Origin of the sequence: Nocardia aurantiaca (genome assembly GCF_009708175.1) — a bacterium.
GTDB lineage: Bacteria > Actinomycetota > Actinomycetes > Mycobacteriales > Mycobacteriaceae > Nocardia > Nocardia aurantiaca.
Genome location: NZ_WMBB01000011.1, coordinates 55,226 through 112,896, shown reverse-complemented (window position 1 = coordinate 112,896; position 57,671 = coordinate 55,226). Strand labels below are relative to the sequence as shown.

The 57,671-nt window shown below is 67.0% G+C and carries 48 protein-coding genes and 1 pseudogene (2 of these 49 running past the window's edge); 30 read left to right on the top strand and 19 right to left on the bottom strand.

Annotated elements, in window-relative coordinates:
* Positions 1–615, bottom strand: the 5' portion of a protein-coding gene (locus tag GLP40_RS23440) for an aconitate hydratase (protein ID WP_154790152.1). 1,335 nt of this gene lie to the left of the window's left edge; only the first 615 of its 1,950 coding nucleotides appear in the window; its start codon is at positions 613–615; its stop codon lies off the left edge, out of view.
* A 14-nt stretch (positions 616–629) separates the two neighbouring features.
* Positions 630–920: an iron-sulfur cluster biosynthesis family protein gene (locus GLP40_RS23435; protein WP_154790151.1), complete on the bottom strand. Its 291-nt coding sequence runs from the start codon at positions 918–920 to the stop codon at positions 630–632.
* 689 nt (positions 921–1,609) lie between these two features.
* Here GLP40_RS23435 and GLP40_RS23430 point away from each other — a divergent pair.
* Positions 1,610–2,647 (top strand): glycosyltransferase, encoded by a 1,038-nt coding sequence (locus tag GLP40_RS23430; protein ID WP_230329853.1) that lies wholly within the window; start codon positions 1,610–1,612, stop codon positions 2,645–2,647.
* 257 nt (positions 2,648–2,904) lie between these two features.
* Here the strand turns inward: GLP40_RS23430 and GLP40_RS23425 are convergent, their stop codons facing one another.
* The 4 genes from GLP40_RS23425 to GLP40_RS23410 all read right to left on the bottom strand — a co-directional run bounded on the left by GLP40_RS23425 (position 2,905) and on the right by GLP40_RS23410 (position 6,173).
* The gene (locus tag GLP40_RS23425; protein WP_328290561.1) at positions 2,905–3,411 is read right to left on the bottom strand and encodes a flavin reductase family protein; all 507 of its coding nucleotides are present in this window, start codon (positions 3,409–3,411) and stop codon (positions 2,905–2,907) included.
* Between the two features lie 273 nt (positions 3,412–3,684).
* Positions 3,685–4,680: a TIGR03557 family F420-dependent LLM class oxidoreductase gene (locus GLP40_RS23420; protein WP_328290560.1), complete on the bottom strand. Its 996-nt coding sequence runs from the start codon at positions 4,678–4,680 to the stop codon at positions 3,685–3,687.
* A gap of 42 nt (positions 4,681–4,722) precedes the next feature.
* Complete coding sequence (locus tag GLP40_RS23415) at positions 4,723–4,956, bottom strand: hypothetical protein (protein WP_154790150.1); 234 nt, start codon at positions 4,954–4,956, stop codon at positions 4,723–4,725.
* Between the two features lie 551 nt (positions 4,957–5,507).
* Entirely contained in the window at positions 5,508–6,173 is a 666-nt protein-coding gene (locus GLP40_RS23410; RefSeq protein WP_154790149.1) for a PAS and ANTAR domain-containing protein, read from the bottom strand.
* Between the two features lie 246 nt (positions 6,174–6,419).
* Between GLP40_RS23410 and GLP40_RS23405 the strand changes: the two genes are divergently transcribed.
* The 4 genes and pseudogenes from GLP40_RS23405 to GLP40_RS23390 all read left to right on the top strand — a co-directional run bounded on the left by GLP40_RS23405 (position 6,420) and on the right by GLP40_RS23390 (position 10,324).
* Entirely contained in the window at positions 6,420–6,758 is a 339-nt protein-coding gene (locus GLP40_RS23405; protein WP_154790148.1) for a hypothetical protein, read from the top strand.
* Between the two features lie 177 nt (positions 6,759–6,935).
* The gene (locus GLP40_RS23400; protein ID WP_154790147.1) at positions 6,936–7,166 is read left to right on the top strand and encodes a hypothetical protein; all 231 of its coding nucleotides are present in this window, start codon (positions 6,936–6,938) and stop codon (positions 7,164–7,166) included.
* 394 nt (positions 7,167–7,560) lie between these two features.
* Positions 7,561–8,178 (top strand): annotated as a pseudogene (locus tag GLP40_RS23395) (type 1 glutamine amidotransferase domain-containing protein).
* A 346-nt stretch (positions 8,179–8,524) separates the two neighbouring features.
* On the top strand, positions 8,525–10,324 hold the full coding sequence (locus tag GLP40_RS23390; protein WP_328290559.1) for a glycoside hydrolase family 15 protein: 1,800 nt from the start codon (positions 8,525–8,527) through the stop codon (positions 10,322–10,324).
* Between the two features lie 4 nt (positions 10,325–10,328).
* Here GLP40_RS23390 and GLP40_RS23385 read toward each other — a convergent pair whose 3' ends face one another.
* Complete coding sequence (locus GLP40_RS23385; protein ID WP_230329852.1) at positions 10,329–11,357, bottom strand: AI-2E family transporter; 1,029 nt, start codon at positions 11,355–11,357, stop codon at positions 10,329–10,331.
* A gap of 392 nt (positions 11,358–11,749) precedes the next feature.
* On the opposite strand from GLP40_RS23385, the gene GLP40_RS23380 reads away from it, so the two are divergent.
* From GLP40_RS23380 to GLP40_RS23370, 3 genes are all read left to right on the top strand, one after another.
* Complete coding sequence (locus tag GLP40_RS23380) at positions 11,750–12,301, top strand: hemerythrin domain-containing protein (protein ID WP_154790145.1); 552 nt, start codon at positions 11,750–11,752, stop codon at positions 12,299–12,301.
* Positions 12,302–12,589: 288 nt separating this feature from the next.
* Positions 12,590–13,000 carry a DUF6153 family protein gene (locus GLP40_RS23375; RefSeq protein WP_328290558.1) on the top strand — a complete coding sequence of 137 codons (411 nt, stop codon included), beginning with the start codon at positions 12,590–12,592 and terminating at the stop codon, positions 12,998–13,000.
* A gap of 99 nt (positions 13,001–13,099) precedes the next feature.
* Positions 13,100–14,662, top strand: a complete 1,563-nt coding sequence (locus tag GLP40_RS23370) for a multicopper oxidase family protein (protein ID WP_154790143.1) — start codon at positions 13,100–13,102, stop codon at positions 14,660–14,662.
* 252 nt (positions 14,663–14,914) lie between these two features.
* Here GLP40_RS23370 and GLP40_RS23365 read toward each other — a convergent pair whose 3' ends face one another.
* Entirely contained in the window at positions 14,915–16,366 is a 1,452-nt protein-coding gene (locus tag GLP40_RS23365) for an amidase (protein WP_154790142.1), read from the bottom strand.
* Between the two features lie 367 nt (positions 16,367–16,733).
* Between GLP40_RS23365 and GLP40_RS23360 the strand changes: the two genes are divergently transcribed.
* The 11 genes from GLP40_RS23360 to GLP40_RS23310 are packed head-to-tail and all read left to right on the top strand — an operon-like array spanning position 16,734 to position 30,220.
* Entirely contained in the window at positions 16,734–18,371 is a 1,638-nt protein-coding gene (locus GLP40_RS23360; RefSeq protein ID WP_154790141.1) for an ABC transporter substrate-binding protein, read from the top strand.
* Between the two features lie 12 nt (positions 18,372–18,383).
* Positions 18,384–19,406 (top strand): ABC transporter permease, encoded by a 1,023-nt coding sequence (locus GLP40_RS23355; RefSeq protein WP_154790140.1) that lies wholly within the window; start codon positions 18,384–18,386, stop codon positions 19,404–19,406.
* On the top strand, positions 19,403–20,260 hold the full coding sequence (locus tag GLP40_RS23350) for an ABC transporter permease (protein WP_328290557.1): 858 nt from the start codon (positions 19,403–19,405) through the stop codon (positions 20,258–20,260). Before GLP40_RS23355 ends, GLP40_RS23350 begins: the two co-directional genes overlap by 4 nt.
* On the top strand, positions 20,257–21,912 hold the full coding sequence (locus GLP40_RS23345; protein WP_154790139.1) for a dipeptide ABC transporter ATP-binding protein: 1,656 nt from the start codon (positions 20,257–20,259) through the stop codon (positions 21,910–21,912). Before GLP40_RS23350 ends, GLP40_RS23345 begins: the two co-directional genes overlap by 4 nt.
* Complete coding sequence (locus tag GLP40_RS23340) at positions 21,909–23,183, top strand: acyl-CoA dehydrogenase family protein (protein WP_154790138.1); 1,275 nt, start codon at positions 21,909–21,911, stop codon at positions 23,181–23,183. The genes GLP40_RS23345 and GLP40_RS23340 overlap by 4 nt, the downstream gene beginning before the upstream one ends.
* Positions 23,180–24,424, top strand: coding sequence for an LLM class flavin-dependent oxidoreductase (locus tag GLP40_RS23335; RefSeq protein ID WP_328290556.1), 1,245 nt, complete (start codon positions 23,180–23,182; stop codon positions 24,422–24,424). The genes GLP40_RS23340 and GLP40_RS23335 overlap by 4 nt, the downstream gene beginning before the upstream one ends.
* A 30-nt stretch (positions 24,425–24,454) precedes the next feature.
* Positions 24,455–25,426 (top strand): LLM class flavin-dependent oxidoreductase, encoded by a 972-nt coding sequence (locus GLP40_RS23330; RefSeq protein WP_154790137.1) that lies wholly within the window; start codon positions 24,455–24,457, stop codon positions 25,424–25,426.
* Positions 25,423–26,664: an acyl-CoA dehydrogenase family protein gene (locus GLP40_RS23325; RefSeq protein WP_154790136.1), complete on the top strand. Its 1,242-nt coding sequence runs from the start codon at positions 25,423–25,425 to the stop codon at positions 26,662–26,664. The genes GLP40_RS23330 and GLP40_RS23325 overlap by 4 nt, the downstream gene beginning before the upstream one ends.
* Positions 26,665–26,722: 58 nt before the next feature.
* Complete coding sequence (locus tag GLP40_RS23320) at positions 26,723–27,754, top strand: aldo/keto reductase (RefSeq protein ID WP_154790135.1); 1,032 nt, start codon at positions 26,723–26,725, stop codon at positions 27,752–27,754.
* A gap of 27 nt (positions 27,755–27,781) precedes the next feature.
* Positions 27,782–28,852 (top strand): LLM class flavin-dependent oxidoreductase, encoded by a 1,071-nt coding sequence (locus GLP40_RS23315; RefSeq protein ID WP_154790134.1) that lies wholly within the window; start codon positions 27,782–27,784, stop codon positions 28,850–28,852.
* A gap of 30 nt (positions 28,853–28,882) precedes the next feature.
* Entirely contained in the window at positions 28,883–30,220 is a 1,338-nt protein-coding gene (locus GLP40_RS23310) for an NtaA/DmoA family FMN-dependent monooxygenase (protein ID WP_154790133.1), read from the top strand.
* Positions 30,221–30,278: 58 nt separating this feature from the next.
* On the opposite strand, the gene GLP40_RS23305 is transcribed toward GLP40_RS23310, so the two are convergent.
* From GLP40_RS23305 to GLP40_RS23295, 3 genes are read right to left on the bottom strand one after another with little or no spacing between them, the layout of a single operon-like run.
* A complete protein-coding gene (locus tag GLP40_RS23305) occupies positions 30,279–31,484 on the bottom strand; it encodes an MFS transporter (RefSeq protein WP_154790132.1) in 1,206 nt (401 codons plus the stop codon).
* Positions 31,481–32,545 carry an LLM class flavin-dependent oxidoreductase gene (locus tag GLP40_RS23300; protein ID WP_154790131.1) on the bottom strand — a complete coding sequence of 355 codons (1,065 nt, stop codon included), beginning with the start codon at positions 32,543–32,545 and terminating at the stop codon, positions 31,481–31,483. Before GLP40_RS23300 ends, GLP40_RS23305 begins: the two co-directional genes overlap by 4 nt.
* A 28-nt stretch (positions 32,546–32,573) precedes the next feature.
* A complete protein-coding gene (locus GLP40_RS23295; protein ID WP_154790130.1) occupies positions 32,574–33,665 on the bottom strand; it encodes an acyl-CoA dehydrogenase family protein in 1,092 nt (363 codons plus the stop codon).
* 419 nt (positions 33,666–34,084) lie between these two features.
* On the opposite strand from GLP40_RS23295, the gene GLP40_RS23290 reads away from it, so the two are divergent.
* From GLP40_RS23290 to GLP40_RS23260, 7 genes are all read left to right on the top strand, one after another.
* Positions 34,085–35,278: an acyl-CoA dehydrogenase family protein gene (locus tag GLP40_RS23290; RefSeq protein ID WP_154790129.1), complete on the top strand. Its 1,194-nt coding sequence runs from the start codon at positions 34,085–34,087 to the stop codon at positions 35,276–35,278.
* A 589-nt stretch (positions 35,279–35,867) separates the two neighbouring features.
* Entirely contained in the window at positions 35,868–37,166 is a 1,299-nt protein-coding gene (locus GLP40_RS23285; RefSeq protein ID WP_328290555.1) for an NtaA/DmoA family FMN-dependent monooxygenase, read from the top strand.
* 180 nt (positions 37,167–37,346) lie between these two features.
* Positions 37,347–38,549 (top strand): aminotransferase-like domain-containing protein, encoded by a 1,203-nt coding sequence (locus tag GLP40_RS23280; RefSeq protein WP_154790128.1) that lies wholly within the window; start codon positions 37,347–37,349, stop codon positions 38,547–38,549.
* 20 nt (positions 38,550–38,569) lie between these two features.
* Positions 38,570–40,225 carry an ABC transporter substrate-binding protein gene (locus GLP40_RS23275; RefSeq protein WP_154790127.1) on the top strand — a complete coding sequence of 552 codons (1,656 nt, stop codon included), beginning with the start codon at positions 38,570–38,572 and terminating at the stop codon, positions 40,223–40,225.
* 16 nt (positions 40,226–40,241) lie between these two features.
* A complete protein-coding gene (locus GLP40_RS23270; protein ID WP_154790126.1) occupies positions 40,242–41,195 on the top strand; it encodes an ABC transporter permease in 954 nt (317 codons plus the stop codon).
* Positions 41,192–42,055, top strand: coding sequence for an ABC transporter permease (locus GLP40_RS23265; protein ID WP_154790125.1), 864 nt, complete (start codon positions 41,192–41,194; stop codon positions 42,053–42,055). The genes GLP40_RS23270 and GLP40_RS23265 overlap by 4 nt, the downstream gene beginning before the upstream one ends.
* Positions 42,052–43,674 carry a dipeptide ABC transporter ATP-binding protein gene (locus tag GLP40_RS23260; RefSeq protein ID WP_154790124.1) on the top strand — a complete coding sequence of 541 codons (1,623 nt, stop codon included), beginning with the start codon at positions 42,052–42,054 and terminating at the stop codon, positions 43,672–43,674. Before GLP40_RS23265 ends, GLP40_RS23260 begins: the two co-directional genes overlap by 4 nt.
* 69 nt (positions 43,675–43,743) lie before the next feature.
* Here GLP40_RS23260 and GLP40_RS23255 read toward each other — a convergent pair whose 3' ends face one another.
* From GLP40_RS23255 to GLP40_RS23235, 5 genes are read right to left on the bottom strand one after another with little or no spacing between them, the layout of a single operon-like run.
* Complete coding sequence (locus tag GLP40_RS23255; RefSeq protein WP_154790123.1) at positions 43,744–45,432, bottom strand: dipeptide ABC transporter ATP-binding protein; 1,689 nt, start codon at positions 45,430–45,432, stop codon at positions 43,744–43,746.
* Entirely contained in the window at positions 45,429–46,325 is an 897-nt protein-coding gene (locus tag GLP40_RS23250; RefSeq protein WP_154790122.1) for an ABC transporter permease, read from the bottom strand. Before GLP40_RS23250 ends, GLP40_RS23255 begins: the two co-directional genes overlap by 4 nt.
* Positions 46,322–47,278, bottom strand: coding sequence for an ABC transporter permease (locus GLP40_RS23245; RefSeq protein ID WP_154790121.1), 957 nt, complete (start codon positions 47,276–47,278; stop codon positions 46,322–46,324). The genes GLP40_RS23250 and GLP40_RS23245 overlap by 4 nt, the downstream gene beginning before the upstream one ends.
* The gene (locus GLP40_RS23240) at positions 47,275–48,627 is read right to left on the bottom strand and encodes an NtaA/DmoA family FMN-dependent monooxygenase (protein ID WP_154790120.1); all 1,353 of its coding nucleotides are present in this window, start codon (positions 48,625–48,627) and stop codon (positions 47,275–47,277) included. The genes GLP40_RS23245 and GLP40_RS23240 overlap by 4 nt, the downstream gene beginning before the upstream one ends.
* The gene (locus GLP40_RS23235; RefSeq protein ID WP_154790119.1) at positions 48,624–50,186 is read right to left on the bottom strand and encodes an ABC transporter substrate-binding protein; all 1,563 of its coding nucleotides are present in this window, start codon (positions 50,184–50,186) and stop codon (positions 48,624–48,626) included. The genes GLP40_RS23240 and GLP40_RS23235 overlap by 4 nt, the downstream gene beginning before the upstream one ends.
* 265 nt (positions 50,187–50,451) lie before the next feature.
* On the opposite strand from GLP40_RS23235, the gene GLP40_RS23230 reads away from it, so the two are divergent.
* The 3 genes from GLP40_RS23230 (at position 50,452) to GLP40_RS23220 (ending at position 53,594) form a co-directional block, all read left to right on the top strand.
* Positions 50,452–51,357, top strand: coding sequence for a LysR family transcriptional regulator (locus GLP40_RS23230; RefSeq protein WP_154790118.1), 906 nt, complete (start codon positions 50,452–50,454; stop codon positions 51,355–51,357).
* Positions 51,358–51,480: 123 nt separating this feature from the next.
* Entirely contained in the window at positions 51,481–52,560 is a 1,080-nt protein-coding gene (locus tag GLP40_RS23225; RefSeq protein ID WP_154790117.1) for an aldo/keto reductase, read from the top strand.
* A complete protein-coding gene (locus tag GLP40_RS23220; protein WP_154790116.1) occupies positions 52,557–53,594 on the top strand; it encodes an aldo/keto reductase in 1,038 nt (345 codons plus the stop codon). Before GLP40_RS23225 ends, GLP40_RS23220 begins: the two co-directional genes overlap by 4 nt.
* A gap of 595 nt (positions 53,595–54,189) precedes the next feature.
* On the opposite strand, the gene GLP40_RS23215 is transcribed toward GLP40_RS23220, so the two are convergent.
* The 3 genes from GLP40_RS23215 to sbnA all read right to left on the bottom strand — a co-directional run bounded on the left by GLP40_RS23215 (position 54,190) and on the right by sbnA (position 56,756).
* Positions 54,190–54,651 (bottom strand): GNAT family N-acetyltransferase, encoded by a 462-nt coding sequence (locus GLP40_RS23215; RefSeq protein ID WP_196054762.1) that lies wholly within the window; start codon positions 54,649–54,651, stop codon positions 54,190–54,192.
* Between the two features lie 105 nt (positions 54,652–54,756).
* Complete coding sequence (gene sbnB / locus GLP40_RS23210; RefSeq protein WP_154790114.1) at positions 54,757–55,749, bottom strand: 2,3-diaminopropionate biosynthesis protein SbnB; 993 nt, start codon at positions 55,747–55,749, stop codon at positions 54,757–54,759.
* A 14-nt stretch (positions 55,750–55,763) separates the two neighbouring features.
* Positions 55,764–56,756: a 2,3-diaminopropionate biosynthesis protein SbnA gene (gene sbnA, locus GLP40_RS23205; protein WP_154790113.1), complete on the bottom strand. Its 993-nt coding sequence runs from the start codon at positions 56,754–56,756 to the stop codon at positions 55,764–55,766.
* 453 nt (positions 56,757–57,209) lie between these two features.
* Here sbnA and GLP40_RS23200 point away from each other — a divergent pair, with 453 nt between their 5' ends.
* Positions 57,210–57,671, top strand: partial view of an amidase family protein gene (locus GLP40_RS23200; protein WP_196054761.1) — the 5' end (the start) only. Its footprint extends 675 nt past the window's final position; the window shows 462 of its 1,137 coding nt (coding positions 1–462); it begins with the start codon at positions 57,210–57,212; its stop codon lies beyond the right edge, outside the window.

Genomic DNA, 57,671 nt, shown 5'->3' with positions numbered 1-57,671 from the left:
CATCGCTGACAGGCCCGACAGGCCCGGTCCGTGGTACTCGATGATGCGGTTGATCCCGCCGCTCACACCGTGCCGGCGTAGCATTTCGAGGATCACGTCCTTGGCCGAACACCACTGCGGCAGTTCGCCTTCGAGGCGGACACCCCACACCCGCGGCATCCGGAGGTGCAGGGGTCGACCCGAAATCGCCAGCGCCACTTCCAATCCGCCCACCCCGATGGCCAGCATGCCCAGCGAACCGGCCGCCGGGGTGTGCGAATCGGATCCAGCGAGGGTCTTTCCCGGTATGCCGAACCGTTGCATGTGCGTCGGGTGCGACACACCATTGCCCGCTTTGGAGAACCACAGGCCGAAGCGCTGGGCGGCCGTGCGGAGATACTCGTGGTCCTCGGCGTTCTTCTCATCGGTTTGCAGCAGATTGTGGTCGACGTACTGAACGCTCACCTCGGTGCGCGCACGATCGAGGGCCAATGCCTCGAGCTCCTGCATCACCAACGTGCCGGTGGCGTCCTGGGTCAGCGTCTGATCGATCCTGATCGCGATCTCCGCACCCGGCGTCATCGCACCGGACACCAGATGCGATTCGATCAGTTTCCGAGCCAGATTCGCTGACATCGCCATAACCGCGTCTAGGAGTTGGCGGCCTGCGGTCCGACCACGAAGGTGGCATTGCCCTTCGCGTCGAGGCCGGCGTCGAGAATCTTGTCGTCGAAGAATTCGGCGGATTTGCGGTCCATGAAGATGCGGGCTCCTTCGGCGGTCAGCACCTCGTCGTCCTGCGATGGCGAGTCGGCAACGGCGAGCTGGAAGCTCTCGGCGTCATCGCGGGTGGAGATCCGCAGTCCGGCGTCCTGCGGCGCGCCTTCCCCGGAGGTGATATCACGGACCGCCTCGACGGCAGTGGGGGTGAGCATCAGCATCGGTCTTCCTTCCGCTGTCGTGTGTGCCGGCCGGACCGCCGGCAGTCGGTCGAGTAACCGGGAGATTCACCGCGAAACGTCTCGAGCCGGGCGGAATCGTGTTAGTCCGGGAAGGCCGCGGATATCGCGGCGGCATGGCCCACGGATACTTCAGCGAGGCCGCGTTCATCCACCTGCACGACCTCGCACCACCTCACCCACCAGGGTCGCCGCGTTATCCTGACCGGCCGCGCGGTCACCCGGCCCAACCCGTCGGCAGCCGAGGGAGCGGCTCGGGAACAGGCTCCGGTGGCGCCGGAGGAGGCGGGAGCGGAGCTGGTGGCGCGGGGACCGGGGGACCGGGGGCCGGAAAAGGCATGGGCGGTGCGGGTTCCGGAATGGGTTGCCCCGGCTCCACCGGGGGGATCGGTTCCGGCGGGCGCACCGGCGGCACCGGTACACCGTCGGTTCCGGTATCGAGATCGGCGTGCGGACGTTCCATATCGCCCGCTTACCCGGAGGAGGCGAGGGTAAGCGGCCGGGAAACTGGCCGATTTCTTCCGGCGCGCCCGGACCGAGCGCCGCACGGGCGGGCGCGCTGGGCGAGAAACTACCGGCCGCGCGGGGCAGGGCTCGGAGAGATCGCGCGATAGTACCGATCCGAGAATCGGTGGCCGGTTCACTCGGGCCGTGGTGGGCATACGACCGGTATGAGAGACTTCACCCACGATCCGCATGCCGGGTCGCTGAACGTGCTGGTCTGGCATGTGCACGGGTCCTGGACCACCTCGTTCGTTCAGGGACCCCACACCTATCTACTCCCCGCCGACGACGATCTCGGCGAATGGGCGCGCGGCCGCGACGGTCGGCCGTGGCCGGAGAACGCGGTGGACATCGCGCCCGCCGATCTCGCCGACACCCCGGTCGACATCGTCGTGCTGCAACGCCCGCGCGAGCTGGACCTGGTGCGGGAATGGCTCGGGCGCACCGCCGGACTCGATCTGCCCGCGGTGTACGTGGAGCACGGCACGCCCGACGGGCTCGCCGCGACCACCCGGCATCCGCTGGCCGATCACGCCGATATCCCGCTGGTGCACGTCACGCAGTTCAATCGGCTCATGTGGGACTGCGGACGTTGCCCGACCACCGTCATCCCGCAGGGCGTGGTGGATCCCGGATACCGCTACACCGGCGAATTGCCGCGCACCGCAACCGTTGTCAACGACCCGGTACGCTGCTGGCGGGCTCTCGGCGCCGACCTGCTCGCGCCCCTGTCCTACAGCACGGTGATCGACGTCTACGGCCGGGGCACCGAGAATCTGAGCCGGTCGCTCGGGCTCTCCCCGGACCGGGTGCAGGGCATGGGTTTTCACGACCAGAACACCCTGCACAGCGAATTGGCCCGCCGCCGGGTGTATCTGCACACGCCGCGCTGGACCTCGCTCGGCTTCTCGGTCATCGAGGCCATGTTCCTGGGCATGCCCATCGTGGCGGTCGGCGCCACCGCGGCCGCCGAGGCCATTCCCTCCTCGATCGGGGTGGTGTCCAGCGATCCGGACCTCCTGGCGGTCGCGATCCGCCGCTTCCTCTCCGACCCCGACTTCGCGGAGCTCACCGGCTGGTCCGCGCGCCACTGGGCCCAGGCCACCTTCGGCATCCGAACCTTCCAGCGACGCTGGAACCAACTCCTGTTCGACTGCGTCACAGGTCATTTCACGGCCTCGTCCGCTGGCACGAAGATCGGCTGACCTCGTCCCGGACGCTTTCGGTCTGCCCGGGTATTGGCGAAGACGAGCAACCTCGCAATGGTTAGGAGGTGATGATCGCGATGTGGATGCAGATGACGGACATGCTTCGACAGATGTGGAACATGATGTTCCCGAACATGGCCATGTAACCAGACCGACCGAGCGACTGGACCGGCCCGTTCTCGCCCATGCCCGGATACGCTGTCCAGCCGTCGGCTCCGAGAACCGTTTTCGCACGCCCCTGTGGAGCGACCTGTTCAGGGCCGGTTGCCGGGGACGAGGTCGGCGACCGCGTCGTACCGGAGCGGGTGAGTGTCCGGTGCCGGGGCTCGGGCCGCCGTCGGCGCCACCAGGAAGCCCACGTGGTCACCGAAATCGGTGCGGAGCAGGATCTCGCCGGTGAACCAGGCGGCGACCGCGGTCAGGATGGGCAGCGAGTGCGGTCCCTCCTGCCAGTCGCTGTGGTCGAACTTGTCGATTTCGAAGCCTGTTTCGGAGCCGAAGAGCTGCGCCAGTGCGAGGGACTCGTCCGAGAGCAGATGGACGGCCAGATGATCCGCACGGGCCGCGACGCGATAGGTGTGGTTCCGTTTCGAAAGGCAGACCAGAAAGCGCCTCGGCTCGATACTCGCCTGTGTGGAGAATCCCACGAGACAGCCGGCGCGGTGTCCGTCGGCGTGGGTGGTGACGATCCATACCGGCGCGTCAGCGGCCGCGACGGCGAGATCGAACGCGCCGTTCGCATCATCGACCTCGCGTGGCACGGGCACCTCCCCGCTTCGAGCCGATCGAGACGATAGTCCCGGAGCTAATTCAGCCTACACAGACCGATTGGCATGTAAATCCCTCGACCGGAATCCGCGCCCATTCAGGTGAGCTGTGCGGGCAGTCCGACGTCGTATACAGCGAATATGTCGGTCGCCTTCTGTAAGGCGTCGACGACGACCTCCACCGGTGTGAGGTGCCGGCATGGACTCGGTGCACCCCGTGCACTACAGGCTTCCCCACGTCACAGTGCTGTCCTGAGGCGCACGTGGTCAGCGCGATGCGCCGTCGGCGGCGCGGAGTTCGTCCAGTAGCGGCGGAGCGGCTTCGGCCAGGAATCTGTCCTGCTGTTCGTCGCCGACCTGTACCAGCGCGATGTCGGTGAAGCCCGCGTCGCGGTAGGGGCGCACCGCGGCGGCGATGGCGTCGAAGTCGGGGCCGCAGGCGATCTGCTCGGCGATGTCGCGAGGGCGAACGAACTGCGTAGCCGCCGCGAAGCCCGCCGGGGTGGGCAGATTGGCATTGACGTCCCAGCCGCCCGCGGACCATCGGAACTGTTCGTGTGCGCGCTGAATCGCCTTGTCGCGGTCACTGTCCCAGCTGACCGGCACCTGCCCGGTCACCCGTGACGGTTCCGCGCCGCACGCGTCGGCGCGAACGCGGTGCCATGAGTCGACGAGTTCGGCGTCCGGATCGGTGGTGATCATTTCGTCGGCCAGCGGGGCGAATCGCCGCACCGACTGTGGCCCGGAGACCGCGACGGCGATCGGTACGAGCTGCTCGGGCAGATCCCAGATCTTGGCCGCATCGACCCGATACCAGTGCCCGTGGCGGCTGATCGTGTCTCCGGTGTGGAGATCCCGGATGATGCCGATGGCCTCGGCGAGCCGGTCCTGTCGTTCGTCGAGACCGGGCCAGCCGGCGCCGATCACGTGTTCGTTGAGGCTCTCGCCGCTGCCGAGCCCGAGCGTGAATCGGCCTTCGGCGAGGATCTGCAGGGTCGCGGCCTGTTGGGCGACGATCGCCGGGTGATAGCGCAAGGTCGGACAACACACGTAGGTCATCAGCGGAATCCGCTGGGTGGCCTGCGCGACGGCGCCGAGCATCGTCCAGGCGTGCGGTGCGTGGCCCTGGGACTCGAGCCAGGGCGAGTAATGGTCGGAGCTGACGAGGAAATCGAATCCGGCCTCTTCGGCGGCGACCGCGTAGCGGACGAGTTCGCGTGGGCCACTCTGCTCGGTCATGAGCGTGTATCCGAATCGGGTCACTGTCGCGTCCTTCCGTTCGGCTCGGGTGGGGATATCGGTCGGCTACCCGCCCGCGGCCGAGTTACCGGTGACCGATACCACCGATTCGACGAAGGGGAACGACGCGACGCGCTCGGCGGAGTCCACCGCGATGCCGATCACGATCGGGCCGGGATAGGCGCCGTAGACGACCATCCCGCCCAGGGCCTTGAGCAGTTCGCGAAAATTCGCGGCCCCGATGTCGGTCGCGGGACACGACTCGCGGAACCGCACGCGGTAGACCCCTGTGTCGACCATGTCAGCCTCCTGCACGGTGGTGAATTGAATTGGCGCTACCGGTTTGCCCATTTTTCGCCCCCGCACACCCGGAGCCCCGGCCGTTGATGGCGTCTCGCCGGTCTGTCTCCCGCTCACTGAGTCGATGCTCGTCCTCCGATTATCAGCGGGCAGGATCTTCATTCGGGTTCCGGCCCGACAGCGACGATCACGAGGACCTTCGAAGGACTCGCCGCAACGCGGTCCGCCGCGCTGTCGAGGTGATTCGACTTCCTTCGATGTGTGGCTGGCGGAGCTGGCCCGCTCTGGCCGGGCGCGGTTCTTGTTCACCGCTACCGGACAGCGTGGAACCGACGCCGAGTGAGCGGTCATCATGCGCCACGCTTCGATATCGAATCAAACGTCAGAATTCATCTCCCTGCCGAAGCCTCTTTCTCTCGTGTGGAGTCGTCGGCGGTTCAACCGGCTCGCCACGCAGGCGGCGCCGCACCACGACGATCGCTACCAGGACCGGAATCGCTAGAAGTACCAAGATTTCCATGATGTCCGGTTACCCGCTGGAGGAAGAACATTCAGGGGATGTGTTCGTGCAGGGTCAGCAGGATGTGGTCGAACGCGGACACGGTGCCGGGCTGATCGGGGGGCACGTTCGGCAGCTCGTGCAGCAGCTGTTCGGCCAGGGCGCGGAGTTTGGTGTTGGTTTCTTGAGAGCGCCATACCAGCAGCTTGAACGCCTGCTCGTCACTGATGCGGTACATGCGCATCAGCACGCCTTTGGCTTGTTCGATCACCGCCCGCGCGTCCACGACCTCCTGCATCCGCTTATCGAGAATCTCGTGCTCGGTGATGACGAGTGTGCTCGACAGATCGACGTAGAAGCCCGCGGTGCCGACCGGGCGGCCCTGGTCGAGGATGCGGTCGGCGACCACCATCACCTGGTGCTCGACGCCATGGGTGTCGATGAAGCGGTGACGGCTCGAGAAGGGCTCACCCAACGCGACCGAGCGGGTGATCGTCTCGGCGACCTTGTTCCGGTCGTCGGGATGTTTGTGTGTGAGAAGCAGTTCGGTGGTCGGTTCGACCTCGCCGGGGGTGTAGCCGTGCATGCGATACAGCTCTGGCGACCACTCCCAGCGGCGGGTGGCGAACCAGAACCGGAAACTACCTGTCCGCGGCGCCGGATACGCCCTCGCGGCCCATACCAGTGATTCCGCTGGCAGCTCACCAGGAGAGCCCATTCCCCGATTATCCGCCAGGCCGATTATCTCGGCACTCGTTCATTCCTCGAGGACTTCCCTGATAGCCGCCGATCGTGTGCGCACTCTCGCCCTCGCGATACCCGGGATACGTCATTCGAACGCGATACGGCCCGGCGGCGCTTCCGGGTCCTGACGCGTAGCCGGTTCACCGATCCGCCGGAGGTTGTCCACCCGATTCGCGGGTATCCGTGCGGATATCGGATTTCTACAGGGGAAGGAGGCATCATGTCAGACCAGCCACAGGATCTGGAATACCAGGTCGACGCCGGTCAGCGGAACGGCCGCGCCGAGCAATTCCCGGACCGTGCCCGAACCACCAGATCTCACGCGGGCGAATCCATGGTGGACGCGCGAAACTGGCCGGGGCTCATTCTGTTCGCCCTCGGAATCGCCGCACTCGTAGCCACATTGGCCGCGGCCGGATACGGATTCGCGGGTCGGGCGATAGTGGCCGGAGTGATCTGCGTTGTGTGCCTTACCCTGGGTGCGGCGCTCGTCATCATCGAGCACAGGCGGGTCAAGCACCGTGAAGGCCGAAATCTCGGAGATCCGGGCGGTCACTGACGATCATCCGTCGACGGAGCGGGGCGGACCCCGCAGCGGCTGCATGACGAGGACCGCCACACCGTCGCGCAGATCGTGAACATTCTCGGCGCCGAACGCGGTGCCCTGTGGAGCGGGATATCCGACGGCCGACCGCCCTAGTGACGGGTCACGGCCCATTTCGTAAGGGGTGCGATCATGAATTCATTTCCGACCGATCCAATGGGAGATCCGGAGATTCCCTCGACGGCCGAGCAACTCGACGAGGACGCATTGGATGCCGATCCGATCGAGGAGGCCGCTGATCCTCCCGATCACTGGGAGCCCACGGACGAGGAACTCAGCGACACACTCGGTGATGACAGCCTGGTGCGGCGGCTGGCCGCGGAGGAACCCGAGGAACCCGACCTCACACCGGATGAGGATTGATGCGGATGGTGCCGGGGTATTGCGAAGGATGTCCAGACCAGATCGTCCGGCAGTGCACTGCTTCCATCGGGCAGTCGCGGTCCGTGTGACGCACCGTCAACGGCGACGGACCTCAACGGCGAGGTCGGCGAACGAATCGCGACAGCTGAGGTGGAGGGTCGGCTCATCGTCGACGAAGGGAATCGCGCGCCGTGGTTCGGCTCTGCCCGGTAGGCCCGATGATCGCCGAACGCGTCGCCGCGTTGGCGAATTCGTTGTTCCCGGGCCGATTTTCGCCGGGCCGGCGGACATCGACCTGATCGACCATGCCAGGGATGCCGGAGTCGTCTTCAGCTCCGGTGCCGGGCAAATGAATTCTCGACAGATCGCGTGAATTCTCGACAGATCGCGTGAGGTGACAATCTCCACGACTCGAAGAAGTCGGGTGCGACGAGAGGAGACTCCGGTGTCAGCAGAACTCGAAGGCGTCCGCGTCCTGATCGCTACCTCCAACACGGGAGTGGAGCGTGACGAGCTCGCGGTACCCAGAGATCAACTGCGTGCTCGCGGCGCACACGTGACCCACGCGGCGTCCGAGGCGATTGATGTGCACACCTACCGGCACGACCTCATACCGTCCGAGACCGTGCGGCCGGATGTGGCACTCGGCGATGTGGATCCGGGCGCGTTCGACGTATTGGTGATTCCGGGCGGCACGGTCAATGCCGACAAACTCCGAATCGACGTCACGGCACGAGAACTCGTCCGATCCATGGTCGCGGCGGGCCGTGTGATCGCGGCGATCTGCCATGGACCATGACTGCTGGTCGAGGCCGGGGTGGTGCAGGGCAAGACGCTCACGTCGTATCCGTCCCTGCGTACCGATCTGATCAATGCCGGGGCGACCTGGGTCGACGAGGCGGTCGCCCGCAGCGAGTCCGAAGGCTGGACGCTCATCACCTCACGCAACCCTGACGATCTACCCGATTTCGTCGACGCCATCACCGCGGAGTCGAGCGTGAGGACGTCGTGACACAGACCCGCTTGTGCTGGTTGAAGATTCGTGCTGTGCGCTGCGGATTCCGCGCAGGCGCTGGCGGCTGATCACCCGGTTGGCCTCGGTGTGATGGTCTTCAGGTCCGTGGCGAAAACCGTCTGTTCGGCATACCGATGGAGGTCGCAGCCGTGGCAGTCCCGCGCGCCTTTGTGCAATCCGGACAGTCCGGTGTGAGGATGAAGTCCGCCGCACTCGCCAACGCGCGGCGTTCAGTTCGGTCCGCGACGATTCGGCGGTTGCCGATCCGGCCATGGCGACTCCGATCTCTCGAGGGCCGTCTCGTCCAGCGATTACCCCCGCGATCGCGTGGTAACCGGTCAGCGTGGAATTGACAGCGGTCGAGCAGCCGCATGTGCTGCGGGAGTACGCGTTCGTCGCCGACGGTGAACGTGGCGCGCTGATCGGCCCGCGCGGTGATATCGCGTGGCTGTGCGTACCCCAGTGGGACAGTGCCCCCGTATTCGATACCGTGATCGGGGGCGCGAGTGTGTACTCGGTGACGCCCGACGAGCGCTTCGTGTGGGGCGGCTATTACGATTCCGGCAGCCTGATCTGGAATTCCCGCTGGGTGACCGGCTCCACGGTGATCGAATGCCGCGAGGCGCTGGCGTTTCCCGGTGACGCGCACCGGGCTGTGGTGCTGCGCCGGATACGCGCGTTGCACGGTGAAGCACGGGTCATGGTGGAGTTGAACCCGGTCCACGAGTACGGATCCGAACCCCTGCGCGACGTTCGGCGTGCCGGAGAGGCATGGGAGGCGCGGTGTGGTCGGCTGTGGCTGCGGTGGAGCGGTGCGGCCACCGCGGTGTTCGACGAGAACCCTCGCTGCCCCGGCTGGCGGCTGCTGCTGCGGGTATCGCCCGGTCGATACCACGACTTGGTGCTCGAGCTGTCGGACTCCGGCTTGCCCGGCTGCCCGGTGGATCCGGAAACCTGCTGGGCGGCAACGGAATCCAGTTGGAGACAAGAGATCCCCGTCCTGCGAGAGAATGCCGCTCCCCGAGACGCGTCCCACGCGTATGCCGTCTTGCGCGGAATGACCGGTGCCGACGGCGGCATGGTCGCCGCGGCCACCGCGGGGCTGCCCGAACGGGCGGATCAGGGAGCCAACTACGACTACCGATACGTCTGGATCCGTGACCAGTGCCTGGCCGGGCAGGCGGCCGCCATGGCCGGGGCGTTGCCGCTGCTCGATTCGGCGGTCCGGTTCACCGCCGAAAGGCTGCTCGCCGACGGGCCCGCCCTGATGCCCGCGTACACTCTGCGCGGCGAGCCGGTGCCACCCAGTCGTGGCGTCGATCTGCCCGGCTATCCGGGCGGTCAGGCGGTCGTCGGCAATCGGGTGCGAGATCAGTTCCAGCTCGATGTCTTCGGCGAAGCGCTGCTGGCGTTCGCCGCGGCGGCCCGGCACGACCATCTGCCCGCCGACTACCGCAGAGCGGTCGAGGTCGCGGTGGAAGCCATTGCCGCGCACCGCGGTCGCCCCGACGCCGGTATCTGGGAAATCGACGATGAGTGCTGGACCCACTCGCGCCTGATCTGCGCGGCGGGATTGCGGGCGGTGGCCGAGTTTCCCGCGACCGGAGCGGACCCCGCGGCCTGCACCCGCCTGGCAGATGCGCTGGTTTCGCAGGCGGCACGCACCAGCATGCATCCCACCGGACGTTGGCAGCGGTCGCCTCAACATCCGGAAGTGGATGCCGCACTGCTGTTGCCGATCATCCGGGGCGCGCTACCGCGCGGCGATCCACGCGATCGGGCCACGGTGGCCGCGATCGCGCGCGAATTGTCCAGCGACTACTACGTTTACCGCTATCGCGCCGGGTCGAACCCACTCGGCAGCACTGAGGGCGCGTTTCTGCTGTGCGGATTCGCGATGGCGATCGCGACGGCCGATCTCGGTCATCCCGTCGTCGCCGCACGCTATTTCGAACGCAACCGCGCCGCGTGTGGCACACCGGGTTTGTTCGCCGAGGAGTTCGACGTCACCCAGCGCCAGCTGCGCGGCAACCTGCCACAGGCCTTCGTGCACGCGCTGCTCTTGGAAGCGTCCAATCATCCCGCGCTGCAACGGGAATGGGTGGAACTCGAGGGCGACGGCCGCGCACCGGAACGACCATGACCGGCTACCCGGCGTCGGCGGAGCCGGAGGCCGCCGGATGGTCCAACCTGGGATAGAGCAATTCCCGGACCAGCAGGAGCAGGCTCGCGGCGGCCGGAATGGCGAGCAGCGCGCCCAGCACGCCCAGAATCGAGCCGCCGACCAGGACTGCGACAACCGTGACCACCGCGGGCACCTGCACCGCGCGGCCGATGATGCGGGGCACGAGTAGATAGTCCTCGAGCCAGCGCAGGACGAGGAAGAAGACCACCGTCGCCAGGCAGACCGAGAGCGAAACCGTCAGCGCGACAAGCGCTATGGCGATGCCCGCCAGTGTGGAGCCGATCAGCGGGATGAGGTCGAGCACCGCGGCCAGCACGGCGAGGACCAAGGGGAACGGGACTCCGAAGGCGGCCAACCAGACGAAGGTGAGGATTCCGGTGATCAGCGAGATCAGCAGGTTGCCCAGTACGTAACCGCCGACTTTGGCGAATATCGCGTCCCCGATGAGGATGGCGCGGGGTCGGCGTTCGTGCGGGAACAGTCGATAGAGAGTGGCGCGCAAGGCCGGGAAGTTCGCTGAGAAATACGCGGTGAGCACCGCGACGATAATCGTGGCTGTGACTCCGTCGAAGACCACCCTGCCCGCCCCGACCAGTCCCTGCGACACCTTGCCGAAGTCGGTGTCGGTTGCCTGCCGCAGCCGCTGATCGAGGTGGAAACGATCGGCCGCCTGCCAGACCAGCGGGTAGCGATCCTCGAGATGGCGTAGGGTGTCGGGCGCATGGTGGACCAGGGCTTGCCCCTGATCGATCAGGGGCGGGATCGCGGCCCACAGGAACCCTGCCAGGCCACCCCCCGCCGTCAGGAACACCAGCGCGACAGCCAAACTGCGGCGGACGTGGTGGCGTGCCAGCCATGAGACCGCAGGTTCCATGCCGATGGCGAGGAATATCGCCGCGGCCACGAGTAGCAGTGCCTGATGGGCCGCGAGCACGACCCGCACCGCTCCCACGGTGATCAGAACCCCGGCGGAGGCGGTCAGTCCTACCATGAACGGCGAGTTCCGGTCGAACCTGCGACCGGGCCTGCCCAGCGGATGCCGCTCACTGGACTGCCTGGCAGCACGTTCTTCGGCCGCTGAAATGGGAGCTGGCTCATTCTCGGAATGCGGCTGTCCTGCCCAATCGCTGTGCGCTGTCTCGTCGTTCATCGGTTCTCTGTCCGGTCGGGTAAGGCGCGCGCCGGTCGTCTGCCCTTCCGGGGATGCCCCGATGCGGGGAGGAGAAACCGGTGACGGTCGTACGGGCCACCCGGCAACGATTTCGTTATCGCGGTACTGGCGGGCGGCTGCCCGGGTAACGCGCAATCGTGATGTCCTCTCGGGGCATCGGGGTTCGAACGGGGGCCCGAATCAGGAATGCGAGGCGGGAGAAAGGAACAGCCATGGCCGAACAAGACGTGGTCGATCTGCTGACCGCACAACACCAACAGATCTCCACCCTGCTCGAACAATTGCGTTCGGGACGGGAGGATCGGCAGGAACTCTTCACCGAGCTGGTCCGGCTGCTCGCGGTGCACGAGAGCGCCGAGGAAGAAGTGGTGCATCCCATCGCGAAGCGCGCGCGGTTCGGCGCCGAGGAGATAGTCGACGCCCGGCTGGACGAAGAGAATCACGCCAAGCGGGCGCTCGCGGAACTCTACGACCTGGGAGTCGATCACCCCGACTTCGCGTCCAAAATCGCCGATCTCGCCGATGCGGTCGCCGACCACGCGGCTCACGAGGAAGCGGAGGAGTTCGTCCTGCTGCGTCGCCAGTACTCGGCGAGCCAGCTCGAACACCTGGCCGGCTCCGTGCGCGCCGCCGAAGCGGTGGCACCCACCCGCCCGCATCCGCACACCGGTTCCTCCGCGGCCGCCAACCTGATCGCCGGGCCGCCGCTGGCACTGTTCGACCGCATGCGAGACGCGGTGCGCGACTGGAGATCGCACAGTTGAGGGGCAGGACGACCGACGGGCAGGACGACGCGGCGATGTCGTCCGCCGACAAGAACGTCGATCCCGTCTTGGACGTCAAGATTCGTCTGCCCGCCGACGCTTTCTTCTCTCGTAGAGGCCGGATTCCGAGCCCAAGCTCTGGAACACCACGGGTTCGGTGACGCCGACGCGGGCCGGTCATAACCGAATGGGTATCTACGGGCGCGTCTGCGCCATGCGCATCGCCATGATCTCGTCCATGCGGGATACCCCCAGGGGGTTGTGCCTCCTGGGGGTATCATGGCGGACGTGGCTGATCAGCGCCCTGCTCCCCGAGCGACCGGATACGTCCGGCTGCTCGGAATGCTCGCGCTCCTGCTCGGGATCGCCGCCATGCATGCGGGAGTGTTCTCGGCGCACTACAGCTCACCGGTTTCCGAGATGCCGTCGGTAATGGCCGCGATGCCCGCGAGCGCGCATCCGGGACACGTGGCGGGGACGCACGGTGATCAGCCGGGCGGGCACGGGCTCACGCACGCCTGCGAGTTCGTCGTTCTCTCGGCGGTGACGATCGTGATCGGCCTCATGCTGCTGCACTGGGCCGGAGATCGACCACGTGATTCCCGCCCACCGAGCTCCCACAGCCGCCGGATCCATCGAGAACGTCCACCGCCGTGGACGGTCCCCACCCTGGCCGAACTGTCGATTCTGCGGATCTGACAGGTCCGCCGCGCCCCGACCGGTCGCGGACGACCTCATGATCCCGGCTGCCGCGACCACCGAGCGGTACGCCCACATTCGACAAACCAGGGAGAATCCATGTCCCCCAATCGATTTCCACTCTCATCGCGGATGAACCGGCGCGGATTCCTAGCGCTCGGGGCGGGCGCCGCGGCGGCCGCGACACTGGCCGCGTGCTCGAAGAACACCACGGCGTCACCCAGCCTCGTGCAGCCCGATTCCGATGCCGTCCGGGCCGCGGAAGCCGCGCGTCGGACCGCTGGCGCCGCTGTCCGCGACGTGACGCTGCGCGCCGAGCCGACCACCGTCGACCTCGGTGGCGTGCAGGTGCCGACCTGGGCGTTCGGAGGCGCGGTGCCCGGCCCGGAAATCCGCATCGCCAAGGGCGACGTCGTGCGCGCCCAGTTCACGAACGCGCTCCCGGCCCCGACCACGATCCACTGGCACGGCATCGCCCTGCGCAATGATATGGACGGCGTCCCCGACGTCACCCAGTCGCCGATCGCGGCCGGAGGCAGCTTCGGCTACGAATTCACCGCGCCGGAGCCCGGCACATACTTCTTCCACCCGCACGTCGGCGTGCAACTCGACCGGGGCCTGTACGCGCCGCTCATCGTCGAGGACCCGGCCGACGGCCGCGACTACGACACCGAAGCCGTTGTGGTGCTCGATGATTGGCTCGACGGCGTGAACGGGCGCGACCCGGACGAGGAGTTGCGGCACCTGCGGGACAGGGGCATGTCGGGCATGAATATGGGCGGGATGCCGGGTATGAACCACAGCGGCATGAACATGGGCGGACCAGGCGGAATGTCCATGCCCGTCGACCCGAACGCGCCGCTCGGCTCCGACGTCGGCGATGTCACCTACCCCTATTTCCTGATCAACGGCCGCCTGGGCAGCGACCCAGCGGTCTTCACCGCGCGGCCGGGTCAGCGCATGCGGCTGCGGATCATCAATGCCGCCGCCGACAGCGCGTTCCGGGTCGCCGTCGGTGGACACCAGATGCGAGTCACCCACACCGACGGCTTCCCGGTGCAGCCGATCACGACATCCAGCCTGCTGATCAGCATGGGCGAACGCTACGACGTCATCGTCGACCTGGCCGACGGCGTCTTCCCGCTGGTCGCGGCGGCGGAAGGCAAGACCGGCCGAGGCTTCGCGCTGATCCGGACCGGCGGTGGCACACCACCGCCGGTGGATGCGCGGCCCTCCGAACTCGCGGTAGCGCCTCTGACGGCCGACCGCCTCACCTGCGCCGAATCGGTTCGCCTGCAAGCGAAGAAGCCCGATCAGACCCTCGACGTCACCCTCGGCTCCGATGCGAAGAGCTACGTCTGGACCATCAACGGCAAGGCCTACCCCGACCGCACCGCCCTGAATATCTCCCAGGGCCAGCGGATCCGCCTGCGTTTCCGCAACCAATCCATGATGTTCCACCCGATGCACCTGCACGGGCACACCTTCCAACTCGTCGACCACGCGGGATCCGGCCCGCGCAAGGACACCGCCATCGTCCTGCCCATGCAAACCGTCGAAGTCGACCTCGACGCCGACAATCCGGGCCAGTGGATGCTGCACTGCCACAACGCCTACCACGCAGAAGCCGGAATGATGAGCATCCTGTCCTACGTGCACTGATCCCGCCCGGACCGCCGTGCGGTCGAAAGATGTTCGGTCGCACGGCCTGTACGACACCGTCCAGCCCGGAAAAGCGAAGGCCGAGCCGGGCTCTCCGGGGCGGGCAGGCCACCGACGCGCTCGGTGGGTCCGGGCCGCGGCGCGACCAGGCGCGAAGAGCTGCCGCGGTGGCTCGATCCGCAAGCGCTCGCGCCGCATCCGGTAGAGGCGGATGCCGTGCGCCGCAGCGGGTCTCGCCCACGGGCGTAGGTCCTAGCTCGGTGCTTGGAAGCCGCCGATCTTCTGCTCGAGCAGCTCGGCCAGCCGCAGCGGGGTGCGGTCCTCGAACATCGGACCGATGAGCTGCACACCCACCGGCAGTCCCTCCGGGGAGCGGCCCGCCGGTACTGCGGTGGCCGGAAGTCCGGGCATGGTGGCCAGACCGGCCCATACGGAGTGATCGATGTAGGGGTACTCGACCCCGTCGATGTCGATTCGTCGTTCCCCGCGATCGGGGTTGTGGTCGTGCGGAAACGCGGGAATCGACGTGATCGGACACATCACGGCATCGAACTCGGCGAAGAGCCGCCGCCAGCTGTGGCGGTGCAGTTCACGGTGGATGTCCGCCTCGATCCAATCGCGGTGGCTCAGGACCATGCCGCGCAGCCGCGCGGCGTCGAGACCCTGGTCATCCGCGATCGGTTCGGCAGCGCGGGTCCGCAGCCGCTCGTACGCCTCGGCGGGCATCCGCGCGCCCTGGTGCGAACTCAGCAACCACGCGTAGAGCATCGCGGCTTCGGTCAGGTCGGGCAGTAGCGGACTGTGTCGTTCGACGCGGGCCCCGCCGTCGACGAGCGCATCGGCGACCCGGTTCACCCCGGCCCGCACAGCGGACCCGGTCGCTATGAGCGGATGCTCGTCGAGGACCAGCACACGGAAGTCGGAGATCCGCTGGTGGCGCGCGGGCGGCAGAGTCAACTGATAGGCGACGCCGAGCGTCAGCGGGTCCGGCCCCGCCATCACGTCCAGCAGCAATGTGAGGTCGCGGGCGGTGCGCGCCATCGGACCGCAGACGGCGAGATCGCCGTCCGACGGTAGCGCCGGTGCGGGCGGCGGGACCATGCCGCGGGTCGGCACCAGCCCGAACGTCGGCTTGTGCGCGTAGACACCGCAGAAATGCGCCGGGTTGCGCAGAGAACCCGCGAGGTCGGAGCCGATGGACAGCGAGCCGAATCCCGATGCCAGCGCCGCCGCTGATCCGCCGGAGGATCCACCCGACGTGCGACCGTGATCCCACGGGTTGTTGGTGGTGCCGTAGATCTCGTTGAAGCTCTGCCAATCTCCCAGCATGAACGGCACATTGGTCTTGCCGAGAATCACCGCGCCCGCGGCTTTCAACCGTGACACCGCCACCGCGTCCTCGGCAGGCACAAAGCCGGCGTACCGCGGCATCCCCCAGGTCGTGGGCAGCCCGGCGACGTTGTAGGACTCCTTGACCGTCACCGGAATACCGAGCAGCGGCCGGTCCTCACCACGCGCGCGTGCCTCATCGGCCCGGCGCGCGGCGGCCAGCGCACGGTCGAAGTCCCTCACACAGATCGCGTTGATCGCCTTGTCGTCGCGTTCGATGCGGGCGATCGCATCCTCTGTCAGCTCCACCGAGCTGACCTCACCGGCCCGCATCGCGGCCGAAAGCTCTTCGGCCGCAAGAAAACCCCACTCCATGGATCCGACCTTACCGACGCCCGGCAGACCCCTGAACCGACACCGGCCGCCCGCATCCACAGGAGAGCCCGGGGTCGAATGCTCGAGGGTTCGGCGGCGATGGCCCGCACCGACAAGGTGTCGATCGACTTTCCGGCCAGTCTCGCAGGTCATGGTTTCGCCGCCTATGTGGAGAAGCGGCATCAGGCGGTGGTGAACGCGCAGAATGCGCGGGTGTCGCGAGCGCGGTGTCCGGCCGAAGCTCCGCGTTCTCGAGGATGGCGGTTCGAGCTCAGGGAGGCTCAAGGCGAACTTCAGGAATCGTGCATGAATTCTTGCCGATCAGAAGGGGAGGTTCTCCGGCTCGGCGGCTCTAGCCTTCACCGCCATGAGGAATTCTCGACTCCGCAAGCTCATGGTCGCGGGCACGGTGGCCATAGCCCTGGCGACAGCGCTCACCGCTTGCGGTGGTTCGTCGTCCTCGTCCGGGGGCCCGGCCGGTGATCCGGTGTCCGGTGGCACACTGCACTTCTACGATCCGATCGAGTACACCGGGTGGCTGCCGACCAATTCCATCTGGTCCAACAGTCAGGTCACCAACAACCTCGCCGAGCGTCTCACCTGGCAGGATCCCAAGAGCGGTGCGATCAAGCCGTGGCTGGCGAAGTCCTGGCAGATCAGCGATGACAAACTCGAGTACACCTTCCGGTTGCGTGAGGGCGTCACGTTCAGCAACGGGGACCCGGTCGACGCCGCGATCGTCAAGGCGAACTACGACCAGCACGGGTTCGGGGACTCGCGGCTGGGGATTCCGCCGGACCGCTTCTTCTCCGACTACAAATCCAGCGAGGTCGTCGATCCGCTGACGGTGAAAGTGTCCTTCACCAAGCCCAATGCCGGATTCTTGCAGGTGGCGTCGTTCTATCGGGCCGGCTCTATTCTGGCCAAGCCGTTCCTGGACCAGGATCTCAACGGCCAAGGCCAAGCCAAGAACTGGATCGGCTCGGGACCGTTCGTGGTCGAATCGGTCAACGGCACAACCGGAATCACCCTCGAGCGCCGTGAGGACTACAACTGGGCGCCGGAAGGATCCGGGCATCAGGGCAAGGCGTACCTGGAGCGAGTTGTGTTCAAGACCGTCCCGGAAGCCGGTACCCGGGTGGGTGCGCTGAAGTCCGGCGAGGCCCAGATCGCCCGCAATATCGCGCCCTACGACGAGGAAACCGTCGTCGCGGGCGGCGGGGTGATCGAAGCGTTCCCGGTCCAGGGGCAGACGAACAAGCTGTCGTTCCAACTGGACTCGGCGACACCGGTGCTGGACAAGAACGTCCGCCTGGCGCTGCAGGCGGCTACCGACCGGCAGGAGATCAACAAGACGGTGCTCTCGCCGAGCTATCCGGTGCCGACCAGCATCCTGGTGCAGGGCACCCCGAACCGGGGCGACGCCGCCCGATACCTGGGTTACGACCTGAACCGCGCCAAGTCGCTGTTGGAGACGGCCGGTTGGAAGCCTGGGGCAGACGGGATCCGCGTCAAGGACGGCAAGCGACTGCAACTCGACGTCTGGGTCGCGCCCTACTACCAGGTTTCCCAGCCGGTGCTCGAGCTGCTGCAGTCGCAGTGGCGTAAGGCCGGTGTGGAGTTGAAGATCAACGCGGCGTCACTGACCGAATACGAGTCGACCCAGACCGCGCGTCCGGCCAATTGGTCTCTGGTGCAGGGCCAGACCTCACGCGCGGAGGCCGATGTGCTGCGTACGGCCTTCGACAGCGCCGCCACCAATGAACTGCACTCCCCGGCACCCGATGAGCAGCTCGACCGACTGGTGCGCGCACAGGCCTTCGAATTCGATACGGCCAAACGCGACGCCGCGGTGCAGGCCATCGAGGACCGGTTGTTTTCCGAGGGTTACGTGATTCCGCTCTACGACGAGACCCAGGTTTTCGGTCTCGCGCCGAATGTGCACGGATTCAGTACCGAATCCACCGCGCGTACCTGGCTGTATGACACCTGGCTTTCGGAATAGCGGAGTGCGGGAATGCGCGTCTACATCTTGAAGCGTCTGGGTCAGGCCGTCGCGGTGTTCTGGGCCGCCTACACGTTGTCTTTCATCCTGCTCAGCGCCTTGCCGGGTGATTCGGTCACCAACCGCATCCAGAACCCCGAAGCGCAGATCACCCCCGAGGCCGGTCGAGTCATGCTCGAGTTCTACGGCCTCGACCGGCCCCTCTGGCAGCAGTATCTGCACAGTCTCGCAGGCGTCTTCACCGGCCGCCTCGGTTACTCGCTCACCAGCGGGAAGGCCGTGGGGGAATTGATCGGTCATGCCTTGCCCAGCACCGTGCGGCTCACTGCGGCCGGGCTGGCGTTCGGACTGGTCTTCGCGATCGTCGTCGCGGTGGCGGCGAACTATGTGCCGTGGCGGTGGTTGCGGGAACTGCTCGGCGCGGCACCGGCCTTGTTCGCCTCGGTGCCTACGTTTGTGGTGGGAATTGTTGCTCTGCAAGTGCTTTCCTTCCGGCTGCGCCTGATTCCCTCGGTGGATGACGGCAGCGTCGCGGCGTTGCTCGCGCCAGGGGCGACGCTGGGACTGTTCGTCGCCGCACCGCTGGCTCAGGTGTTCGCGGCCTCCATCCGCACCACGCGAGGCCAGCCGTTCGTGCAGGTGCTCCGCGCCAAAGGTGCCGGAGCCGGCTACATCTTTCGCAAGGATGTACTTCGCAATTCGTCGCTGCCGGTGCTGACTCTGCTCGGCCTGGCCGTGGGCGAGTTGATCGCAGGGTCGGTGGTGACCGAGTCGGTATTCGCGCGCGAGGGTATCGGGCAGCTGACCGTCGGCGCGGTCAACACCCAGGACCTGCCGGTGGTGCAGGGCGTGGTGCTGCTGTCGACATCGGCGTACGTGCTGGTGAATCTCGCCGTCGATGTGACGTATCCGTTCATCGATCCGCGCGTGCTCGTGGACGGTAGGTCGCCTCGCACCACCAAACGCGTTGCGAGGCAGCGACAGTCGAATGCGATCGCCGATCCGCGACCGCCCGTGGAAGTGGCGATGCCGTGACACGTTCTGTTGAATCTCCGACCCGGCGCGCGAATATCGTTGCCGCAGCGCACCGATGGGCACGGCGCTGGAGCCTGCTGCTCGCTGTCACCGTGGTCGGCCTGGTCCTGCTGTGGGCGATCGTGCCGCAGCTGTTCACCGATTTCGATCCGCTCGCGGTGGATACGGCGGCGAAACTGCGTCCGCCGTCGAGCAGACACTGGTTCGGCACCGATCAGCTCGGCCGCGACCTCTACTCTCGCGTCGTCTTCGGTGCGCGGGCTTCGCTGAGCGGTTCGGCCATCGCGGTGGCCGTGGGTGTGGTGGTCGGTTCGGTGCTGGGTGTACTGGCCGGCTGGTTCGGCGGCTTCCCGGACAGCCTCGTCATGCGGGTCATCGACGTCTTGCTGTCGATTCCGGGGTTTCTGCTGGCCATCACCATCGTCGTGCTGCTCGGTTTCGGTGTCGTGCAAGCCGGGATCGCGGTGGGCCTGACCTCGGCGGCCACGTTCGCACGCCTGATCCGCGCTCAGGTGCTCGAAGCCCGGACCAGCAACTACGTCGACGCGGCTGTCACCAGCGGTGCGTCGACCGGTGCGATCCTGTGGCGCCACGTGATTCCCAACTCCGTCGGTCCGACGGTCTCGCTGATCACCGTGCAGTTCGGCATCGCCATCATCTGGATCGCTTCGCTGAGCTTCCTCGGTCTCGGTGCGCAGCCACCGGAACCGGAGTGGGGCCGTCTGGTGGCCGACGGCCGCAACTACATCGCCACCCGCGGCTGGCTCACGTTGTGGCCGGGCCTGACCGTGGTCGTAGTGGTGCTGGCGATGAATCACCTCTCCCGTCATCTCACCAGGAGGACGTCGTCATGACCGTCGCCCATGCGCCCGCGGCCCTGGAAGCGGACACCGTCGGCGCACCGGTGCTGGCAGTGGAGAACCTGACCGTCGGATACCGGGTCGGCCGTGGTTACCGGCCTGTCGTGCAGGGGGTTTCGTTCGAGCTGCCGCCCGGGCAGGTGCTGGCTCTGGTGGGGGAGTCGGGCTCGGGTAAGACCACCACCGCGCACGCCATTCTCGGGCTGCTTCCGGACAACGGTGCGGTGATCGGTGGCCGGATCATGTTCCGTGATCGGGTGATCACCGGTCTGTCGCCCAAAGGCTGGCGCGATATCCGCGGCCGGGCCGTGAGTCTGATCCCGCAGGATCCGGGGCTGTCACTGGATCCGGTGCGCCGCGTCGGTCCTCAGGTCGAGGATGTGCTGCTGCTGCACACCGACCTCGATGCCGACGCCCGGCGTCGCCGGGTGCACGAGCTGTTCGAGCTGGTCGGTTTCACCGACGTGGACCATCGCTACCGCCAGTATCCGCATGAGCTGTCCGGCGGCATGCGCCAACGGGTGCTGATCGCGGCGGCGGTGGCGGCCCAACCGGATCTCATCATCGCCGATGAGCCGACCTCGGCACTGGACGCGACGGTGCAGAAGCAGGTTCTCGATCTGATCGACGACCTCCGCGGCCGCAGCGGCACCAGCGTGGTGCTGGTGACCCACGACCTCGGGGTAGCTGCCGATCGTTCCGATCTGCTCGCTGTCATGCGCGACGGGCAGCTGGTGGAGTTCGGTTCGACGAAACAGATTGTCGCGCAACCACAGCACGAGTACACGCGCCGGCTGCTCGATGCCGTGCCGACGCGATCGATTCGCGCCCGCACCCGAGCGGCCGTCGCGGAGGCAGGCGAGACGGTCATCGAGATCACCGAGCTGCGCAAGGAATACGGCGGCGCGGCGGCCGTGGACGGCATCTCGTTGCGGGTTCGCGGCGGCGAAACCTTCTCGCTGGTCGGTGAATCCGGCAGCGGCAAGACCACCACCGCGCGGGTGATCGCCGGTCTCACCGAGGCGACCTCCGGGCAGGTGACGCTCCTCGGCGCCGATGTCACCGGACTGGGGCGCAAGGGTTTTCGGCCATTGCGCCGTGAGGTGCAGATCGTCTATCAGAACCCGTACTCCTCCTTCGATCCCCGCTTCGATGTCTACGACGTCGTCGATGAACCGCTGCGGTCGTTCCAACCACGGCGCGGGCTGCGCCGCGTCCGCAGACCCAACGCGGAGCGAGTCGTCGCGGCCCTCGAAGCGGCCGCGCTGCCGGCCGATTTCATCGACCGGCATCCCGGTGAGCTGTCCGGCGGGCAGCGCCAGCGGGTGGCCATCGCCCGCGCGCTGATCCTGGAGCCGAAGGTCCTCATCCTCGACGAACCCATTTCGGCGCTGGACGTCTCGGTCGCGGCGCAGATCCTGGACCTGCTGCGCGGCCTGCAAGAAGAGCGCGGGCTCACCTACCTGTTCATCTCCCACGACTTGGCGGTGGTGCGGGCGATCTCGGACCGCGTCGCGGTCATGCGACGCGGCCGCATCGTCGAACAGGGCCCGGTGGACGACGTTTTCACTCGCCCCGTCGACGACTACACGATCAGCCTGCTCGATGCCATCGCCGGCCGCACCCTTCCTGGAGGATTGTCATGACGACCACGCAACCGGCCACCCTCGAGGAAGCGCTGATCAGGATTCGCGCGATCCTCTCGGAGTTCGCCGCGGGCGCCGGTGACCGCGATGTGAATTCCGAGCACCCTGACGCCCTGATCCAGGATCTGGCCGACGCTGGATTCGGGCGACTGCGGGTGCCGACCGAGTTCGACGGTTTCGACGTCGATCTGCCGACCCTGTTCGCATTGCTCGCCGAGGCCGGAGAGGCGGATTCGAACATCCCGCAGATCTGGCGAGGCCATTTCACCACCGTCGAGATCCTGCGCTTGGAGTTCGATGCCGAGGTGCGATCGCACTGGCTGCGCGCCGTGAGCCGCGGTGCCGTCTTCGGCAACGCGCAATCCGAGCCGTCGACGCTGGTCGCGGCGGCGGTGGCCGAGGGTGCGGCGAACCGTGGATGGGGAGCGATCGCGACGCGGGTTCGCACCGACGAAAACGGCCGAAGGTTCGTCTCGGGTACCAAGTTCTATTCCACCGGGGCCCGCTTCGCCGACTACATTCGTGCCGCCGTCGTTGACGCTGCCGGAGACCGCGGCTTCGTCGTCATCCCGGCCCGGCACCCCGGTGTCACCCATGTCGATGACTGGGACGGCATCGGGCAACGTCAAACCGGCAGCGGCACAACTAGATTCGACGACGTACCGGTCGAGTCGCATGGAGACATCGGCAGATTCAAGGAATCGTTGCGCGGTCTGGACTCGTTCGTTCAGATCGTGCATCTGGCCAATCTGACCGGAATCGCCCGCAGCATCGTCGCCGAGACCACCGCCATCGTGCGTGATCGGACCCGGACCAGCCTGCACGCGACCACTCAGCAGGCCCGCGCCGATCCCGAGGTGCTGGGTGTGATCGGCCGCCTGGAATCTCGACGCCTCACCGCCGAGACATTGCTGCTGCACGCTGCCGAACGGTTGGAGGCCGCACACCGCAGCGGCGCCGAATCCGATTACACCCGTGCCTATCTCGACACTTCCGCTGCCCAGGTCGCCATTATCGAGGCAGTGCTCGACGCGGCGACCTCCGCGTTCGATGCCGGCGGTTCCTCCGTGGTGCGCAACAGCGCGCACCTGGATCGGCACTGGCGCAACGCTCGCACCCTCGCCTCGCACAACCCCGTGGTGTACAAGCCGCGGGTGATCGGGGACTTCCTGGTCAACGGGATCGCACCGCTGCCCGGCTACTACCGCGACCGGCCTTCGGTCACCGACCTCAGCTCCGAATCCGACACCGGCGAAAGGGTCACGCAGTGAGAGATCGACTGCACATCAACGTCAATATCCTCAATGCCGGCGTCTTCGGCGGCTCCTGGCGTTTCCCGGGAACCGATGGCGCGGCCAGTTACACCATCGAGCACTATACGGCCATCGCGAAGAAGGCCGAAGAGGCCACCCTGGACGCGGTGTTCCTCGCCGACGGTCCGATGCTCGACCCGAGCATCAAACACCGCACCGGCAACAATCTCGAGCCGACCACCGTCCTGGCCCGCGTCGCCGCCCAGACCGAGCGGATCGGACTGATCGCGACGCTGTCCTCGTCCTACAATGACCCCGTCGAATTGGCCAGGCGGCTGGGCGATCTCGACCACGTCAGCGGGGGCCGCTTCGGCTGGAACGTCGTCACCACCGCCGGTCCGGTCGCGGCGCGCAACTTCGGGCGGGATGGGGAACCCGAGCACGGACTGCGGTATCGACGCGCCGCCGAGTTCGTCGAGCAGGTCGTGGCGTCGTGGGCCGAGCGCACCGACCACAGGTCGCCTCAGGGGCGTCCTGTCGTGGTGCAGGCCGGCGGTTCCACCGACGGCAAGCGACTGGCCTCACGGGTAGGTGAGGTGATCTTCTCCGCCGAGCAGGACATCGCCAAAGCCAGAGCCTTCCGTGACGAACTGCGCGCCGGTGCGGCGGAATTCGGCCGCGACCCGGAGGAGATCGTCGTGCTGCCGGGATTGTCGACGGTGCTCGGCAGCACCGAGGCCGAGGCGCGAGAGCGACGCGAACTGCTCGACGAGCTGCTGCCCGACGCCTATGCGCGCGAGCGGCTGGCCGGGCAGCTGGGCGTGTCGCTGGAAGGGCTCGCGGATGATGAGCCCATTCCCGCTGCGCTACTGTCCGATCCGGACACCGCCGGTGGTTCACAGACCTTCTACCGAGTCGTCAAGGACATCATCGACCGCGAGAACCCGACACTGGGTCAGCTGCTCGAGAAGCTGTCCGGCGGTGCCGGACACCGCATCGTGGTCGGCACTCCGGAACAGGTCGCCGACGACATCGAGCTGTGGTTCCGCTCCGGCGCGGCCGACGGCTTCAACGTGATGCCCGATGTCCTGCCTTCCGGCTTCGACGATTTCGCCGACCATCTCATCCCCGAATTGCGTCGGCGCGGGCTGTTTCGCACCGACTACGACAGCACGACCTTGCGCGGCCACCTCGGTCTGGGTGTCCCGCCCGCACCGGTCGGTGTCTGGGATCGCGGACCGCTGCACGCCGCTCGCTGAGCACCGGCACGAAACAGAACAGGTGACATCATGGCCATTCCGATTCTTCTCGACCTCGCCGTCGGCGGGCCCGGCGAGCGGACCGCTCCCGCGGGACCCGCGCCGGTATCGCTGGCCGCATCCGCCGAAATCGCCACCGCCGCGGCCGAAGCCGGGGTCGCGGCGTTGCGGTTGCGCGACATCGCCGGCGCGAGTCGTGCGCTCGACCCGAGTGTGGTCGGCGCCTACCTCGCCGGGCGGGCGAGCGAGCTGGGCTATCTGGTGGATCTGCCCACGTCCGGCAACGCGCCCTACAACGCTGCTCGTCGTCTGCTCTCGTTCGACCGGGCGACCGGTGGCCGCGCGGGGGTCGTCCTGCGGGCCGGAGGCGACGACGAGGTCAGCCGCGCGACCGCACCCGAGTCTCGCGGTGACGACCGCGCACGCCGCTGGAGCGAGTACGGCGAAATCCTCACCCGGCTCTGGGAATCGTTCCCACGCGATGCGCTCATCGCCGATCAGCACCGCGGGGTGGTCGTCGACGAAACGTTGATCACCGCCATCGACCATGACGGTCAGTTCTACCGGGTCGCGGGTCCCCTCGACGGCCCTTCGTCGGTGCAGGGCCGCCCGGTCGTCGCCGCCACCGATCTCGACGTGTTGTCGTGGGACGATATCGCCGGTGTCGCCGATGCGGTTATCGTGCAACGAGATCAGGTCGCGGCCGCGTCCGTGGATCTGGCCGCGGCGCTGACGCGGGCGGGCCGTGCGCGCACGGAGATCGCGTTGCTGGCGAGCACGCCGGTGAGCATCGGCGAAGACACGCACGTGGCGGCCGTCGCCGCGGAGCTGTCGAGCTGGGTCACCGACGCGGGCGTGGACGGGCTGGTGCTCGCGCCGACCGGTGGCGCCGAGGCGGTGCTGGCCACCGTGCGCGACCTCGTCCCGCTGCTGGCAGGCTCCCGAGGATCGACGTTGCGCGCCACATTGGGGTTGCCCGTTCTCGCCGGAGTCGCGTCATGACGGCCGCATCCGACGCGCGTGCGGCGATCGCGTCCCACGACACCTCGGATCTGGCCGCGTCCGTGCTCACCGTCGCCGGTGTGCGCGCCGCCATCATCCCGGTGCTCGATCGTCTCGGTGCGAGCGCGAAAGACCGTGAACGTGAACGCGATTACGCCTTCGACGACGTCCGGGCGCTCGCCGAGACCGGGATCGCACTGGTCGGCATCGACGCCGCCGAGGGCGGGGCGGGCGGCACGATCCGTGATGTCACCGAGGTGGTGATCGAGGTGGCTCGCGCGGATTCCAATGTGGCACAGGCGCTGCGCGGCACCTTCCTGATCGCCCATCAAGTCGCCGGCCGTCCCGATCTGCCGCATCGCGAGACCGTGCTGACCCGGCTGCGCGCCCGCGACCTGTTCGCCGGCACCGCCAACGAACGCACCGGCGCCGCGAGCGGGCAGACCACCACGGCCGCCCGCCGTGACGGGCCGGACTGGATCGTCGACGGCGAGAAGTACTACTCGACGGGCGGGCTGTACGCATCCTGGTTCTCCACCCAGGCACTGACCGAGGACGGGGACATCCTGCGCTTCACCGTGCCCGTCGACCGTGCCGGCGTCGAACGGCTCGACGACTTCGACGCCGTAGGACAGCGACTGACCGCCAGCGGCACCACCCGATTCACCGCGGTGCGTGTGCATGCCGATGAGGTGACCACCCTGGGTGAGAGCGAACCCCGCAACCCGTGGACGGGTTCGTTCGCCCAGCTCTATCTTGCCGCGGTGCAAGCCGGCATCGCGGCGCGCGCTCTCGATGACGCCGTGCGTTTCGTGCGTGAGAAGGCTCGTCCGATCAAGCACAGCTCGGCGACCGCCAGTGTCGAGGATCCCTATGTGCGTCAGACGGTCGGGGCGATCGCGGCCCGGGCGCAGGCCGCGCGGGCGGTCGTCGTGCTGGCGGCCGAACAGCTCGACGATCTGCGCGAGCGATCCGGTGCGGACCTGCGTTCCGCTGCCGCCGCGGCGGCGGTGCATGTGGCCCAAGCCGGTGTGATCGCTATCGAATCCGCCCTGACCGCGGCGGAACTTCTCTTCGACGTGGGCGGCGGCTCCATCACCGATCGCGAGCTCGGATTCGACCGGCACTGGCGCAATGCCCGTACCGCCGCCAATCACAATCCGCGGCAATGGAAGCAATCCGTCGCGGGCGCCTATCACCTGACCGGGCAGGAACCCCCGACCACCGGATTGTTCTGAACCACAACCAGTTTCGTTTCCTTCTTCGATCCGAACCCTGACGAAAGCGATGACATCGATGAACTACGGTCCCTTCGAACTGACCTATGCGGCCGCGCCGGACCGCTACGAGCGGATTCCCTACCGCCGCACCGGCCGATCCGGACTGGACCTGCCCGCATTCTCCTTCGGCCTGTGGCAGAAGTTCGGCACCGACTATCCCCTGCACACCCAGCGCGAGATCATCCTGCACGCGTTCGATCTGGGCATCACGCACTTCGACAATGCCGACCGTTACGGCCCGCCGCATCGCGCCGCGCAGCAGAACTTCGGCAGGGTCCTGGCCAAGGACCTCGCGCCGTATCGTGACGAGCTGATTCTGTCGACCAAGGCGGGCAACGCCATCGGGCCCAGCCCGTATCTCCGCGGCGGATCGCGCAAATCGCTGCTGACCTCGCTCGAGCACAGCCTGCGTGATCTGGGCACCGACTATGTCGATATCTTCTACCACCACGTCCCCGATCCGGGCACACCACTCGAGGAGACGGTGGGCGCGTTGGTCAGCGCGGTGGAACAGGGCAAGGCCCTCTACATCGGTATCTCCAACTATCTGCCCGACCGAACCCAGGAGGCGGTGGAGCTGCTGCGCGCGGCAGGGGTGCCGCTGCTCATTCACCAGAGCCGATATTCGATCTACGATCGCCGTCCCGAGCAGAACGGCCTGCTCGAAGCCGCCAGCGCCGAGGGCTTCGGCGTGATCGCGTATTCGCCACTGGCACAGGGGCTGCTGACCGACAAGTACCTGGAGACGATTCCGGTCGGCGCCCGGGCGGTCAACAGCACGTTCCTCTCACCCGAGGTCATCGACGACACCTATCGCCAGCGCACGGCCGCGCTGAACAAGCTCGCCGAGGCGCGTGGCCAGTCGCTGGCTCAGCTGGCCCTGCAGTGGGTGCTGCGCCGGCCGGAGGTCACCTCCGCGCTGATCGGTGCGAGTTCCACCGCGCAGCTCGACCACAATCTGGCCGCCGTGACCTTCCCCGACCTCACCACCGAGGAGCTGGCGCTCATCGACGAGCACGGCGTCCACGGCACCGGCCTGAACCTATAGGCCCGCAACCCCGATCAGGAGACCACGATGACACAGGCGGAACGGACGGGCATCGGAGCCGGAGTCGAGGATGGCAGACCCTTCCGCCTGGGTTTTCTGCTGCACCTCGACCGCGATATTTCGCCCACACACGCCTACCGTGAGGCGATCGAGGTATTCCAAGCGGCCGAAGACCTGGGCTACGACTCGGGCTGGGTGATCCAGCGCCATTTCCGCCAAGGCCGCGAACACGTCTCCGCGCCACTGGTGCTGCTGGCCGCCATCGCCGAACACACGTGCCGTATCCGGCTGGGCACCGGTGTGCTGGTGCTGCCGCTCGAGGATCCGCTGCGAGTGGCCGAGGATGCGGCCACCCTCGACGCGCTCAGTGGCGGGCGACTGGAATTGGGCGTCGGATCCGGTCCGTTCCCGGGTGCGTGGGAGGCGTTCGGCAAGGACATCGCACGCAGGCATGAGGAGTACGAATCCGCTGTCGAAAGACTGCATCAGGTGCTCGAGGGGCGTTCGCTCAACAGCCTGGGGGAGGCGTTGCACCCTGATGGTGCGCGGGTGCGGGGAAGGCTCTGGCAGGCGACGACCAGCGATCCGGACCGAGCGGCTTCGGCGGCCGCCGCGGCGGCGAAAGCCGGTGACGGGCTGCAGCTCTCGCGCGCGACCCGCTGGCGTGACGGGTCAATCGCCGCGGCGCAACGCCGCCAGGCCGAGTGGATCGACTCCTATCGTGGCGCCTGGGATCGCGTCGATGCCGCACCGCGGGTCCAGGTTTCGCGAGCCGTGTACCCGCATCCCGACCGGAGCGCGGCCATCGAGCTGGTCGCCCCGGGCGTACGCCGCTGGCAGAGCTGGGCGCCGCCCGGACGCGGAATCGAAAGCCTCGATGTCGCAGAGTATCTCGACGCCGACCACGCCCTTATCGGCCCCGCGCCGGGGCTCGCCGCCGCGCTGCGTGACGATCCGTCGCTGGCGCACGTCACCGACCTGCTGGTCAGCTTCGTCCCCGGCGTGCCCGACCCCGACGAGCACGTGCGGCTGCTGACCTCGACCGCCACCGAACTGGCGCCCTTGCTGGGTTGGTCGCCGGTATCGGATCGAGCCTGAAATCTTTCGTACCGACGAGAGGCACACACCATGCCCGGATTCCACTTGAACCTGTCGCTGATGACGCCGGGCCACTTCCGGCACTCTTGGCGCTCCCCGCAGGCCGACCCCCTCGCCTACCTCGACATCGACTATTTTCAGCGACTGGCCCGCATCGCCGAGGCGGCCAAGATCGACGCGGTGTTCCTCGGTGATGGTCCGGCGTTGCATGGTGAGATCGAGGAGGCGCCCGGTACCGGGATCGATCCGCTGATCCTGCTCGGTAACCTGGCGGCGGTCACCGAACGGCTCGGTGTCGTGATCACCGCCTCGACCACCTACAACTCGCCCTACAATCTGGCGCGCCGCTTCCAGGCCCTCGATCATGTCACCAAGGGGCGTGCCGCGGTCAATGTCGTCACCACCGGAACCCCGGCAGCCGCAGCCAATTTCAGTGCCGCCGCCCATCCCGACAAGACGACGCGGTATCGACGTGCCTGGGAGTTCCTCGATGTCGTCACGCGATTGTGGGACAGCTGGGAGGCGGATTGGCTGATCGCCGACAAGCACTCCGGCCGCTATGCCGACCTCGCCAAGATCCACCGCATCGACCATGAAGGGGAATTCTTCGCTGTCGCAGGTCCGTTGCCCGTGGCGCCGGGGCCGCAGGGGCGGCCGGTGATCGTGCAGGCCGGCGGGTCCGACGGTGGTTTGAGGTTGGCGGGTGATTTCGCCGATGTGGTATTCACCGTGGCCCAGACCCGAGCCAAAGCGGTCGAGTTCCGCTCCGACATCCGTCGGCGCGCGTCCGCGGCGGGCCGCAACCCCGACGATGTGAAGATCTCCCTCGGCGTGGTGGTGCTCGTGGCCGCGACCGAGGAACAAGCGCGCCGTCGCGAGCGCGAACTGTACGCGCAGTTGCCGATCGAGCGGCTCACCGCCGCGCTGCTCGCCAATCTCGGTCTGCCACCGGGCAGTTTCGGGCCCGACGATCCGATCTCCGCCGGTGACCTTCCCGAAGATGTTCCGCCCGAGGCATTCTCGACGGGATTCGGTGTCTCCACCCGGGCGCTCATCGCCGAAGGCCCGCGCACCGCGCGGGATCTGATCCAGCGCGGCGCGGGTGGTTCCGGGCATCGGTTGCTGGTCGGTTCGGCCGAGCAGGTCGCCGATGATCTCGAGGCCTGGTATGAAGCCGGTGCGGCCGATGGTTTCACCGTGATGCCGGCCGAAACCTCGGTCGATCTGGAGAATTTCGCCACGCTCGTCGTTCCGATCCTGCAGGAGCGGGGATTGTTCCAGCGCGAGTACAGCGCGTCCACTCTGCGTGAGCGATTCGGGCTGCCGCACCCCCATCGTCAGCGCGTGGGCGCGGACGTGTCCGCCTGAATCGGAGAATGTGCACGATGGCGGTGGGGCCGGGTCGGCGAGCAGTGTCGATCCCGGCTCACCCGTTCGTCGAGACGGACATCAGCAGCGCCAGCGCCGCGACGAGTGCGGCCGCTCCCATGACCACGAGAAACCGCCAGTCGCCCAACCAGGCCGCCGCCAACGGCGCGCTCGCCCGAGACAGTGCGATCGGCACCGTCATCACCGCGATGATGCTCGCGAAACGGGCTACGCCGAAGGCGTCGGCGACGATGGACGGGCGCGCGACCACACTGGTGCCGTAACCGAGTCCGAAGGCCACGACGCAGGCCATGGTGAACGGCAGGGCGGTGCCGGCCAGCGGCAGCAGTGCCAATCCGAGCCCCTGCACCGCGAACGACACCGCTGTCACCGTGACCATCCCGAAGCGCCGGGCCAGCGGCGCCAGCGCCAGCCGGGAGCCGATCTGGGCCGCCCCGACCGTGATGGGCAGGGCGGACGCGGTCGCCGCCGAATGCCCGATGTCGCGGAAGTAGGACACCATCAGCAGCAGAAAGGCCGAGGTGGATCCGCTCTGGGCCACGAAAGCGACGACCAGCAGCCAGAATCGGCGATCGCGCAATGCGCCGCCGACCGGCACACCGGTGTGCCGAGTGATGCGCTGCATGTGTGCCGAACGTCCGGGGACCGCCCAGAGATGCAGGGGCACAGCGGTACAGACGAGTACGGCCGCCAAGACCACCAGCGTGGTGCGCCAGCCCAGCCGCATCTCCAGGCGTCCGGCGAGTAGGTAGTAGAAGCTGGTGGCCAGCCCGCAGATCATCGTCACCGTCACGATCGCGCCGTCGCGTCGGTGGGCGTCGCTGGTTGCCACCAGGACCGCGAACGCCGCTTCGTAGGTTGACATGGCCAGTGCCAGGCCGATCAGCACGAAGGCGAGATACAGCTGTGCCAGGGTGTGGGCCTGCGACCACAAAACTACCGCCAGCGCGCCGATCGCCGATCCTGTCGTCATGAGCGCACGCCCGCCGTACCGGTCGAGCAGCTGTCCGACCGGCACGGCGGCGAGCGCGCCCACGAGGGTGGATATGGTTGCGGCCGCGGCGATCTCGGTGCGCGAGGCGACCAGCGATTCGGCCATCGGTGATAAGAGCGCGGTGAACGCCTGGATCATGGCGCCGTAGCCGACGGTCTGGGTGAGGGCGAACACCACGACCAGCCGGCGCCATGCGGTGCGTTCTGCGGGGGTGGTGAGGCGTTCGGGTGTTGTCGTGCCCGAACTCATTCGGCCAGTAGCGGTAGCAGCCGATCGCCCTGGCGCCGGATCTCGCGAAGATAGGGGGTGTCGGAGAGCACGAAATGGGTGATGCCCAGATCACGATACTTGCGCAGCGATGTGGCGACGTCCTCCGGGGAGCCGACCAGCCAGGTCGTGGCCGCGCCGCCTCCGCCGAAGCGACCCGGGGTGGTGTAGAGATTGTCGTCGAGCACCTCCCCTCGTGCGGCCAGATCGAGCAGTCGCTGCTGACCGACGGCGGTGCGCCGGTGCGGGTCCGCGAACGTGCCGGGATGCAGGCGCGCCATCTCGGCGACCTTCGCCTCGGCCTCGGCCCATGCCTGCTCGGTGGTGTCACGAACGAAAGTGGTGATGCGCAAACCGAATTCGAGCGGGGCGTGCTCGCGGCCCAGCTCATCGCTGAGCGCGCGCAGCCGCTGGATGCGTTCGCGCACATCGTCGAGCGGTTCGCCCCAGAACAACTGGACATCGGCCTCCGTGGCCGACACTCGTTCGGCGGCCTCGGACGCGCCACCGAAGTAGAGGGTGGGATGCGCGCGATTGGGACGGGAGACGACGCGAGGCTCGACGGTGGACTCGCTCACCTGGAAATGCTCGCCACGGTAGGTGACCTGTTGCTGGGTCCACAGTTTGCGCACCAGTTGGAGGAACTCCCGGGTACGGGCGTAGCGGTCGGCCTGGTCGCCCTCGGTGTCGCCGTAAGCGGCGAGATCGTCCTTGCCCGAGACGATGTTGACCCGCACTCGGCCACCGGTGAGGTGATCCAGAGTCGCTGCGGCGGAGGCGAAATTCGCCGGCTTCCAGTATCCGGGCCGGACAGCGATGAGCGGTTCGAACGTGGAGGTGCGTGCGGCCAGCGCGGCGGCCACGGTGAAGGTGTCCGGGCGGCCCCATCCGGTGCCCAGCAGAGCGCCGGTCCAGCCGTGCTCCTCGAGCGCCTTGGCCTGGGTCGTCAGGGTTTCCAAGCTGTTGTGGTCGGCGCTGACAGGTTCGCCACGGTGACCCGGGGTCACCTGGTTGGGGATGTACCAGAGGAATTCGAGACTCATGGAAAGACAAATCCTGTTCGTGAGGTGATCAGCGGGCCAGCTCGGCGAGCTGAGCCCGGCGCACATCGGTCGTCTGCCCCTGAACCAGCACGAAAAGCGCTGAGCGGGCGTGTAATTGGGCGGTATCGTCGTTGCCGAGCCCGCGCCCGGACCGGGCGATGAGCAGGGCGCGGGTGAGAGTCGAGAGCGCTTCGCCGCTGGCTGCCTTGGTGGCCAGGCGTTCGTCGAGGCGATGTGGTCCGCCGCCATGGGCTCTCGCCTCGTCGGCGAGCGCATACGCGCGGGAACGGATCGCGGCGACTCGTGGACGCCAGACGGCGGCCACATGACGGGCCTGGAGGTCCGCGGTGGCCTCGAGTTCACGCAACACCGTCTCCGCCAGCCCGAAGTGGTGGCCCCTCGCGTCGCTGGCCAAGCCGATGTCGAGCAACCGGGCATGGGCGAGCGAATGCGCCGACAGCACCTGCTGATCCGGGACGAAAACCTCGTCCAGACGCACCCGCTCGGTTCGGCTGCCGGCGACCGCGGCCAGCGCGAGCGGCCCGTCGCTGTGGGTGCGCTCATCGACCGGAATCAGCGCGGTCACCACGGTTTCGGTACTCGGATCCACCGCTGCGACAGCGAGCGCGGCATTGAGGCCCCACCCGCTGACCCACGAGATGGTGCCGGTGAAGATCCACCCGCCGGGGGCGCGGCGTGCGGCGATGTATCGATCCGGGTAGCGCCGCACATCGCTGACACCGGCCCCGAGCAGTAGTTCGCCGCGCAGCACTCGTTCCGCGAGTTCGGAGGACGCCAGACCGGCGGCTCGCGCCTCGGTGATGCGCCCGGCCAGCGGTGCGTGCTGTGCCCAGACCAGCCAGGTGTTGAAGCAGGCGCCCGAAACGATCTCGTGCACCAGCCGATCGGTCTCGCGGTCGATCGCCAGGCCCCCGAACTCGATGGGGGCGAGATGATTCAGCAATCCCAGCTCGGCCAGTTCGCCGATCCGGGAGCGCGGCACGCCGTCGCGATCGGTGCGCAGCGCCTGTGGACGCAGCACCGACTCGGCGTAGTCACGCACGCGACCGACGAAGGAGTGAGCATCCGCCGCGGTGACCGTGGCCCTGTCCGTCGCCATAGATCCCCTTTCGTAGTGCCGCGCAGAAGAAATCGGCCGATTCGGCACTCAGCCGGTCGATTCGCCAACGGGATTATCGGCCTGCATTTCGGAGCGACACTGGCGACAGTTGTCTCGCCGGGGTCCGGCAACGTTTCCTGAACTGCGCGAGTTGGCGGGCGAGGGGAATAAACTCTCTGCGATTCCAGCGCTTTCCGAACGGAATTCATCGAGAACCGGTCGGGGTAGTGAATGGCGGCCGAGCCGGGTATCCGAATGTTTCACGAAAACTGAACGATCCTCGAAGGGCAACTTGGTTGTTCCGCGTTCGATGGTGGTGCACTCTTCTCGGGGAGTTCCGCGATCGTTCGAGGGGCGTTCCAGTCGGCCATCGCGGCAATTCTTCTTCGCGGTGATGCGAACTATCAGAAAGGCTGACAATGACTGTGGCGGTAGCCGTGCAAGCCGGTCTGCCCGCCGGATGGGATGAGTCGGCGTTCGAATCCGTGCTCGACCGCATCGCCGCACAGGCGGCCGGGTACGACCGGGCGTCGACGTTTCCGTACGACTCCTTCTCCGCGCTGCGCGAGATCGGGGCGCCGGCGCTGGTCGTGCCTCGCGAATTCGGCGGCGGGGGAGCGGATCTCGCTACCGCTGTAGAGGTCATCGAGCGAGTCGGTGCGGCCGATGCCTCCGTGGGACTGATTCTGCAGTGGAACTACACCAACCACCTCGACCTGCTGCACCCGGACTGCCCCTGGCCTCCCGAATTGCGTGAGGCGGTGTTGCGATCGGCCGCCACCGACGGCGCGCTGATCAACGGACTGGCCGTGGAGCGTGAACTGGGCAGCCTGGCCCGGGGCGGCCTGCCGGCCACGACGGCCACCCGGCTGCCCTCGGGGGACTGGCGCATCGACGGCGAGAAAGCCTATGCCACCGGCATTTCCGGGCTCACCTGGTTCACCGTCACCACCCGCACCGCCGACCCGGAACCACGGCTGGCGACTTTCCTGCTCGATCGCTCCGCCTCCGGATGGCGGGTGGAACCGACCTGGAACCACCTGGGACTGCGTGCCTCCGACACCCAATCGGTCGTTTTCGACGGCACCGTCGTACCGCACGCACGACTCCTGCAGGTCCGGGATCCGAGCAGCGGTCCGGGCCCGGTCCGCCAGGGGCGGCAGGCGCTGCCGCTACTGCTGGCCGCCAATTACAACGGTGTCGCCCTCGCCGCGCGTGACTGGCTCACCACCTACCTGCACACCAGGGTGCCGACGGCGCTGGGCGCGTCACTGGCCACCGTGCCACGCTTCCACGATCGCGTCGGGGAGATCGAGGCCGCGATCCAGACCAGCCGGGCGCTGGTGCGGCAGGCAGTGGCGGCCCTTGCGGTCGACCCGGGGAGCGCACTGCCGAGCGTGGCGAAGCATGTGGCCACCACTACCGCTGTGCGCGTCACGGAATCCGCGCTCGATCTCACCGGCAACCCGGGTCTGGACCGGCGCCATGCGCTCGAACGCCATCACCGCGACGCCATGGTCGGGCGAATCCATTCCCCGCAGAGCGATCTCGTGCTCAGTAATCTGGGGCGCGCGGCGATCGCCCGCGCTGCCCCGCCGGCTGATCGGCAGTGATTCCCGGACAGGGGAATCGCGTCGACGTCGTTCGAGAGGCAGCCGGCGGGAGGGCACACGCGCGGGTTCGGCGCCGTGCTCGAGCGAGCTGATCGACGGCGGCGATCATGCGGTCGATCCGCGCGTGCCGCCGAGCGCTTCAGCGGCGCCGCGGAACCCGTCGCCGGGCACATCCCGGGCGCGCGGAACCTGCTCATGGATCGTTCGAGGCCGGATTTTCTGTCCCGCAGCGGAACTGGGGCGCTTCGGCACGGTCGGAGTGGCGGACACATCGGTGGTGGGGTGTATTGCGGGGTCCGAGGGACCGCGGTCGATATCGCGACATCGGCCGTTCTCGGGATCGACGCCGCTCTGTTTCCGGGCAGGTGCAACTCGAATGCTGCCGTGCTGTGGAACCGTCCACAAATTCTGAACGAATCTCGAAGGACGGCTGGATTGTTCGCCCGCTTCGGCGAGGGCACACTGCACATCGATCCCGCGGCCGAGTATTCGTATTTTCAGGCTCCGCGCCATTTTTCGGCGCAGGCGGGATCGGATCGCGCCGACGCGCGACCGCGTCGATTCTTCTCGGAACGATTGGAGGCATCTCGTGTCCACGACTCGCCGGCTGCGGCTCGGACTTCTCACCAACTCGCCCGGTAATTCGGTGCCCGGTGGGTTGACCCCGGGCGATGTGCGCTACCCGGGCGCGGTGCTCGATCACTATGTACATCTGGCGGCCCGGGCTCAGGCGGCGAAGCTGGATCTGCTCTTCGCCGCCGACGGGCTGGGTTCCGATACCGAGCTCGGCTCCCGGCCCGAACCGATCACCTTGTTCTCGGCGCTGGCCGCCGTCACCGAGAACCTCGGACTGGTTCCGACAGTGTCGACGACTTTCACAGCGCCGTTCAACCTCGCCCGTCAGCTGCAGTCGCTGGACCATCTCTCCGGTGGCCGGGTGGGTTGGAACGCGGTCACCTCGACTGTGGGCGAACGCAATTTCGGCGATCAGCCGCTTCCCACTCACGAAAACCGTTACCGGCAAGGCCTCGAGCACGTCTCGGTGGTCACCCGATTGTGGGACTCATGGGACAACGGTCGGCAGCTGGGCCCGATCGACCATCGCGGTGAATTCTATTCCGTCGAAGGCCCACTGCCGCTGCCACGCTCGCCGCAGGGGCGGCCGGTGCTGTTCCAGGCTGGATCCTCCCATGACGGCATCGCGTTCGCCGCCCGCTTCGCCGAGGGCGTCTACACCGCTCAGCAGACACTCGTTGGTGCACAACGCTTCTACCGGCAGGTGAAGGCGGCGACCTCGGCAGCGGGCCGGGACCCGCAGACGATTCTGGTGCTGCCCGGAGTGAGCACGACCATCGGCGGCACCGAGCGCGAGGCCCGGCGCTTGGACGATGAACTGTTCGAGGCCGCCGACATCGGCTCCGCCCGTGCGGCGCTCGAGAAGCAGCTGGCCGGAATCGATCTGTCGGGTTTCGCGCTCGACGAGGTCATTCCGGAGTCCTCGCTGCCCCCGGTGTCGTCGGTGCAGGGCCGGCAGAGCCGGTACGGTGTGTTCCGGGAGCTGGCGGTGCGGCAGGGCTGGACAGTGCGTGAGCTGATCAAGCTCCAACAGCGTTCGGCCGGCCATGGGCGTGTGGTCGGCTCGCCGGAACAGGTGGCCGATCAGCTCGCGCACTGGTTCCTCGAAGGCGGAGCGGACGGATTCGTCGTCATGCCGGGGCAGGGCAGTGGCGGAGTCGAGGCCTTCACCGAGCAGGTCGTGCCGCTGCTACAGCGGCGCGGGCTGTTTCGTACCGAGTACGAGTCCGACACGCTGCGTGGCAACCTCGGCCTGCCCGCGGACAGCGCGCGAGCACGCGTCTCGACTGCGGCCGTGGCCGAGGCGGTGTGATCGGTATGGGCGTTGCCGGCTGATCCTCAACCTCGATCTGCTCACCGCGGGCGCGCCTCCGGCGGCCTGGCGCGCTCCGCTACAGCACCCATCCACGACCGGCAACACCGTAACCGGCCGCCGCGGCCGCCCTCTGGCACCCATCTATCGCGCCCCCATTTGTTTCGAAGGAGTTCCTCGATGACCGACACACTCGATCGGTTCGACACCGGCACATTGCTGTCCGCGCTCGGTGCGCGCGAGCCATCGCTCGGTGGTTTCGGTCCCCCGGCCACCGATATCGCGCCGGATGCGATCCGCCTCCTGGGCGGGGTGCCGGCCGACGAGGCCCTGCCCACCGCGCAGTTGGCCCGCGCCTACCGCGAAGTGCTCGAAGATCGCGCTGAATCGGCTGCGGCACTGCATTATTCGGTGGCGAATGGCATCGAGCCACTGCGCACCTGGATCGGTGCGCGTGAGAATGTCGACCCTGCCCGTGTCCTGGTGACCAACGGGGCCTTGCACGGATTGAGCCTGCTGTTCTCCGCACTGTTGAATCCCGGTGACAGTGTGGCCGTGGAGCAGCCCAGCTTCCCACTGGCGGTGCGAGTGCTGGGACATCATGGCGCACAGGTGGTTGCGGTGCCCACCACCGGCGGTCACCTGGGTCTCGATGATCTCGAGCGGCGACTGCGCGCTGGGCTGCGGATCAAGCTGCTCTACCTCATCCCCGATTTCCAGAACCCCACCGGAACAACCCTGCCCGCGGCGGACCGCGTCCGTGTGGTCGCGCTGGCAGAGCGGTATGGATTCGTGGTGGTCTCCGACAACCCCTATCGGGATCTGCGGTTCGCCGGTGAGAGCGTCGAGGACCTCAGCCTCGACAGCGACCACGTCGTACGCGTCAACACCTTCTCCAAAACGCTGGGACCGGGCCTGCGGCTGGGCTGGATCGCCGCACCGGCCTGGCTGGTGCCGGTACTGGCGCGCCTGCGCGGCAATGTCGATCAGCACACCTCGCTGCTCGGCCAGACCGCTGTCGCGCGGCTGCTGCACACACCCGGCGTGCTCGACGACATCCTCGTCACCGCGCGCGAGATCTACCGCACCCGGGCCGCGGCACTGACCGGCGGCCTGCGCGCCGTCTTGGCCGACGCCGTCGAGTTCACCGACCCCGAGGGCGGAATCTTCCTGTGGGTCAAGGCCGCCGACCCCACGCTGGATCTGACGGCGGTGCAGACGCGAGCCCGCGCCCTGGGTACCGACTTCTCTCTGGGCCGCTATTTCGACCCGGCCGGTGCGGTGGCCTTCACCGATCATCTGCGGCTGGGCTTCAGCAACAACACCCCCGACGACCTACGCACCGCGGTCGACCGCATCGCCGAAGCCTTCGCACGGCACTGACATCAGGAGTTTCGAATACCATGCAGCGCAACAGATTCCGGCGCACAGCGGTGCTCACGGCCATTGCTGTGTTCGCCACGGTCCTGGCCGGATGCGCCGCCTCGGGCAGCCGCGTCCAGGCCGGCGACGACGCCGGACCTCCCGTATCCGGAGGCACCCTGAAATTCGGTGTGCTGGACGCTCCCGCCAACCTGGATCCGCACTCGGGCAGCTCCTATCCCGAATCACTCATCTCGAGCAACGTCACCGACAAGCTGACCTACCAGAACCCCGACACCGGAGCCATCGAACCGTGGCTGGCGAAGTCCTGGGAGATCAACGATCAACTGACCCAGTTCACCTTCCACCTGCGTGACGATGTGACCTTCAGTGACGGATCGAAATTCACCGCCGACTCGGTCAAGGAGAACTTCGATCTGCTCGGGCGCGGTGACAAAGGACTGGGCATCGTGCCGGTGACCGCCTACTGGGTGGGCTACACCGGCACCGAGGTGCTGGATGCCTCGACGGTGCGGGTGAGCTTCGACCGGCCCAATGCCGGTTTCCTGCAGGCACTGTCACTCTACTTCTCCGGAATTCTCGGGCACTCCACTCTGCAGCTGTCCAAGGAACAGCGAGCCGTGGCGCGCAACATCGTCGCGACCGGCCCGTTCACCATCGCCGAACACGTCTATCAGCAGAAGACCGTCCTGAAGAGGCGTCCCGGTTACGCCTGGGCGCCCGCAAGCCGCAAGCACAACGGCGAGGCCTACCTCGACCAGGTCGAGATCGATGTCATCCCCGAGGCGGGCGTGCGCACCGGCGCACTGCGCGCCGGGACCGTCGACGCCATCCTCGATGTCAACAACACCGATGAGGCACCACTGCGAGCCGAGGGCTATCGCATTGTGCCCCAGCTGATTCCGGGACGCGATATCTCCTTCGACTTCAAGACGGACAAGTTTCCCACCAATGACCGGGCCGTGCGTGAAGCCGTGAAGCTGGGCTGGAATCGCGACGCGCTGGCCAAGACGGTGCTCACCTCGAGCTACAAGGTGTCGACCTCGGTGCTGTCCTCGCGTGTGCCCGGCTACAGCGATTTCAGCCAGGATTTGAAGCCGGACCAGGCCAAGGCCGAGCAGATTCTCGACGCGGCGGGCTGGAAGAAGGGCTCCGACGGCATCCGCGTCGACAAGGACGGCCGCCGGCTCGAACTCGCACTGCTGGGTATCGACAACCTGGTCAACAACAAACCCGCCTATCAGCTGATCCAGCAGGACCTGCGCAAGATCGGTGTCGACCTGCAGCTCAACGTGCTGCCCATCCCGGACTACACGGCCGCGAGTACGCAGAAGGGACGCTGGAACGTTCAGGTCGCCAATCAGAGCCGAGCCGATGTGGCGGTGCTCGAGCAGATGTATTCGCCGCAGTACGGCAATATCTCGGCGCTGACGCCGGACAATCCCGCCTATCAGGAGGCGATCGACAAGCTCAGCGCGCTGAGCAAGACCCTGGATAGCGGCCGGCGTGCCAAGGCAGCCGAGCAGGCGCAACGCTTCCTGCTCAACGAGCAGGTGCTCACGGTGCCGGTGTACAACCCCGCGCAGGTGACCGCGGCCGCACCGCGCGTGCACAACGTCGGATACGAAGCGCAGTCACGCAACGTCTTCTACGACACCTGGCTCTCGCCGAAGTAGCGGAGGAGGCAATCACATGCTGCGCTATGCGGCCGCGAAGTTCGCGCAGGCGGTGTTCGTGGTCTGGGGCGCCTACACGCTGACCTTCGCGCTGCTCTACGTCCTGCCCTACGACGCAGTGGATCTGCTGTTCGACCCGACACAGGGTGATCTGATCACCGAGGCGGACAAGCACAACGCCCGCGTGTATTACGGGCTCGACCATAATCTGCTCGGCCAGTACCTGCACCGGCTGGCCGCCGCCGCGCACGGTGACTTCGGACGCTCCACCCGCACCGGGCAGGACGCCTGGTCGATGCTGGCGTCGGTACTGCCCCAGACCGCCGTGCTGGCGTCGGTCGCGCTGGTCTTCGCGATCCTGATCGCGGTCACGGTATCTCTGGCGGCGGCCTACAGCCAGCGGCGGTGGCTGTCGAATCTACTGGCCTCGTTGCCGTCCGCGGGCGTCTCGGTTCCGGTGTTCCTGGTCGGATTGGCACTGCTGCAGGTCTTCTCGTTCCAGCTCGGCTGGTTTACGCCCATCGGCAACGACGGAGTCGCCGCGCTGGTGCTGCCGGCGCTGACACTGTCGATCCCGGTGTCGGCGCCGATCGCGCAACTTCTGGTGAGCAACCTGGACAGCGGCATGCGGGCCGGGTACGTGACGGTCTCACGCGCCAAGGGCGCGACGCGGTGGTGGGTGCTGCTGCGGGAGGTGCTACGCAATGCGGCGCTGCCCGCACTCACCATCGCCGGGGTCACGTTCGGCAACCTGCTCGCGGGGGCGGTGATCGTCGAAACCGTCTTCTCCCGCTCAGGATTGGGCCGCATCACCGAAACCGCGGTGCGTACCCAGGATGTCGCCGTGGTGCAGGCGGCGGTGGTGTTCGCGGCGCTGGTTTTCGTGACGGTGAACTTCGTGGTCGATCTGATCTATCCGGTGCTGGACCCGCGCCTGCGGGCCAGGCTGCGCAAGGAGGTAGTCGCATGATGGTACTCGAGATCGCCTCCGCCGGACCGCGACAGATGATCGCCGGACCCGCACGACTGGTACGCCGGGCACTGGCTCGACCTGGCTCGAGCGTCTCAGGGTTGGTGCTGCTGCTCGTGGCGGGGTGGGCGGTGGCACCGTCGTGGTTCACCGGATACAGCCCGACCGAGGGCGACATCGACGCCAGCTTCTCACCGCCGAGCCCAGCTCACCTCTTCGGCACCGACCGCCTGGGCCGGGATCTGCTGGCCCGCACCATCTACGGCACCTCCACGACGGTGAGCGCGACATTGCTCGCGGTGGCGATCGCCTTCGTCATCGGTTCGCTGATCGGGTTGCTCAGCGGATTCATCGGCGGGCGGGTGGACGCGGCGATCATGCGCTGTGTGGATGTGTTGCTGGCCGTCCCGGGGCTGCTGCTGGCCATGACGGTGGTCACCGCACTGGGCTACGGTACCGTCAATATCGCTGTGGCAGTGGGTGCTTCCGCGATCGCGGCCTTCGCGCGCGTGATGCGTTCGAAGGTGCTCGAGGTCGCCGGAACCGACTACGTCGAGGCCGCCTACGGCTCCGGTGCCGGATTCTGGCGTGTGGTGATCCAGCACGTGCTGCCCAATTCCGTCACCACGGTCCTCTCCCTCGCGGCGCTCGAATGCGGGTCGGCGGTGCTGGCGGTGGCCGCGCTGGGCTTCCTGGGCTACGGAGCGCCGCCACCACAACCGGAATGGGGGCTCGCGGTGGCCGAGGGCCGCGACTTCCTGGCCACTTATCCGTGGATCGCCCTGTTCCCCGGAGCCCTGATCGCCGTTGTCGTGTTGTCCGCCAACCGAATCGGCCGAGCGATTGGAGAATCGCGATGAACGCACAGCACCCGCTGCTGCGGATCAGCGAACTGAGCGTGTACTACCGCGGGCACGACGAACCGTCGATCGAGCAGGTCTCCCTCGAGGTGGGCGCCGGTGAATTCGTCTCGGTGGTGGGGGAGTCCGGCTCGGGCAAGAGCACCACCGTGCATGCGGCGCTGCGGCTGCTGCCGAGTTCGGCAAGGGTGCAGGCGGTAGCGCTGGAATTGGATGGACGCGATATCTCGACCTGGAGTGATCGCCGACTGTCGCGGCTACGCGGTCCCTTCGTGGGATTCGTTCCGCAGGATCCGGGTACGTCTCTCAACCCGGTCAAGCGGGTGGGCGCCCAGGTGCTCGACGCGTTGCGACTGCACCGGCGCGTCGAGTCCGGTCCCGCTCGCGCACTGGCGCTGGCGAAACTGGAACTGGCGGGACTGCCGGCCCGGGTGTTCGAGCAGTATCCGCATGAGCTGTCCGGGGGCATGAAACAGCGGGTACTCATCGCGATCGCGCTGGCCAATGATCCTGCTCTGCTGGTGGCCGACGAGCCGACCTCCGCGCTGGATGTGACCGTGCAGAAGCACATCCTCGATCACCTGGCCTCGCTGCGCGAGGAGCTGGGGCTGGGAATCCTGCTCGTCACCCACGATCTCGATGTCGCCGGCGAGCGCTCGGATCGGATGATCGTCATGCGCGACGGCCGCATCATCGAAACCGGCAGTACCCGAACCATTTTCGAGAACGCTCGTGAGGAGTACACGCGCTCGTTGCTGGCTGCCGCGCCCTCCGCGCATCGCGGGCGGCTCGAACCCTCGGTCCGCGGGCCGCGGCCGGTGCCCGCCCCCGCCGAGGAGGTACTGCTGAGTCTGAGGGCGATAAGCAAGCGTTTTTCTTCGGGAGTTCGTGCCGCGGACTCGGTGTCGCTGGACATCACCACCGGTTCCACGCATGCGCTGGTCGGGGAGTCCGGGGCCGGCAAGTCGACGGTGGCCCGGATCGCGGCGGGGCTCACCGCACCCGACGGCGGTTCGGTCGTGCTCGGCGGCGATGCCGTGACCAGCGCGCGGCGCTCACGCGACCTGCGCAGGCAGATCCAGTTCGTCTACCAGAACCCGTACTCCTCGCTGGATCCGCGGTTCGAGGTCGAGCGGATCATCGCCGAGCCGTTGGTGAACTTCGGGCTGGTCGGTGACCGGGCCGGGCGGCGCGAGCGGGTCACCGAATTACTGGAGGCGGTGGCATTGCCGGACGATCTTCGCCGTCGTAAGCCCGCCGAGCTTTCCGGTGGCCAGCGTCAGCGGGTGGCCATCGCCAGGGCTCTGGCCGCGCGGCCACGAGTGCTGGTTCTCGACGAGGCGGTGTCGGCGCTGGATGTGTCGGTGCAGGCACAGATTCTGCAGCTGCTGGTCGACCTGCAGTACCGCAACGGCTTGACCTACCTGTTCATCACCCATGATCTGGGGGTGGTGCGGTTGATCGCCGACGACGTCACCGTCATGCGGGCCGGGCAGGTGGTGGAATCCGGTCCTGCGACACAGATTCTCAAGAATCCGGAGCACGACTACACGCGTCGGCTGTTGTCGGCGGTGCCGGGGACGCCGGTGCCCGACGAGGATCTGGTTCGCGTGATGTGAGCGTGTGAGCGACGACCGCCGCCCGGGCCGTATGGCCGGGCGGCGGTGGCGGTCAGCGCGGTATGGGGATCACCCGGCAATCGCCACATCGGCGATCGACTTACCGGGGACCGCGGCCAGCAGCGCCTGGGTGTACGGGTGTTGCGGTGCCTCGTAGAGCTGTTGGGCGGGACCGTGTTCGACGACTCGGCCGCGGCGCATCACCACCAGTTCGTCGCACAGGAACCGCACCACGGCAAGGTCGTGGGAGATGAGTAGCAGTGTCAACCCGCGTTCGCGCCGCAGCCGTTCGAGCAAACGCAGGATGCGCGCCTGCACGGCCAGGTCCAGGGCCGATACCGGTTCGTCGGCGACGATCAGAGCCGGATCGTTGGCCAGCGCCCGTGCGATGACCACTCGCTGCAATTGGCCGCCGGAGAGTTCGTGCGGCAGCCGATCGGCGTAAACGGGTGGTAGCTCAACCTCCTCGAGCAGTGCCCGCACCCGAGAGGGCACCGATTCACCCCGCAGATCGACGCCGTTGAGCTCCAACGGCTCCGCGATCGATCGCCCGACACTCACACGAGGGTCCAGGGCGCCGAACGGGTCCTGGAAGACGTACTGCACCGCGCGCCGCCAGCTGCGCGTCTGTGTCCGGTCCAGAGCGTCCAACGGCTGGCCGTCGTACTCGATCGTGCCGCTGTCGGGACGATCCAAACCGACGATCTGACGCGCGAGAGTCGTTTTGCCCGAACCGGATTCGCCCACGATTCCCACGGCCGCGCCCGCCCGCACCTCCAGTGAGACACCATCCAATGCGATGTGGCGACCGCGGCGCAGCCGGCCAGGTGTTGTTATCGGGAAGGACCGGTGGAGGTACTGGGCACGTAGCAGCACCGGCGCACCACGAGTGGGACCGGAGTTGCCGGAGACCGGTGTGGCGCGCCGTAGCAAGGCCGGTGTGGCCGCGAGCAGCCCGCGTGTATAGGCGTGTCGTGGCGAGCGCAGCACCTCGGCGGTGGCGCCGGATTCCACGATCCGGCCGGCCGACATGACATGCACTCGGTCGCTGCGGTCGGCGATCACCCCGATGTCGTGGCTGACCAGCAGCACCCCGAGCCCGTGCTCGCTTTTGAGGTCGTCGAGCAGGTCGAGCACTTGCGCCTGCACGCTGACATCGAGGGCGGTGGTCGGTTCATCGGCGATCAGCAGTGCCGGATCGCGGGCCAGGGCCATCGCGATCACCACCCGCTGGTTGAGTCCGCCCGACAGTTCGTGCGGGAAGGCGGCCAGGGTTTTGCCGATCTCGCCGATGCCCACTCGTTCGAGTAGCTCGGCGGCGCGCGCGGACCGCTCGCGGCGGGTGCGCAGATTCCGGGGCAGGGCCTCGTGCAGCTGTGTGGCGATCGTCAGCCGGGGATTGAGGGAGGCGGTGGGGTTCTGGAACACCACGCCGGCCCGTGCCGCCGCGGCCCGGGCTCGGCGCCGCGATGGCACCTGTGAGAGATCCACTCCCGAGAGCAGGACACGTCCGCCGGCTATTCGCACACCGCGTGGCAGCAGCCCGGCAATGCCCATGGCCGTCAATGTTTTTCCCGAGCCGGACTCCCCGACCAATCCGACTGTTTCTCCGGGGGCGACCTCGAGTGAGACCCCGTGCACCAGCACCGAGTCCGCACCGGGCGCGTCGAGTGCGACGCGCAGATCCTCTACCACCGCAACAGGTTCCGCGGGCGGCCCAGCCGCGATTTCGGCGGTGGTCAGCAGGCTTGTGGTCATGGCGTCTTCTCCTTGTCGGCATCGGCCGCGGCATTCGTCTCGGTCGCGTGTCGGCCCGGTCGGTGGCGGCGCGGCGCCTGTCCGCCTGTTTGAAAGCGTTCGGCCAAGGCGTCGCCGGTCAGCTGGAATCCGACGACCGCGAGAATCAGCGCGGCGCCGGGAAACAGCGCCACCCACGCGGCGTTGTCCAGCCGCGCCTGACCGCTGGCGTCCATCGAGCCCCAATCGGGGGTCGGCGGCTGCACACCGAGGCCCAGAAAGCCCAGACTCGATTCGAGCAGCAGGATCGCCGAGGCGTTGAGGGTGAACGCCACGATGAACAGTGGCAGTACACCGGGCAGCAGGTGGCGGATCGCGACGTCGCGGCGCCGGGCGCCCGACAGCCGCGCCGCCTCGATGAAGGGCCGGCCCATGATGGCCTGGGCGTGCCCGCGTACTACCCGGAAGGTCAGCACCCATGAGCTGCAGACCAGCACGGCGATCAGCGGTGGCAGTGAGTTGCCGACGAACGACAGGATCACCAGCGCGAGCACGATGGTCGGAATGGCCAGTTGCACGTCGGCAAGGCGTCCGACGAGACCGTCGACCCAACCGCCGAACAACGCACCCAGCAGGCCCAGCAGCAGCCCGAGCGCGGCGGCGATGACGGCGGCGATCGTGGTGACCGCCAAGGCGATCCGGCCGCCGTAGAGCACCCGGGTGTAGACGTCGCGGCCGAGTTCGTCGGTGCCGAACCAGTGGTTGGTGCCGGGCGGACGCAGTACGGCGGTCAGATCCTGGTCGAGGGGCCCGTGCGAGGTGAGCAGCGGCGCGGCCATCGATGCCAGTACCAGCACCGCCAAGAGCGTTCCTCCTAGCACGCCCACGATCGGTCGCCGGGTCGTCGCGCTCATCGCCCGATCCTCGGATCGACCAGTGCCGCCAAAACATCCACCGCCAGATTGATCGCCGCGAACCCGATCGCGATCACCAGCACGCACGCCAGAACCAACGGGTGGTCGCGGTTCTGCACCGCGTTCACCGACAGCTGCCCGATACCGGGCCAAGAGAAGATGGACTCGGTTACCACGGCCCCGCCGAGCAGCACTCCGGCTTGGATGCCGAGCACGTTGAGCGTGGGTCCCAGCGAGTTGCCCACCACATGACGTAGCGTCAGCCGGACCGGGTGCAGGCCCTTCGCCCGCGCCGTCCGCACGTGATCGGAGTCGAGGACCTCCACCAGCGCGGTCCGGAAGACCCGGGAAATGCTGGGCACGAAGAAGATTCCCAATGTCAGCGCCGGCAGCACGAGATGGGCGAGCGATCCCGCGCCGCGCGAGGGCAGCCAGTGCAGGGTCACCGAGAACAACAGCACCAGCAGGACCGCGAGGAAGAAGCCGGGGATGGCGTCGAGCACCGTGGCCACCGATACCGGCAATCGGCGCAACCACGGTGACCGCCCGGTGGCGGCCACATATCCGATGCTGCCGCCCGCGAGGATTCCGCACGCCAGTGCGGTGGCCCCGAGCGTCGCGCTCGGGGCCAGGCGATCCAGTGCCAGCGTCAGCGGATCGCTGTTGTAGCGCAACGATTTCGGAAAATTTCCGGTGAGTACGTTCACCAGGAAGCGTACATACTGCTCGTAGAGGGGCCGGTCGAAACCATAGAGCCGGCTCACTCGCTGCAACTCGCCCGCCGGAGCGTCGGGCGCGACGAGCATGACCGCCGGATTGCCGCTCGCGGACAATGCGAAGAACACCAGGGTGACCGCGCCCCAGACCGCCAGCAGACCGGTGAGCACCCGCCGTGCCAGATAGCGCGCTGACAGCGGTAGCCGCAGCACCCGGCCGGTGTGCACCGCGGTCATGCCCCGGCTCCGGGGGAGTAGCGGCGCCCGGCGAGATTGCCACGCAGTGTGGTGTCGGCGTATTCGGTGCGGAAGATGCCGCGCCGCTGCAACTCCGGCACCACCGCGCGGGCGATGTCGTCGAAGGCACCGGGAAAATGGGTGGGGGAAAGTACGTATCCGTCGACGGCGTCGGCTTCGAACAGCCGGGCCAGCTGATCGGCGACTTCGGCGCCGGTGCCCACCAGCTGCGGAGTGAACTCACTGGCGCCGAAGTGGCGGGCGACCTCGCCCAGGGACAGTTCGCTGCCGAGGGTCTCCCCGTTCCCTTCCGCGAGGGCGGTCAGGTTCTCGAGTAACCGGACACCGGCGGTGGCGTCGGTGGCGCGTTGAGCGACGGCATCGGTGAACCGCAAATCCGGGTCGAGTCCGGTGAGATCGACGCGAACGAACTGGCTCAGGAAGGCCACCGCGGCGTCGACACCGATGAGAGTGTTGAGGAATTGCTGTCGTGCACGGGCGATCTCGGTGGTTTCACCGATGATCGGCTGGACGGCGGCGATGAGCTTGATGCTGTCGGGGTCGCGGCCGGCCTCGCCGGCGAGCCGCCGCAAGTCATCGCGCTTGGCGCGCAAATCGGTCTCGTTGTTCTCGATGGCGAAGACCAGCTCGGCCCATTTCGCGCCGAATCGTCTGCCGCGCGGGGAATCTCCGGCCTGGATCAGGACCGGTTTTCCTTGCGGGGATGGCGGCAGGGTGAGCGGTCCGCGCACCTGGACGTACTTGCCGTGGTAGTCGGGTGTGGCGATCTGTGCGGGGTCGGCGAACACGCCGGTCTGCTTGTCGACCACGAGCGCATCGGCCGACCAGGAATCCCACAGTGCGACAGTCGATTCCACGACCTCATCGCCGCGGTCGTAGAGCTGCTCACGGTCGAGTTCCTCGACGAACGGGAAGTTCGCCCGCGTCGCTTCGCCCTTGCTCATGATGATGTTCCAGGCCACCCGGCCGCCGCTGAACTGGTCGAGACTGCCCAGGGTGCGGGCCAGGTGGTAGGGCGCGTTGTAGCTGGCCGACAGGGTCACCCCGATGCCCAGATGCCGGGTGGCGCCCGCGATCACCGCGGCCAGTTGAGTGGGTTCGTGCTTGAGCGCGTTGCTGAGGCCGAAGCGTGCGAAATTCGGGTTGTGGGCGAGTGTTTCGGGGATGAAAGCCATGTCGAACTTGGCGCGTTCCAGGGTGCGACCGACATCCTCGAACAGGGCGCGGTCGTTGAAGTCGCGTTCGGAGTAGGGGTGGCGCCAGGCTCCGATGTAGTGGTTTCCGGGGAAGAGAATGTATCCGGCGAGAAACAGCTGCCGTTGGCTCATGCTCGGCCGACTTCCTGTGCGTAGAGGTATCGGGTGGTGCGGGGGGTCCAGGTGAGACCGTCGCGGACCAGGGCGCTGAAGGTGCCCGGCCACAGGAAGACGGTCTCGGCCTGGTCGTGGTAGCGCGCGGTGGCCTGATCGGCCAGATCGCGTGCGGTGGCCGGGTCGGTGGCGGCTTGGAGCCGGTTGATCAGATCGTCGAAAACCGGATCGGTGATATTGCTCTGCGGGTAGCGCGATTTGCCCGTGAACGGGTCGAAGATCGTCCACCCGTTCTTGTAGTAGCCGCCCCACCCGATGTAGACGAGATCGGCGGCTTGATCGCTGGGCCCGTTCTGGCGCGCGAGCCAGGCCGGGAACGGCGTCTCACTGATTCTGATCTTGATACCCACCGCGGCGGCCTGCTGGGCTACGGCCTGCCCGATCGCGGTGCCCGCGGCGTACGTGCCGGACGGGATGTCGAGGTCGAGCACGACGTCACCGGAATGGCCGGCCTCGGCCAGCAGCGCTCGTGCCTTGTCCGGGTTGTAGTCGTAGGCGCCGACCGAGGGATTGGGTTCGTAGAACGGCGGTGCGAGAACTTGGCCCTGCAATGGTGAGACGGCGCCTTTGAGCAGGCCCGAGATGATCGACTTCTTGTCGATGGCGTAGTTGAGGGCTTGGCGCACGCGCACATCGGCGAGCGGGCCGCCCTTGTTGGTGTTGATCGAGATGACCTGAACCCACGAGCTGTCCGACAGCGTCGAGTGGTAGGTCTTGTTGCCCGAGAACTGGTCCAGGCTCAGCGGATCCAGGTTCAGCGCGATGTCGACCTCACCGGTCTGCACCGCCGAAACCCGCGCGGCCTCCGAGGGCAGCACCCGGTACTTCACGTGCTCGAAGGCCGGCTTGGTCCCCCAATAGGCCGGGTTGGCGGTGAGCTCGGCGCCGTTCTCGAGGTCGATGGAGTTCAGCACGTACGGGCCAGTACCCAGTGCCTGGGTGTTGCGATTGCCGGTGTCCCAGAACCTCTGGGTCGTGATGTAGAAGTTCCACAGGCGCGAGGGCAGATCGATGGCCGGTAGTTTCAGATGGAACACCACCACGTTGGCGCCCTCGGCGCTCACCGACTCGGTGTAGATCTTCAACTGTGCCCCGAGTTGGCTCTTGGTGGCGGGATCGAGCAGTTCGCCGAAATTCCATGCCACCTCTCGAGCGGTCAGCGGTGTTCCGTCCGAGAAGCTGACCCCCTCGCGCAGGGTGAAGCGCCACTCGAGCGGTGTGGGATTGGTCCACGACGTGGCCAGCCGCGGCTGGACCTGTCCATTGGGGTCGAGCGCGGTGAGCGCTTCGTAGACCGTGGCCTTGACCGAGCCGTCGCTGTCGGGAGAACCGCCGTTGTGCGGGTTCACGCCGGTGAACTGTCTGGACAGGGCGAGGGTCAACGTGTGATTCGCGTCCGGGGCGCCTCCCGCCCCGGAGTCGCCGCCCAGCGCCGAGCCGCAGCCCGCGGCGAGCACGCTCGCGCCCACCGCGAGCGCGGCGATCAGCCGACGACCGCCGGAAAAGGAAAATCTCATCGGGTGCTCCGAAAGTTCGTACGACAACGAACGCGCTGCCGCCTGGGAAGGGATTCGCAGAAAGGGTGCTGCGATGAAACTGAAGTGTGCACAGGCCCGAAGTGGCGAACAACGAAGCTGAACTTTGCGATTCGTTCAGTTTTTATGCACGGTGTCGCGGCAGGTGAAGGCGAAGTGCACAGAATCGTTCTGATCGTAAGGATTCTCTCGCCGATTGCTCGATTCGATGATGAATGTCGAAGCACGGCAGCAGAAACGAGGGTCCATGTACGACATACGACGCCTGATCCTGCTGCGGGACCTCGCCGAGCACACCACCATGACGGCCGTGTCGGAATTGCACGGCATCACCACCTCGGCAGTCTCACAGCAACTGCGGATTCTCGAGGACGAAGTGGGCGCGGTGCTGACCCGCAGACAGGGGCGCGTGCTGCGCCTGACCCACGCCGGTCGGGTACTGGTCGATCACACCTCCCGCATCCTCGCCGCGCTCGAGGAAGCCGAGAGCGCGGTGACCGCCACCGGGGCGGCCGTCACCGGTGTGCTGACCGTGGCCACCTTCCGTACCGCACAACTGCCGCTGGCCTTGCCGGCGGTCGCACGCCTGCGCGCCGAGCACTCCGGGCTGCGGGTACGGCTGGTCGATCTGATGCCGGTGGATTCGGTGCCCGCGGTGCGGCAGCAGGATGTGGATCTGGCGATCACCTACTCCTATTCCTTCCGCTCCCGGGACCTGCCACTGGGGCTGTCCTCGGAATTCCTGTTCAGCGATCCACTCGTCCTGCTGGCCCCCGCGCCGCTGCGTGAGAGAGCCCGCCAGTTCGGGCTCAATGCCATGCGCGACGTCGAGTGGATCGCCGCACGTGACGGAGCGCCATCGATCGCCTCGGTGGTCTTCGCCTGCCGCGAGGCCGGATTCGCGCCGCGAATCGAGCATCGCGCCGGCAGCTTCGCCGGGATGGCCGAAATGGTGGAGCACGGCCTCGGTGTCGCGATCGTCCCCGAGATGGCGGTCTGCGAACGGCATCGCGCCCTGATCGCCTGCACGATCACCGGCGGCTCCCGACAGGTGGGCGTCACCTACCGGCAGGCCTCGCTCGAGCGACCGGCTATCGCGGCGGCCATTCGCGCGTTGCGATCGATCGCACAGCCGCAGCGACTGGCCTCCTGAAGCCGCCGCTCACCGGATCGGCATCGTTTGGAAAAACTGAACGATTCGCGTAGATCGGCTGGCTTGTTCGCTGCGGGCGGCGCTCGAATACTGACCGGAGCACCGAAAAGGAAGGGACATTCATTGGTACACAAGGAAAGTCGCGAGGGTGATCGCGTCGGGTCCTTCCGATACCTGGGCCGCACCGGCGTCCTGGTGAGCCCACTCACGTTGGGCGCCATGAACTTCGGTGCCTGGGCCAACCGCGACCACGATGACGCCGTGCGAATCGTCCACCGCGCACTGGATTCCGGCATCAATGTCATCGACACCGCGGATGTGTACTCGCAAGGGGAGAGTGAGGAGATCCTCGGCAAGGCGCTGATCGGACGCCGCGACGACGTGGTGCTCGCCAGTAAGTTCCACGGCCAGATCGGCACGGGTCCGAACAACCGCGGCAACTCCCGCCGCTGGATCGTGCGCGCCGTGGAGGACAGTCTGCGTCGGCTGCGCACCGATTACCTCGACCTCTATCAGGCCCATCGGCCCGACCCCGACGTACCGCTGGAGGAGACGCTGCGCGCGCTCGACGACCTGGTCACCGCCGGCAAGATCCGCTATCACGGCACCACCACCTTCGAGCCGCATCAACTCGTCGAAGCCCAGTGGATCGCCACCGACCGCAACCTGCGCCGGCCGGTCACCGAACAGCCGCCGTACTCGATCCTCGCGCGTGCCGCCGAACGCGCGACCCTGCCTCTGGCCGAGCACTACGGGCTGGGAGTGCTGACGTGGAGCCCGCTGGCGGGCGGATGGCTCTCCGGGCGTCATCGCAGTGGGGAACCGGAGGCTCTCTCGAGTCGGCTCGCACGTCAGCCACATCGCCACGACCCCGCGCTGGCGGCCAATCAGCGCAAACGGGAAGCAGTCGAGGAACTCGCGAAACTTGCCACGGAGGCCGGGATTTCGCTGATCCAGCTGTCGCTCGCCTTCGTGCTGCAGCATCCGGCGGTCAGCACCGTCATCATCGGACCGCGCACGCTCGAGCAACTCGAGGATCAGCTCGACGCCGCCGACGTGCGTCTGAGCACCGAGATCCTCGACCGCATCGACGAGATCGTCGCCCCGGGACTCACCATCAGCCCCGCGGATGAGGGCTACATCCCGCCCTCGCTCACCGATCCGGCGCAGCGGCGCCGCACCCAGGCAGGAGCCCGCCGATGAGTCTGTCCGACCTACGTCCACTCGGTCGCACCGGGGTGCGTGTGAGTCCATTCGTACTGGGGGCGATGAATTTCGGCGCCCGCGGCGGCACCACACACGAGGAATCGATCGCTCTGATCCACCGCGCCCTCGACGCCGGCATCAACGCCATCGACACCGCCGACACCTATTCTCGCGGCGAATCGGAAATCATCGTCGGCAAAGCGCTGGCCGGCCGGCGCGACGAGGTCGTGCTGGCCACCAAGTTCCACAACGCGGTAGACGACGACCCCACGCACCGCGGCAACTCGCGGCGCTGGATCGTGCGCGCGGTGGAGGCCAGCCTGCGCCGGCTGGGCACCGATCATCTGGACCTGTATCAAATACATCGTCCCGAATCGGTCACCGATATCGACGAGACCGTGGGAGCACTCGACGATCTGGTCCGGGCAGGCAAGATCCGCTACTACGGGACCTCGGTGTTCTCTCCGGGCGAGCTGATCCAAGCCCAATGGGCCGCTGACCGTCGAGCTCTGAATCGCCCTGCGACCGAACAGGTTCCCTATTCGCTGCTGGTACGTGGCATCGAACGCGAAACTCTGCCGATCGCGCGCAGATACGGCCTCGGGGTGCTCACCTACGGGCCGCTGGCCGCGGGCTGGCTGTCGGGAAGCTATCGGCTCGGCGCACCACAGCCGCAATCTCGCCGCGCCGACCTCATTCCGGGCCGATTCGACGTCGCCGCGTCGGAGAACGCCGCCAAACTGGCCGCCGCCGACGCGCTGGCCACTCTCGCCGACGAAGCTGGATTGAGCCTGGTCGAACTCGCTATCGGATTCGTGCTCGCGCACCCCGACGTCACCGCCGCCATCATCGGCCCACGCACGCAACAACACCTCGACGCGTACACGAGCGCAGCCGACCTCGTCCTCGACGACGACCTCCTCGACCGGATCGATGAAATCGTCCCCGCGGGAAAGGTTTTCCGGGAACGCGACACCGGCGACATCGCCGACGCCCTCGCCGAACCGTCTCGGAGGCGCAGAGTCGCCTGACCAGAGCCTCGGCCGGGGCGCTCGCAGCGGCGGGCGGGGTCAACCTGTGCGTTTCGATTCCCAGAGGTTGTGCGGCAGTGTCATTTTCGTCCGAGGTCACAAAGCGGGTAGCCAGTAGCCCGGAGCAGATGGCTGCCGCCTGGGTCGATGACGATCGATGAGGGTCCCCGGCTTGCCCCTCAACGTGGCAGCAGAACTGGAATCCGAAGACCGTGTAGGGCGGTAGCATCGCCGTGACCTTGACTTTCACCAGGTTCGAGGCGTATCGGAGTGGGTACCGGCACGCCCATCGTTCGTACGAGTTCGCTGCAGCTTCGGCGATCGAGTCCCGGACCGCCTATCACGGGCCGGGACTCGCTGGCGCGTCAGCCGCTCGCGCCCTATCGGGCAAGCAGATATGAAACGTTCTGCTGCGACATGGGCGCCGAGGGTTGCCGGTTTCCTACCTATTGGACTCGATCTACTCCTCACTGCCCGAGACTGTCCCGCCGTACTCATATGGACGGTACTGGCTGCTGCGCCGCAGCTCAGATGGTCCGGAATTCAGAGAGATTGGATACCGATGGTCGTCGTTGGAGGGATCTGCTGGCGAGTGCTACCCACCCGGCCGACCGATGAACGACATCGAGCTGTCGGCATCGACAATCGTTCGCGAGGAAGTACCGCTGCTGGCCGTTGCGCCGAGCGACAGGGACATCTGGACAAATGCCCCTCGCGTCGTGGGGTTGGATGCTACCTGAAATCCGAGGTTCGTATAGAGGTTGAGCGCCCGGCTGCGGTTGTGAAGCACACTCAGCACTATCGTCGATGCGCCGGTCTCGCGAGCCTTGCTGATGACGTGCTTGGTGAGTTCGCCTCCTAGGCCACGGAACTGGGGTCGCACATATAGTCGGGTCAGTTCGGCGGTGTCGTCATCGGTTCTCTTGAGCCCGGCGCAACCGGCGAGTTCGCCTTCGATATAGGCCAGAACGAACAGTGATGGCGCGGAGTACACCGTCGTGGGGTCCGCGCATTCGGCACGCAGTTCCTGGTCGAGATCCTCGACGGCGTCCGGCACCGGCAGACCCGCGTCGGCATGTGTCAGTTGGAAGTACTCGAACAAGATCGACCGTGTCGCGGGGATTGACCGCGCGTCCAGTCCATCCCGGATCTCCACGCGCTGTTACCCGGCGGCGGGCAAGAAGCCGTCGATAGCGTGACCGACCCCGTTCTCGCGTGCACGGTCGAGCACGTAGCGGGCGACGGCGATGTCGAGAACACCCAATCCGAACGGCGAGAAGATCTTCCGGCGATCCGTCGGTGGCTCGGTCTTGTGAGCGAGGAGCGTGCCGATATCGGCGGCGATGAATCCTCGGTGTCCGCTGCTCTGCTCGGCGAGATGCACAGAGGTCTGCGCGCGGCAGACGTGATCGGCGTCGTCGACGACGTTGTGCGCCGAGAGGATCGTCTCGGTCGTCAGGTCGCGCAACGATACGTGCAAGATCACCGCGTCGGATGCCGTTGCGTCCAAATCGGTGTACGGGGTAGCCGCGGTAGTCGCGAACGACACGAGTGGCTGATCGGTCAACGCCTCGGTGAGTGTCGTGGTGGTGTGAATCGCGAGGTCGGGGTGATCGAGCAGGGTCTGCTCGGCGAAGTCGGCGGCGCGTTGTGGGTCGACATCATGAACCGTGACTTCCCGCAATCCAGGCACGGTGTGGCGAAGGAATCGGAGGATTTCGGCGTTGATCAGTCCGGCGCCGATCAGCGACACACGGCAGGGAGGTTGTTCGCCCAAAAGCACTTTCGCGCCCAGAGCAGCGCTTGCCGCGGTGCGCCACGCCGAGATCCGCGACGCCTCGAGCACAGCGACGGGTTGCCCGGTGCGCGTGGAGTTCAGGATCATCACCGCGGAGGCGCGCGGTAGCCCAGCCGACACGTTGGCGGGGTAGGAGGCGATCCACTTTGTGCCGGCGACGGGTTGCTCGTCGCCGAGGTAGGCGGCGAGGGAGATGATGCGGTCGTCCGGATTGTGTGGGAATCGCAAGAAGCTCGAATGGGGCACTGCTGTGTGTCCACGGGCGTGGGACAGGTAGGCGTTGCTGACGACCTCGAGCACGTCCTTCTCGTGGCCGGCGAGGATCTGGTTCACGTGCTGCGATGACAGGATCAACATGGTTCGGGATTCCTTCAGTTGCGCTGGTCGGCGAGGTGGTAGGGCGTGATGTTCTGACGTACCCATTCGTCGTCGTAGACGGTGTCGAGATAGCGTTCTCCTCGATCGGGGAAGATGAGTACGCATGTCGCGACCCGATCGACGGCGCTGATCAGCCGTTGGGCTGCCACCGCGATACCTCCCGATGATCCGCCGGCAAGGATTGCTTCGGCTGTCGCGAGCTGTCGGCACCCCTCGACGCATTCGGCGTCACTGACATGAATGACGTGGTGGGCCAACCCATCCGCGTAATGCGCGGGACGCTCGGACGCGCCGTGTCCGGGGATCAACCGTGGCAGCGAGGCCTGGCCGAAGATGACACTGCCGACCGCGTCGACGGCTACCAACTTGGTGTTCAAGCCGTGCGCGGTAATGAATTCGGCGCAGCCACGCAACGTTCCGACGGTTCCGGTGGCGCAGACTACGAAGTCGACATCGGCGCCGACTTTCTCGATGATCTCGCTCATGGTCGTATGGTGAGCGAGCGGGTTGGCAGGGTTGACGTATTGGTCCAAGCTGATCGCTCCGGGCGTGGCCGAGACCAGGCGTTTGACGAGCTTTTTCCGTGCGACCAGGAGTTCGCCGGTCTCGGGGTCTGGATGGTCGACCACCCGGACCTGTGCACCCAGCGCGCGCATGATCTTGATGTTCTGGGACGAGGTTCTCGTGTCGGCCACGCACACGAAATCGATTCCGTAGTACGCGCACGCCTGCGCCAATCCGATGCCCAGATTGCCGGAGCTCGACTCGATCAGTGTCGATCTCCCTGGAGTCAACCGACCCGAATCCACCGCGCGCCGCACCATGGTGACCGCGGGCCGGTCCTTGATGCTGCCGCCGGGATTGAGACCTTCGAGCTTGGCGTACACCCTCACAGCCTCATTTGGGAACAGCTTCTTGAGTCGAACGATCGGTGTTCTCCCGATCGCGTCGAGAACCCCGTCCTCGGAGGCAATTTCATGGTTCATAACCCACCCACACAAATCGAAATTCAGACGATCTCGTGTCCGACAGCAACAGTAGGCATTTCAGCAATGGCCGGTCCAGACCATGATCGTTCTCGGGTCAGAACCCCGGCTTCTCGCCCGCGTGGTGAGAACCGAACGTTCTCAGGTCAGAACGACAGCGTCGTGGACATTCGCGAATCCTGGCGATTGAATTGCGTGACGCTTCGACAGAAACGGTCTCTGCACATGGATGCACTCTCGACCTTCGCGCCGGCGAGTATCGATGCGACGAGCGATATCTCGTTCTTGCCTCCGGCGCTACGGGGCCCGCTGCGCGAGCGGGTGGCTCGCGCGACACGCGACGCGCGCGCTCGCGATCACTACAGCCGAGCAGTCCGCCAGTGGGCTCCAGTCGCGGACCAGCGCTATCGGTGCTGCACTCAGTTGCCGTCACTGGGCGCGAACGAGATCCCCGTGATCAGGGTGGGAATCAAGGACACGGTCGATATAGCGGGCTGGCCGACACGTTTCGGATTGCCGCATTTCCGCCGGTATCCGGAGACGACCGCCCCGATCGTGCGGCATCTGCCCGAGGACACGCTTGTCGCGAAATTGACGACCACCCAGCTGAGCGTCGGCCGGGCATCGGGATGCGTGAATCCTTACTTTCCGGGCCTCGACCCCGCAGGCTCGAGCACTGGAAGCGCTGTCGCGGTGGCCGCGAACATCTGCGACGTGGCACTGGGCACCGATGTTCTGGGCTCGGTGCGCTTTCCTGCGGGCTGCTGCGGGGTCACCGGGCTGCGCATGACACACCAGCCTCGACTGACCGAGGGCCTGTTGACGATCTCGTCGCTGCTCGACGCTCCGGGATGGATCACCCGCACGCCTGCCGACCTCGCGTACTTATGGGAAGCGCTCGACCTGCAGGGTTTG

Bases quoted from the DNA above. Each gene is read 5' to 3' on its own strand.
- GLP40_RS23435 (WP_154790151.1), bottom strand. From the start codon at position 920: ATGCTGATGCTCACCCCCACTGCCGTCGAGGCGGTCCGTGATATCACC.
- GLP40_RS23430 (WP_230329853.1), top strand. From the start codon at position 1,610: ATGAGAGACTTCACCCACGATCCGCATGCCGGGTCGCTGAACGTGCTG.
- GLP40_RS23415 (WP_154790150.1), bottom strand. From the start codon at position 4,956: ATGGTCGACACAGGGGTCTACCGCGTGCGGTTCCGCGAGTCGTGTCCC.
- GLP40_RS23410 (WP_154790149.1), bottom strand. From the start codon at position 6,173: ATGGGCTCTCCTGGTGAGCTGCCAGCGGAATCACTGGTATGGGCCGCG.
- GLP40_RS23405 (WP_154790148.1), top strand. From the start codon at position 6,420: ATGTCAGACCAGCCACAGGATCTGGAATACCAGGTCGACGCCGGTCAG.
- GLP40_RS23400 (WP_154790147.1), top strand. From the start codon at position 6,936: ATGAATTCATTTCCGACCGATCCAATGGGAGATCCGGAGATTCCCTCG.
- GLP40_RS23385 (WP_230329852.1), bottom strand. From the start codon at position 11,357: ATGGTAGGACTGACCGCCTCCGCCGGGGTTCTGATCACCGTGGGAGCG.
- GLP40_RS23380 (WP_154790145.1), top strand. From the start codon at position 11,750: ATGGCCGAACAAGACGTGGTCGATCTGCTGACCGCACAACACCAACAG.
- GLP40_RS23370 (WP_154790143.1), top strand. From the start codon at position 13,100: ATGTCCCCCAATCGATTTCCACTCTCATCGCGGATGAACCGGCGCGGA.
- GLP40_RS23365 (WP_154790142.1), bottom strand. From the start codon at position 16,366: ATGGAGTGGGGTTTTCTTGCGGCCGAAGAGCTTTCGGCCGCGATGCGG.
- GLP40_RS23360 (WP_154790141.1), top strand. From the start codon at position 16,734: ATGAGGAATTCTCGACTCCGCAAGCTCATGGTCGCGGGCACGGTGGCC.
- GLP40_RS23355 (WP_154790140.1), top strand. From the start codon at position 18,384: ATGCGCGTCTACATCTTGAAGCGTCTGGGTCAGGCCGTCGCGGTGTTC.
- GLP40_RS23345 (WP_154790139.1), top strand. From the start codon at position 20,257: ATGACCGTCGCCCATGCGCCCGCGGCCCTGGAAGCGGACACCGTCGGC.
- GLP40_RS23340 (WP_154790138.1), top strand. From the start codon at position 21,909: ATGACGACCACGCAACCGGCCACCCTCGAGGAAGCGCTGATCAGGATT.
- GLP40_RS23330 (WP_154790137.1), top strand. From the start codon at position 24,455: ATGGCCATTCCGATTCTTCTCGACCTCGCCGTCGGCGGGCCCGGCGAG.
- GLP40_RS23325 (WP_154790136.1), top strand. From the start codon at position 25,423: ATGACGGCCGCATCCGACGCGCGTGCGGCGATCGCGTCCCACGACACC.
- GLP40_RS23320 (WP_154790135.1), top strand. From the start codon at position 26,723: ATGAACTACGGTCCCTTCGAACTGACCTATGCGGCCGCGCCGGACCGC.
- GLP40_RS23315 (WP_154790134.1), top strand. From the start codon at position 27,782: ATGACACAGGCGGAACGGACGGGCATCGGAGCCGGAGTCGAGGATGGC.
- GLP40_RS23310 (WP_154790133.1), top strand. From the start codon at position 28,883: ATGCCCGGATTCCACTTGAACCTGTCGCTGATGACGCCGGGCCACTTC.
- GLP40_RS23305 (WP_154790132.1), bottom strand. From the start codon at position 31,484: ATGAGTTCGGGCACGACAACACCCGAACGCCTCACCACCCCCGCAGAA.
- GLP40_RS23300 (WP_154790131.1), bottom strand. From the start codon at position 32,545: ATGAGTCTCGAATTCCTCTGGTACATCCCCAACCAGGTGACCCCGGGT.
- GLP40_RS23295 (WP_154790130.1), bottom strand. From the start codon at position 33,665: ATGGCGACGGACAGGGCCACGGTCACCGCGGCGGATGCTCACTCCTTC.
- GLP40_RS23290 (WP_154790129.1), top strand. From the start codon at position 34,085: ATGACTGTGGCGGTAGCCGTGCAAGCCGGTCTGCCCGCCGGATGGGAT.
- GLP40_RS23280 (WP_154790128.1), top strand. From the start codon at position 37,347: ATGACCGACACACTCGATCGGTTCGACACCGGCACATTGCTGTCCGCG.
- GLP40_RS23275 (WP_154790127.1), top strand. From the start codon at position 38,570: ATGCAGCGCAACAGATTCCGGCGCACAGCGGTGCTCACGGCCATTGCT.
- GLP40_RS23270 (WP_154790126.1), top strand. From the start codon at position 40,242: ATGCTGCGCTATGCGGCCGCGAAGTTCGCGCAGGCGGTGTTCGTGGTC.
- GLP40_RS23265 (WP_154790125.1), top strand. From the start codon at position 41,192: ATGATGGTACTCGAGATCGCCTCCGCCGGACCGCGACAGATGATCGCC.
- GLP40_RS23260 (WP_154790124.1), top strand. From the start codon at position 42,052: ATGAACGCACAGCACCCGCTGCTGCGGATCAGCGAACTGAGCGTGTAC.
- GLP40_RS23255 (WP_154790123.1), bottom strand. From the start codon at position 45,432: ATGACCACAAGCCTGCTGACCACCGCCGAAATCGCGGCTGGGCCGCCC.
- GLP40_RS23250 (WP_154790122.1), bottom strand. From the start codon at position 46,325: ATGAGCGCGACGACCCGGCGACCGATCGTGGGCGTGCTAGGAGGAACG.
- GLP40_RS23245 (WP_154790121.1), bottom strand. From the start codon at position 47,278: ATGACCGCGGTGCACACCGGCCGGGTGCTGCGGCTACCGCTGTCAGCG.
- GLP40_RS23240 (WP_154790120.1), bottom strand. From the start codon at position 48,627: ATGAGCCAACGGCAGCTGTTTCTCGCCGGATACATTCTCTTCCCCGGA.
- GLP40_RS23235 (WP_154790119.1), bottom strand. From the start codon at position 50,186: ATGAGATTTTCCTTTTCCGGCGGTCGTCGGCTGATCGCCGCGCTCGCG.
- GLP40_RS23230 (WP_154790118.1), top strand. From the start codon at position 50,452: ATGTACGACATACGACGCCTGATCCTGCTGCGGGACCTCGCCGAGCAC.
- GLP40_RS23220 (WP_154790116.1), top strand. From the start codon at position 52,557: ATGAGTCTGTCCGACCTACGTCCACTCGGTCGCACCGGGGTGCGTGTG.
- sbnB (WP_154790114.1), bottom strand. From the start codon at position 55,749: ATGTTGATCCTGTCATCGCAGCACGTGAACCAGATCCTCGCCGGCCAC.
- sbnA (WP_154790113.1), bottom strand. From the start codon at position 56,756: ATGAACCATGAAATTGCCTCCGAGGACGGGGTTCTCGACGCGATCGGG.